This window comes from Haematobacter sp. (genome assembly GCF_032102465.1).
In the GTDB taxonomy this organism is placed as follows: Bacteria; Pseudomonadota; Alphaproteobacteria; order Rhodobacterales; family Rhodobacteraceae; genus Haematobacter.
The window spans coordinates 112070-169573 of record NZ_DAMDHB010000005.1 but is presented as its reverse complement, the minus strand read 5'-3'; the positions used below and the strand labels follow the sequence as shown (position 1 = coordinate 169573).

Annotated in this window: 50 protein-coding genes (2 of these 50 only partly in view); 32 read left to right on the top strand and 18 right to left on the bottom strand. The window is 63.4% G+C overall.

The window, feature by feature from the left end; translation table 11 throughout:
* Positions 1-483 carry the 5' portion of an ABC transporter permease gene (locus RT513_RS05865; RefSeq protein WP_290690107.1) on the bottom strand. The gene continues 456 nt to the left of window position 1, outside the view, so only the first 483 of its 939 coding nucleotides appear in the window; the start codon lies at positions 481-483; its stop codon lies off the left edge, out of view.
* Positions 470-1693 (bottom strand): glycine betaine/L-proline ABC transporter ATP-binding protein, encoded by a 1224-nt coding sequence (locus tag RT513_RS05860; protein ID WP_290690105.1) that lies wholly within the window; start codon positions 1691-1693, stop codon positions 470-472. Before RT513_RS05860 ends, RT513_RS05865 begins: the two co-directional genes overlap by 14 nt.
* 408 nt (positions 1694-2101) lie before the next feature.
* On the opposite strand from RT513_RS05860, the gene RT513_RS05855 reads away from it, so the two are divergent.
* The 8 genes from RT513_RS05855 (at position 2102) to RT513_RS05820 (ending at position 11236) form a co-directional block, all read left to right on the top strand.
* Complete coding sequence (locus tag RT513_RS05855; RefSeq protein WP_290690119.1) at positions 2102-2896, top strand: SDR family NAD(P)-dependent oxidoreductase; 795 nt, start codon at positions 2102-2104, stop codon at positions 2894-2896.
* Between the two features lie 220 nt (positions 2897-3116).
* The gene (locus RT513_RS05850) at positions 3117-4982 is read left to right on the top strand and encodes a TRAP transporter large permease subunit (protein ID WP_290690104.1); all 1866 of its coding nucleotides are present in this window, start codon (positions 3117-3119) and stop codon (positions 4980-4982) included.
* 37 nt (positions 4983-5019) lie between these two features.
* A complete protein-coding gene (locus RT513_RS05845; RefSeq protein ID WP_290690102.1) occupies positions 5020-6036 on the top strand; it encodes a TRAP transporter substrate-binding protein in 1017 nt (338 codons plus the stop codon).
* A gap of 2 nt (positions 6037-6038) precedes the next feature.
* Positions 6039-6866 (top strand): IclR family transcriptional regulator, encoded by an 828-nt coding sequence (locus tag RT513_RS05840; RefSeq protein ID WP_290690101.1) that lies wholly within the window; start codon positions 6039-6041, stop codon positions 6864-6866.
* Complete coding sequence (locus tag RT513_RS05835) at positions 6866-8035, top strand: acetyl-CoA acetyltransferase (protein ID WP_290690100.1); 1170 nt, start codon at positions 6866-6868, stop codon at positions 8033-8035. The genes RT513_RS05840 and RT513_RS05835 overlap by 1 nt, the downstream gene beginning before the upstream one ends.
* Positions 8032-9609 (top strand): acyl-CoA synthetase, encoded by a 1578-nt coding sequence (locus RT513_RS05830; protein ID WP_290690098.1) that lies wholly within the window; start codon positions 8032-8034, stop codon positions 9607-9609. The genes RT513_RS05835 and RT513_RS05830 overlap by 4 nt, the downstream gene beginning before the upstream one ends.
* The gene (locus RT513_RS05825; RefSeq protein WP_290690096.1) at positions 9606-10448 is read left to right on the top strand and encodes a PCC domain-containing protein; all 843 of its coding nucleotides are present in this window, start codon (positions 9606-9608) and stop codon (positions 10446-10448) included. Before RT513_RS05830 ends, RT513_RS05825 begins: the two co-directional genes overlap by 4 nt.
* Complete coding sequence (locus tag RT513_RS05820) at positions 10445-11236, top strand: SDR family NAD(P)-dependent oxidoreductase (RefSeq protein WP_290690095.1); 792 nt, start codon at positions 10445-10447, stop codon at positions 11234-11236. The genes RT513_RS05825 and RT513_RS05820 overlap by 4 nt, the downstream gene beginning before the upstream one ends.
* Positions 11237-11271: 35 nt before the next feature.
* Here RT513_RS05820 and RT513_RS05815 read toward each other — a convergent pair whose 3' ends face one another.
* The 5 genes from RT513_RS05815 to RT513_RS05795 all read right to left on the bottom strand — a co-directional run bounded on the left by RT513_RS05815 (position 11272) and on the right by RT513_RS05795 (position 14326).
* On the bottom strand, positions 11272-11796 hold the full coding sequence (locus tag RT513_RS05815) for a DUF2076 domain-containing protein (protein ID WP_088214027.1): 525 nt from the start codon (positions 11794-11796) through the stop codon (positions 11272-11274).
* Between the two features lie 20 nt (positions 11797-11816).
* Positions 11817-12542 (bottom strand): Bax inhibitor-1/YccA family protein, encoded by a 726-nt coding sequence (locus RT513_RS05810; protein ID WP_088214028.1) that lies wholly within the window; start codon positions 12540-12542, stop codon positions 11817-11819.
* Positions 12543-12558: 16 nt separating this feature from the next.
* Entirely contained in the window at positions 12559-13311 is a 753-nt protein-coding gene (locus RT513_RS05805; RefSeq protein ID WP_290690094.1) for an anti-sigma factor family protein, read from the bottom strand.
* Complete coding sequence (locus RT513_RS05800) at positions 13298-13825, bottom strand: sigma-70 family RNA polymerase sigma factor (protein ID WP_088214030.1); 528 nt, start codon at positions 13823-13825, stop codon at positions 13298-13300. The genes RT513_RS05805 and RT513_RS05800 overlap by 14 nt, the downstream gene beginning before the upstream one ends.
* Positions 13826-13900: 75 nt before the next feature.
* Positions 13901-14326, bottom strand: a complete 426-nt coding sequence (locus tag RT513_RS05795; protein WP_290690093.1) for a thioesterase family protein — start codon at positions 14324-14326, stop codon at positions 13901-13903.
* Between the two features lie 173 nt (positions 14327-14499).
* Between RT513_RS05795 and RT513_RS05790 the strand changes: the two genes are divergently transcribed.
* Positions 14500-15378 carry an alpha/beta hydrolase gene (locus tag RT513_RS05790; RefSeq protein WP_290690091.1) on the top strand — a complete coding sequence of 293 codons (879 nt, stop codon included), beginning with the start codon at positions 14500-14502 and terminating at the stop codon, positions 15376-15378.
* Here the strand turns inward: RT513_RS05790 and pdxY are convergent.
* Positions 15375-16196, bottom strand: coding sequence for a pyridoxal kinase (pdxY, locus tag RT513_RS05785; RefSeq protein ID WP_290690089.1), 822 nt, complete (start codon positions 16194-16196; stop codon positions 15375-15377). The two genes, RT513_RS05790 and pdxY, sit on opposite strands and share 4 nt — an antisense overlap.
* 345 nt (positions 16197-16541) lie before the next feature.
* Between pdxY and RT513_RS05780 the strand changes: the two genes are divergently transcribed.
* The 10 genes from RT513_RS05780 (at position 16542) to nrdF (ending at position 28677) form a co-directional block, all read left to right on the top strand.
* The gene (locus RT513_RS05780; protein ID WP_290690088.1) at positions 16542-17333 is read left to right on the top strand and encodes a FadR/GntR family transcriptional regulator; all 792 of its coding nucleotides are present in this window, start codon (positions 16542-16544) and stop codon (positions 17331-17333) included.
* On the top strand, positions 17330-18835 hold the full coding sequence (locus RT513_RS05775; protein ID WP_290690086.1) for an ABC transporter substrate-binding protein: 1506 nt from the start codon (positions 17330-17332) through the stop codon (positions 18833-18835). The genes RT513_RS05780 and RT513_RS05775 overlap by 4 nt, the downstream gene beginning before the upstream one ends.
* A gap of 54 nt (positions 18836-18889) precedes the next feature.
* Positions 18890-19837, top strand: coding sequence for an ABC transporter permease (locus RT513_RS05770; protein ID WP_088214036.1), 948 nt, complete (start codon positions 18890-18892; stop codon positions 19835-19837).
* Positions 19834-20706 (top strand): ABC transporter permease, encoded by an 873-nt coding sequence (locus tag RT513_RS05765; RefSeq protein WP_088214037.1) that lies wholly within the window; start codon positions 19834-19836, stop codon positions 20704-20706. The genes RT513_RS05770 and RT513_RS05765 overlap by 4 nt, the downstream gene beginning before the upstream one ends.
* 9 nt (positions 20707-20715) lie before the next feature.
* Entirely contained in the window at positions 20716-22497 is a 1782-nt protein-coding gene (locus RT513_RS05760) for a gamma-glutamyltransferase family protein (RefSeq protein WP_290690082.1), read from the top strand.
* A 1-nt stretch (position 22498) separates the two neighbouring features.
* Positions 22499-24316 (top strand): ABC transporter ATP-binding protein, encoded by a 1818-nt coding sequence (locus RT513_RS05755; protein ID WP_290690080.1) that lies wholly within the window; start codon positions 22499-22501, stop codon positions 24314-24316.
* Between the two features lie 438 nt (positions 24317-24754).
* On the top strand, positions 24755-24976 hold the full coding sequence (nrdH, locus tag RT513_RS05750; RefSeq protein WP_035711562.1) for a glutaredoxin-like protein NrdH: 222 nt from the start codon (positions 24755-24757) through the stop codon (positions 24974-24976).
* 12 nt (positions 24977-24988) lie between these two features.
* Positions 24989-25378: a class Ib ribonucleoside-diphosphate reductase assembly flavoprotein NrdI gene (nrdI, locus tag RT513_RS05745; protein WP_290690077.1), complete on the top strand. Its 390-nt coding sequence runs from the start codon at positions 24989-24991 to the stop codon at positions 25376-25378.
* Positions 25375-27513, top strand: a complete 2139-nt coding sequence (gene nrdE / locus RT513_RS05740; protein ID WP_290690076.1) for a class 1b ribonucleoside-diphosphate reductase subunit alpha — start codon at positions 25375-25377, stop codon at positions 27511-27513. The genes nrdI and nrdE overlap by 4 nt, the downstream gene beginning before the upstream one ends.
* A 186-nt stretch (positions 27514-27699) precedes the next feature.
* Positions 27700-28677, top strand: a complete 978-nt coding sequence (nrdF, locus tag RT513_RS05735) for a class 1b ribonucleoside-diphosphate reductase subunit beta (RefSeq protein ID WP_290690075.1) — start codon at positions 27700-27702, stop codon at positions 28675-28677.
* Positions 28678-29113: 436 nt separating this feature from the next.
* On the opposite strand, the gene RT513_RS05730 is transcribed toward nrdF, so the two are convergent.
* Positions 29114-30358 carry a Zn-dependent hydrolase gene (locus RT513_RS05730; protein ID WP_290690073.1) on the bottom strand — a complete coding sequence of 415 codons (1245 nt, stop codon included), beginning with the start codon at positions 30356-30358 and terminating at the stop codon, positions 29114-29116.
* Between the two features lie 287 nt (positions 30359-30645).
* Here RT513_RS05730 and RT513_RS05725 point away from each other — a divergent pair, with 287 nt between their 5' ends.
* From RT513_RS05725 to RT513_RS05700, 6 genes are all read left to right on the top strand, one after another.
* Positions 30646-32193, top strand: a complete 1548-nt coding sequence (locus RT513_RS05725) for an ABC transporter substrate-binding protein (RefSeq protein WP_290690071.1) — start codon at positions 30646-30648, stop codon at positions 32191-32193.
* A 74-nt stretch (positions 32194-32267) separates the two neighbouring features.
* A complete protein-coding gene (locus RT513_RS05720; RefSeq protein ID WP_088214044.1) occupies positions 32268-33245 on the top strand; it encodes an ABC transporter permease in 978 nt (325 codons plus the stop codon).
* A gap of 9 nt (positions 33246-33254) precedes the next feature.
* Entirely contained in the window at positions 33255-34094 is an 840-nt protein-coding gene (locus tag RT513_RS05715) for an ABC transporter permease (RefSeq protein WP_088214045.1), read from the top strand.
* A gap of 8 nt (positions 34095-34102) precedes the next feature.
* A complete protein-coding gene (locus RT513_RS05710; protein WP_290690068.1) occupies positions 34103-35698 on the top strand; it encodes an ABC transporter ATP-binding protein in 1596 nt (531 codons plus the stop codon).
* A gap of 33 nt (positions 35699-35731) precedes the next feature.
* The gene (locus RT513_RS05705) at positions 35732-36754 is read left to right on the top strand and encodes a histone deacetylase family protein (protein ID WP_290690117.1); all 1023 of its coding nucleotides are present in this window, start codon (positions 35732-35734) and stop codon (positions 36752-36754) included.
* Positions 36755-36849: 95 nt separating this feature from the next.
* Positions 36850-37785 (top strand): LysR family transcriptional regulator, encoded by a 936-nt coding sequence (locus tag RT513_RS05700; RefSeq protein ID WP_290690067.1) that lies wholly within the window; start codon positions 36850-36852, stop codon positions 37783-37785.
* A 159-nt stretch (positions 37786-37944) separates the two neighbouring features.
* Here RT513_RS05700 and RT513_RS05695 read toward each other — a convergent pair whose 3' ends face one another.
* Positions 37945-38562 carry a DUF1345 domain-containing protein gene (locus tag RT513_RS05695; protein ID WP_088214048.1) on the bottom strand — a complete coding sequence of 206 codons (618 nt, stop codon included), beginning with the start codon at positions 38560-38562 and terminating at the stop codon, positions 37945-37947.
* Positions 38563-38602: 40 nt separating this feature from the next.
* Positions 38603-39052 (bottom strand): NUDIX hydrolase, encoded by a 450-nt coding sequence (locus RT513_RS05690; protein ID WP_290690066.1) that lies wholly within the window; start codon positions 39050-39052, stop codon positions 38603-38605.
* Positions 39053-39144: 92 nt separating this feature from the next.
* Between RT513_RS05690 and RT513_RS05685 the strand changes: the two genes are divergently transcribed.
* Positions 39145-39867: a haloacid dehalogenase type II gene (locus RT513_RS05685; RefSeq protein ID WP_290690065.1), complete on the top strand. Its 723-nt coding sequence runs from the start codon at positions 39145-39147 to the stop codon at positions 39865-39867.
* Between the two features lie 3 nt (positions 39868-39870).
* On the opposite strand, the gene betC is transcribed toward RT513_RS05685, so the two are convergent.
* The 3 genes from betC to RT513_RS05670 form a co-directional block, all read right to left on the bottom strand.
* On the bottom strand, positions 39871-41379 hold the full coding sequence (betC, locus tag RT513_RS05680; protein ID WP_290690063.1) for a choline-sulfatase: 1509 nt from the start codon (positions 41377-41379) through the stop codon (positions 39871-39873).
* Between the two features lie 12 nt (positions 41380-41391).
* Entirely contained in the window at positions 41392-42333 is a 942-nt protein-coding gene (gene choX, locus RT513_RS05675) for a choline ABC transporter substrate-binding protein (protein ID WP_313533724.1), read from the bottom strand.
* A gap of 76 nt (positions 42334-42409) precedes the next feature.
* Positions 42410-43432: an LLM class flavin-dependent oxidoreductase gene (locus RT513_RS05670; RefSeq protein WP_290690062.1), complete on the bottom strand. Its 1023-nt coding sequence runs from the start codon at positions 43430-43432 to the stop codon at positions 42410-42412.
* A gap of 100 nt (positions 43433-43532) precedes the next feature.
* On the opposite strand from RT513_RS05670, the gene RT513_RS05665 reads away from it, so the two are divergent.
* From RT513_RS05665 to RT513_RS05645, 5 genes are all read left to right on the top strand, one after another.
* On the top strand, positions 43533-45359 hold the full coding sequence (locus tag RT513_RS05665) for an ATP-binding protein (protein WP_313533720.1): 1827 nt from the start codon (positions 43533-43535) through the stop codon (positions 45357-45359).
* The gene (locus tag RT513_RS05660; protein ID WP_088214055.1) at positions 45356-46681 is read left to right on the top strand and encodes a sigma-54-dependent transcriptional regulator; all 1326 of its coding nucleotides are present in this window, start codon (positions 45356-45358) and stop codon (positions 46679-46681) included. The genes RT513_RS05665 and RT513_RS05660 overlap by 4 nt, the downstream gene beginning before the upstream one ends.
* 215 nt (positions 46682-46896) lie before the next feature.
* Positions 46897-47847, top strand: coding sequence for a TAXI family TRAP transporter solute-binding subunit (locus RT513_RS05655; protein ID WP_409518399.1), 951 nt, complete (start codon positions 46897-46899; stop codon positions 47845-47847).
* Between the two features lie 29 nt (positions 47848-47876).
* Positions 47877-50030, top strand: coding sequence for a TRAP transporter permease (locus RT513_RS05650; RefSeq protein ID WP_409518398.1), 2154 nt, complete (start codon positions 47877-47879; stop codon positions 50028-50030).
* Complete coding sequence (locus tag RT513_RS05645; protein WP_290687840.1) at positions 50030-50395, top strand: DUF1850 domain-containing protein; 366 nt, start codon at positions 50030-50032, stop codon at positions 50393-50395. The genes RT513_RS05650 and RT513_RS05645 overlap by 1 nt, the downstream gene beginning before the upstream one ends.
* A gap of 52 nt (positions 50396-50447) precedes the next feature.
* Here RT513_RS05645 and RT513_RS05640 read toward each other — a convergent pair whose 3' ends face one another.
* The 4 genes from RT513_RS05640 to RT513_RS05625 all read right to left on the bottom strand — a co-directional run bounded on the left by RT513_RS05640 (position 50448) and on the right by RT513_RS05625 (position 55936).
* Complete coding sequence (locus RT513_RS05640; protein ID WP_290687838.1) at positions 50448-52064, bottom strand: ABC transporter ATP-binding protein; 1617 nt, start codon at positions 52062-52064, stop codon at positions 50448-50450.
* Position 52065: 1 nt separating this feature from the next.
* A complete protein-coding gene (locus RT513_RS05635; RefSeq protein WP_088214058.1) occupies positions 52066-53184 on the bottom strand; it encodes an ABC transporter permease in 1119 nt (372 codons plus the stop codon).
* Positions 53177-54100 carry an ABC transporter permease subunit gene (locus tag RT513_RS05630; protein WP_088214059.1) on the bottom strand — a complete coding sequence of 308 codons (924 nt, stop codon included), beginning with the start codon at positions 54098-54100 and terminating at the stop codon, positions 53177-53179. The genes RT513_RS05635 and RT513_RS05630 overlap by 8 nt, the downstream gene beginning before the upstream one ends.
* Positions 54101-54358: 258 nt before the next feature.
* Positions 54359-55936 (bottom strand): peptide ABC transporter substrate-binding protein, encoded by a 1578-nt coding sequence (locus tag RT513_RS05625; protein ID WP_290687835.1) that lies wholly within the window; start codon positions 55934-55936, stop codon positions 54359-54361.
* A gap of 451 nt (positions 55937-56387) precedes the next feature.
* Here RT513_RS05625 and RT513_RS05620 point away from each other — a divergent pair, with 451 nt between their 5' ends.
* Positions 56388-57504, top strand: partial view of a DEAD/DEAH box helicase gene (locus RT513_RS05620; RefSeq protein WP_290687833.1) — the 5' portion only. Its footprint extends 902 nt past the window's final position; 1117 of the gene's 2019 nt are visible here — the first part of the coding sequence; the start codon lies at positions 56388-56390; its stop codon lies beyond the right edge, outside the window.

Genomic DNA, 57504 nt, shown 5'->3' with positions numbered 1-57504 from the left:
CGCGATGATGCCGGGCGTCATGCCGACACCAAAAAGCATCACGATGGGCACCAGATAGACGAAGGACGGGATCGTCTGCATCACGTCCAGCACCGGGCGCATGACCTTCCACGCGATGTCGGATCGTGCGGCAAGGATACCCGCGGGGATGCCGATGATCGCGCAGAAGAAGACCGAAGTCAGGATCATGGCGAGCGTCGTCATCGTCTGCGGCCAGAGGCCGATCATGTCGATGAAGGAAAACCCGACGATCACGAAGATCGCCATGCCCTTGCCTGCGTAACGCCAGGCCGCCGCGGCAAAACCCAGCATCATCACCAGCATGGGGACTGCCAGCAGGAAGCCATTCAGACCGTTCAGAACGCTCGTGATCGGGGTTTGAGCCGCCCGGAAGAAAGTACGGAAATTGGGAACAAGCCAGCCCCGGACAAAGCCGTTCACCCACTCGTCGAAAGGTAGTGTCGCAATATCAGCGGGGCTCATTGGCGGCCTCCCCGTTTGTTTCGGTTTTGGCGGTGGCAAGCTGGGCCAGCACGTCCTTGGGTTCGACGACACCGACAAGACGGTCATGGCGGTCCGTCACCGCAACGGGAAGACCGGTGCCGGCGGCCTCATACACATCCGCAAGCGCTGATTTCGTGTCCACGGAGGGGAAATCCTCCCGCATCGCCTCAAGCACCGCTCCGGGACCTTCGCCCTTGCGCGAAACGATGGCCGCGAGATCGCGATAGGTGACGATGCCGACTATACGGTCGCCGTCCAGCACATGAAGCGCGCCTGCTTCGCTCTCTTCCATCTTCTTGAGCGCGGCGGCGGCGCTGTGCCGGCCGAGCTGGATCGCCGCAGGACGAAGGGAGATGTCTTCCACGGTAAAGACGCGGCCCCGGTCGATATCCGCGACAAAGGCCGCGACGTAGTCGTCGGCCGGCGAGGTCACGATTTCCTGCGCCGTGCCGATCTGCACGATGGCGCCGTCCTTCATGATGGCGATGCGGTCGCCAAGCATCATCGCCTCGTTCAGGTCGTGGGTGATGAACACGATGGTCTTGCGCATCTTGCGCTGCAACTGGATCAACTCTTCCTGCATCTCGCGGCGGATAAGCGGGTCGAGGGCGCCAAACGGCTCGTCCATCAGCAGAATCTCGGGCCCGGACGCCAGCCCGCGTGCGATCCCCACGCGCTGCTGCATGCCACCGGAAAGATCGGAGGGAAGCGCATCCGCCCAGGCAGCGAGGCCCACACGGTCGAGCACCTCGCGCGCTTCGGCGTCACGCCTCGCGGCGTCAACCCCCTTCACCTTCAGCCCGTAGGCGACGTTCTGGGCGACAGTCCAGTGCGGAAACAGGCTGAAATGCTGGAACACCATTGCGATCTTGTCGCGACGGATGCGGCGGAGCTCCTTGGGGGAGGCGGATGCGATGTCGTCGCCGTCGATCAAGATGCTTCCCGAGGTGGCAGGAATCAGCCCGTTCAGCATTCGCACAAGGGTGGACTTGCCGGAACCTGAAAGCCCCATGATGACGAAGATCTCGCCCTCGGCCACGTCAAACGTCGCGTCCCTCACGCCGACTGTGGCGCCGGTTGCTTCGAGGATGTCCTGCTTGGTGGCGCCCTTCTGGAGAAGCGCACGGGCCTCCTCCGGTTTGTCGCCAAAAATCTTGCTGACGTTCTTTACACTCAGTTTGGCTTGCATGCCTCTCCTTGCTGTTTTCTCGCGTCTTGGGGCGACATGAAAATGCCCTTTGTGGCAGAGCGGGAAGGCCGCCTTGCCCCATGTGCGAATGATCACCGATATGTCAGATGCCCCTACATTTAGCGCATAGTGCTCGATTTTACAACCAAAAGCCCAGATTTTGGTTCCCTGCGTTGTGATGGAACGTGAGCGCGCGCGTGATCGGAAGCCCCGCAAATGCAATTGCGCGCCTGATTGATCGGCGATTGCTCGCCGCGGAGAAGCGAAGATTTTTCCAAGTCATGGCGGGATTTGGCCGGTTTCCCACTTCACGCCGGTTTGACAGTTCGGCAACGGAGCGCCACTCTCGCCCGGCCCTGGGGAGAGGGTGGGGATTCATGCGGGTCCTGAGGAGGAAAAGTGGAACGAATGAAGGAAAAGGCCGTGCTGGTATTCGGCGCGGGCTCTGTCGGAGATGGCTGGGGCAATGGCAAGGCGGCAGCGGTCGCCTATGCGCGTGAGGGAGGTCGGGTCGCCTGCGTCGATATCGACGCCGCATCTGCGGAAACCACCGCCGCCATCATCCGGTCAGAGGGGGGTGAGGCGCTCGCCTTGTCAGCGGATGTGACCTGTGCCGCCCAGATTGATGCCGTTGTTCAAAGCATGACGGATCGGTGGGGGAGCATCGACGTTTTGCACAACAACGTCGGCATGAACCTGCCCGGGGGCGTCACGGAGGCAACGGAGGAAAGCTGGAGGCGCGTGTTCGACGTGAACCTCACGTCCGTATTCCTCACGTGCAAGGCGGTTCTCCCCCAGATGGTGCAGCAGGGCGGCGGGGCAATCGTCAATGTCTCTTCGCTCGCCTCGATAAGGTGGACGGGCTATCCCTACGTGTCCTACTGCGCCTCCAAGGCCGGATTGAACCAGCTGACGCGAAGCATTGCCATTGAATATGCGGCTCAGGGTATCCGGGCGAACGTCATCCTTCCCGGCCTCATCGACACGCCGCATGTGGTGAAGCAGATCGGCGGCTATCATGCCGATGCGGAAGACATGCGGCGCAGGCGGGCCGCGATGGTTCCGATGAAGCGTCAGGGAGACGGCTGGGACATCGCATGGGCGTCGGTTTTCCTTGCCTCCGACCAGGCAAAGTTCATCACCGGAGTTGAGCTTCCTGTCGACGGCGGTCAGTCCTGCACAATGGCCGGCTCGGTTCAGTGATCGATTATTCCATAATATGGATCTCATCCGAAAGAAAATCAGCGATATTCACACGGATCCATTGCATCTACTGCCGAGTCGCGACAATGTAGCGCTGTGAGGGCCTGAATTTGGTCCATCATATGGATGTCAGGCGCGTATCTGGGAGGGTCGCGCTTGGCGTAGCGGCGCAAGACCGCACCATCTGGCGGAGAGGAGCCGCCATTGGGGGAGGGGAGCCATGACAATGGCCTATGAAGCGATTCCCGCTGAGGATCTCGCTCAGCTGGAGACATCACATCCCGGCTCACGCTGGATGAGACCGGTGGAAGTGATCGCCGCTGCATTGCTGGTGGCGATGATTACAATGATCCTCACCAACGTCGCCTCGCGGTACGTTTTCGCGCGTCCGATCATCTGGGCAGACGAGATCGCGTCCATGAGCTTTCTTTGGCTCGCGATGCTCGGCGCTGCGCTGGCGATCGACCGTCATGAACATATGCGGCTCGGGGTGTTCGTGGCGCTCTTTCCCGCACGCGTGCAGGAGTTCTTGAACGGCCTTGCGCTTCTGCTGGTGGTGACATTCCTCGTGGCGCTGCTGCCCACTGCCTTTGAATATGCCTACGAGGAAAGCTACATCACCTCGCCCGCGCTGGAATTGCCGATGACGTATCGTGCTGCGGCGCTGCCCGCGGGCATGGTGCTGATGGCTCTCCTCGCCCTCGTGCAGGCGGTGCGGGAGACGCGGCTGAAGCCGCTCCTCATGGCGGCGGTGTCGATTGCCATTCTGGTGGGGGTGCTCTGGCTCGCCCGGCCCGTTTTGTTGGGCTTTGGCAACTGGAATCTGCCGCTGTTCCTCGCGCTTGGTGTGGGAACGCTGCTGGTCATGGGTGTGCCCATTGCCTTCTGCTTCGGGCTGGGCACGCTGGCCTATCTGACATTCGCGACGAATGTGCCTGTTTTCGTCATGATCGGGCGCATCGACGAAGGGATGTCGGCGCTCATCCTGCTTTCTGTTCCGGTGTTCGTGCTGCTCGGTTGCATTCTGGATGCGACGGGCATGGGCAAGGCCATCGTGGAATTCCTTGCCTCTCTGCTCGGCCATGTGAAGGCAGGTATGTCATATGTCCTGCTCGGGTCGCTGTTTCTTGTTTCGGGTATTTCCGGCTCCAAAGTGTCGGACATGGCCACGGTGGCGCCCGCGCTTTTCCCGGAGATGAAGCGGCGGGGCCATAAACCCTCCAACATGATTGCCCTGCTCGCCACCGGCGCCGCCATGGCGGATACCGTTCCGCCTTCCATCGTGCTGATCGTGCTGGGCTCTGCGGCTGGCGTTTCCATCGCCGGATTGTTTACCTCCGGTTTCGCCATTGCGATGGTGCTGCTTGTGGTGCTGGCTCTGCTTGCCCGCTGGCAGGCGCGGGGAGAGGATATGACCCACGCGCGCCGTGTTCCGCTTCGCATGATGTGGAATACGCTGCTGATTGCGGCGCCCGCGTTGACGCTGCCGTTCCTGATCCGCTGGTTCGTGGGCGGCGGGATCGCCACGGCGACGGAAGTGTCCACTGTCGCCGTGGTTTATGCAGCTTTCATCGGGATGGTGCTCTACGGTGGCATCCCGCTCCGGCGCATGGGGACGATGCTGGTAGAGACGGCGGCCCTTTCCGGTGCGATCCTGCTCATCCTCGGCACGGCCTCCGCCATGGCCTGGGCGCTGACCCAGTCGGGGTTCGCAGGGCACTTGCTGAGCGCGGTGTCCGACCTGCCGGGTGGGACCTTCACCTTCATGGCGGTCACGATTGCGATCTTCCTTGTTCTGGGCTGTTTCCTTGAGGGGATTCCGGCGATCGTGCTCATGGCGCCTATCATGTTCCCGATGGCCCGCGCCCTTGGCATCAACGACATCCATTATTCGATGGTGATCGTTGTCGCGATGAATCTTGGTCTGATGGCCCCGCCCATCGGCATCGGCTTCTACCTCGCCTGCAAGATAGGCAACGTGCCGCCCGATGCCGCGATGGGCGCAATTTGGCCCTATCTGGGGGCGCTGTTCATCGGACTTGTCATTATCGCGGCAGTCCCCTGGTTTTCGCTCGCCTTCCTCTGAAGGCATATCACTTCGTCATGTCTCAGGGAGGAGACCCATGACCCTCAGCCGTCGTTCGCTGATCATCGGCGCGTCCGCAGGTGCGCTGGCCGCGCCCTTCATCCGGGTACGCCCCGCAATGGCCGCGGAGTATACCTACAAGCTTGCGAACAATCAGCCGCTGTCGCATCCATCCAACGTCCGCGTGGCGGAGGCGATCGCGAAGATCCGCGAGGAATCCGGTGGCCGGATGGAAATCAACGTGTTTCCGCAGAGCCAGCTCGGGGGTGACACCGAAGTATTGGGGCAGCTCCGTTCCGGGGGTGTCGAGTTCTTCATGCTCTCGCCGCTGATCCTCTCCACCTTTGTGCCGAATGCTTCGCTGAACGGCATCGGGTTCGCTTTCAAGGATTATGACGCGGTCTGGGCGGCGATGGACGGCGATTTGGGCGCCTATGTCCGCAAGGAGATCGAGGCGAAGGGCCTCTACGCCTTCGACCGGATCTACGACAATGGCTTCCGTCAGATTTCCAGCTCTACCAAGCCGATCGCATCGCCCGCGGATCTCGAAGGGTTCAAGATCCGGGTTCCGGTCAGTCCGCTCTGGACATCCATGTTCTCGGCCTTCGGCTCCGCTCCCGCCTCCATCAACTTTGCCGAGGTGTATACGGCGCTTCAGACCGGGATCGTGGACGGGCAGGAGAACCCGCTGGCGATCCTGTCAAACTTCAAGCTGTTCGAGGTACAGAAATACGTCTCGATGACGAACCATATGTGGGACGGATTCTGGATGCTGTCGGGGCGGCGTGCCTGGGGTGCTCTGCCGGATGACCTGAAAGAGATCGTGGCGCGGAACTTCAATGCCTCTGCTCTTGATCAGCGCAAAGATATCATGACGTTGAATGCCTCTCTTCAAGGAGAACTTGAAGGGCATGGTATGGTATTCAACTCCGTTGATCCGGCTGCTTTCCAGCAGAAACTTCTGGACGCGGGCTTCTACAAGGAGTGGCATGGCAAGTTTGGCGATGAGGCCTGGTCGATCCTTGAAAAGGCGACAGGGCTGACGCTCGGCTGATCATGAACCAGCCCGGTCCCTTTGCCGAAAGTCAGGTTACCGGCGCCCAATCGGTGGAACGGGCACTGGCACTGCTGTCGCTCGTGGGTCGCAACGGGGACAGCGGTGCCAGTCTGTCACAGATCGTCGGAGCAAGCGGCCTGAACAAGCCAACAGCCCGACGCCTGTTGATGGCGCTCATGCGTGCCCGGCTGGTGGATCAGGATCCGGCGAGCCGCAAGTACACGCTGGGGCCGGAGCTCTATGTGCTGGGGGTTCTGGCAGGGCGGCGGCATGGGCTGCTCGCCCATTCCATGGACGCGCTCCGGCGTCTTTCGGATGAAACGGGTGACACGAGTTTCCTGACTGTGCGGCAAGGCAGTTACGCGCTTTGCCTGCACCGGCAGGAAGGCTCTCATCCTGTCCGTACTCATGCGTTGCAGGTTGGCGATCAGCATCCGCTCGGAGTGGGCGCAGGCGCGATGGCTATTCTGGCGGCCCTGCCGGAGCAGGAACGGAGCGCGATCATCGCGCAGATGGCACAGGAATACGCTCTGATCGGCAGCTACTCCGCCGATCAGGTCCGGCTGGATGTGGAGACGACCATCAAGGCGGGGCATGCGCTCAATCCGGGCCTGTTCGTCAGTTCATCCTGGGGGATCGGTCGGGCGATCCGCCTGCCCGATGGTGAGGTTGCGGGCGCGATTTCCATAGCGGCAGTGGATAGCAGGCTCGGTCCGCAGCGTCAGGGAGAGCTGGCCGCGCTTCTGGAGCGCGAGGGCGCGGCAATAGAGGCGCGATTGCAAAAGGTTTTTGCTCCGCAAGGGGGCACTGAGGAAGGAAGGAAGTGATGGCAGATCCGATGATCGTCGGCTGGGCGCACACGAAGTTCGGGAAGTCCGAGGCAAAGGACACCATGGCGCTGATGGCGGAGGTGACTGCGCCCGCGCTCGCCCATGCGGGGCTGCCTGCCGGGAGCGTAGATGGGATCTTTGTAGGAAGCTTTAACAATGGCTTCCAACGTCAGGATTTTCAAGGTTCCCTTGTTGCGATGGGATTGCCTGAGCTTACGCATGTTCCGGCCGTGAGATGTGAAAACGCCTGTGCCACGGGTTCCGCAGCCCTTCACGCGGCCATGGACTTCATCGCCGCGGGCAGAGGGCGAGTCGCACTAGTCGTCGGCGCGGAAAAGATGACTGCCATACCAACGGCGGATGTCGGCGATGTGCTGCTGACCGCCTGCTACCGTGAGGAGGAAGGCGGGGTCGAGGGTGGTTTCGCCGGGATATTCGGGCAGATCGCCAACCATTATTTCCAGCAGAATGGCGACCGCTCTGAGGAGCTGGCCATGATCGCGGCCAAGAACCATGCGAACGGCATGAACAATCCCTATGCTCATATGCAGAAGGATTTCGGTCTCGCCTTCTGCAATACGGTCTCGGACAAGAACCCCTATGTCGCCGGGCCGCTGCGGCGGACGGATTGCTCGCTCGTCTCCGATGGGGCGGCGGCTCTCGTGCTGGCGGATGCCGAGACTGCGGCCTCCCTGCAACGTGCCATCGGCTTCCGCTCCCGTGTTCAGGCGAACGATATCCTCGCGCTTTCCCGCCGTGATCCGACCGCCTTTGAAGGCGGGCGTCGTGCCTGGGCGGGGGCTCTGGCAAATGCGGGCCTTGGTATCGGCGATCTCGATCTCGTGGAGACGCATGATTGCTTCACCATGGCCGAGATGATCGAATATGAGATCATGGGCCTTGCCGCGCCGGGCGAAGGCTGGAAGGTCATCCGAGAAGGGCGCACGCGGATGGGGGGCGACCTGCCCGTGAACCCTTCCGGCGGATTGAAGTCTCGCGGGCATCCGATCGGTGCGACCGGCGTTTCCCAGCATGTGATGGCCGCCATGCAATTGATGGGTGAGGCTGGCGACATGCAGGTGCCGGGGGCGGAACTGGCCGGCGTGTTCAACATGGGTGGCGCTGCGGTGGCCAACTATGTTTCCATTCTGGAGCGCGTGAAATGAAACCCTGTTCGACACGGGTGATGAACCTCGCGACCTTCGTCAGCCAGAACGCCCGCCGCGCGCCGGAAGACATCGCCATTGTCTGGCGCGAGAACGTTTGGACATGGACGGAGTTCGAGGCCCGTATCGATGCCATGGCGGCCGCATTGCAGAGCTACGGCATCGCCAAGGGTGACCGTGTTCTCGTCCAGTCGCAGAACTGCAACCAGATGTTCGAAACAATGTTCGCCTGTTTCCGCATCGGTGCGATCTATGTTCCAACCAACTTCCGCCAGACCCCCGAGGAAGTCGCGTTTCTGGCGGAAAGTTCGGGGGCCAGGGCACTGATATGCAATGCCACATTCCCGGAGCATGCGGCGGCCTGCACCGGCATGGGCCTGACAATCGCCATCGGTGATGCGGCTTTCGGCCCCTCCTACGACGCCATCGTGGCGGATTTTCTGGGGAGAAAGCCGCAACCCGTGGCGGTGGACCGCGATGATCCTTGCTGGTTCTTCTTCACCTCTGGAACAACCGGAAGGCCCAAGGCGTCTGTGCTGACGCATGGTCAGATGGCTTTTGTGGTGACCAACCATCTGGCTGACCTGATGCCGGGTTTGACGCCCGAGGACGCGTCTCTCGTAGTGGCGCCGCTGAGCCATGGCGCGGGTGTGCATCAGCTCACCCAGGTGGCGCGGGGCGTCAAGACGGTGCTCATGCCTTCCGAGCGTTTCGATGTGGCGACTGCGTGGGATCTGGTTGAGCGCTGGCATATCTCCACGATCTTCACCGTTCCCACTATCCTGAAACTGATGGTGGAGCATGAGAGTGTCGGGCGTTTCGATCACCGATCTCTCCGCTACGTGATCTATGCGGGCGCGCCCATGTATCGTGAGGATCAGAAGCGTGCATTGGCCGCGCTTGGTCCCGTGCTTGTGCAATACTTCGGTCTGGGCGAAGTGACCGGCGCGATCACCGTGCTTCCCAATCGGCTGCATGCGGCGGAGGACGGGCCGGATGTTCGTCTTGCCACCTGCGGATTTGAACGGACCGGGATGGAGTTGCAGATACAGGGCGACGACGGCCGGCCGCTTCAGCCCTTCGAGACGGGAGAGATCTGCGTGATCGGACCCGCCGTATTCGCGGGTTACTGGGAAAATCCGGAGGCGAACGCCAAGTCGTTTCGGGACGGGTGGTTCAGGACCGGCGACCTCGGCCATGTCGATGAGGAGGGGTTCCTCTACATCACCGGGCGCGCTTCGGACATGTATATTTCCGGCGGCTCCAACGTCTATCCGCGTGAGATCGAGGAGAAGCTTCTCACCCATCCGGCGGTGCGGGAAGTGGCGGTTCTGGGTCTGCCGGATCCGCTTTGGGGCGAGGTTGGCGTTGCGGTCTGCGTGGTTGATGCGACGGTGACGGAGGCAGAGCTTTCCGCCCATCTCGACGGGCGAATAGCGCGCTACAAGATGCCCAAGCGCTTCCTGTTCTGGAACGAGCTACCGAAATCCGCCTATGGCAAGATCACCAAGAAGCTGGTGCGGGAGGAGATCGAGCGCCGGGGCATACCAGAGCTGGAAAGGCACCTGGCATGACAGCGCTTCGTCAGGGGCTGCGACATCCCGGCCCCCCCGCGGCTGATCGACGGCAGGCTGTCCCGACCAGGCTTCAGCCGCTGGAGGGCGATCTGGTGGCGGGCCGCGTTCTGATGGACGAAGTCGCGCGCATCTTCGACGACGCAGGCTGCATGGGCGGGGTCATGTGGCTTGACGGAGTAACGGCGGACCCGTTCCGCTACGTCCTGCCCGCACTTTCCACCGACGGGGTTCACGGGGCCTATTACAGCAAGACCCATGCACCTTCCGGGCGGGTCACGCTTGGCTCCTGCGTGGCCGTTGTCGGTTGGCGGGATGGTGCCCGGTTTCTTCACTGCCACGGTGAATGGCAGATGGAGGACGGGGCGGTCGCGATGGGACATCTGCTGCCGCTCGAAAGTCGGGTTGCGAAGCCGGTCAGCGTTCGTGGCTTGGGCGCGCCCGCGGCCTGGTTCGAGGCACTGCCGGATGAGGAGACTAATTTCACACTCTTTTCGGCTGCAGGAGGCGGTAGCGGAGGCTCAATCCTGCTCCGTCTTCGCCCCGGCGAGGACGTGGTGACGGCAATTGAACAGGTCGCGGCAACGCACGGTCTGAGTCGCGGACGTGTCCATGGGATCGGGTCCATCTGCGATCCGGTCTTCACTGATGGCAGGCAGGTGGACTGTGTTGCAACCGAAGTCCGTGTCGATGCGGGTGATATCGTGGACGGCATCTGCATGCTTACCGTGTCTCTTGTCGATGTCGAGGGGCGCGTCCACTCGGGAAAGCTCATCAAAGGTGAGAATATCGTCGGCGTAACCTTTGAAATATTGGTAGAAAACCTGGAGGATCAATGAAAGACGCTATCCCGGAAAAGGGCACGGTTCTGGTCACCGGCGGGGCATCCGGCATTGGTCTTTCGGTCGTGGATGCAGCGTTGGCGGAGAATTGGGGGGTCGTGGCGATCGACCTGCCCGGTGAACCGCTCGACCGTCTTGCGGCCAGGCTGGACAATACGCGGGCGCGTGCAGTCGCGCTCGACGTGGCTGATGAGGGCCGCGTGGTGGAAACCGTTGCGCAGCTGGAAGATGAACTGGGCCCCATCACCGGACTGGTCAATTCGGCGGGTATCGCGCGGGACGTGGCGGTCATGCAGACCGATCCGGGGCTGTTCCGCCGTATACTCGACGTGAACGTGGTCGGATCCTTCCTGATGGCACGGGAGGCTGCGCGGGTCATGCGGGGGCGGGGCGGCGCCATTGTGAACGTGGCCTCCGTCTCCGGTATAAAGGGGAATGAGGGGCGGGTGGCCTACGGCGCGTCCAAGGGAGCTGTCATCACCATGAGCAGGGTGATGGCGGTTGAACTTGCGCCGCTTGGCATCCGGGTGAACGTGATCGCGCCCGGCCCCATCGAAACGCCCATGGTCCGCGAGGTGCACACGCCGGAGGTCAGGGAGACATGGATGTCCACTGTTCCCATGCGGCGCTATGGTGCGCCTGAGGACATCGCGCAGGCGGCGCTGTTTCTTCTGGATGCCAGCCGTTCGGGTTATGTTACGGGGCAGACGCTCGCCGTCGATGGCGGCTTCACGATCGCGGGGATCATGAGCGGCACGGCTGCGGAGGCCAACGCCGCGGTTTGACAGTGCGGGGTGGATTGCCCACCCCGCGGGAGAGATCAGAACTCCTCCCAGTCTCCGCCGTCGTCAAACCCCATGTCCGCTGGCTCTTCAGGGCTTTCGCCTGCCTCTGCAGAGCCTGCGAACATGCCGCCTATGGCATTGGCAAGCATCATGCCGCCCGCGACGCCCATTGCTGTCTGCGCCGCACCGCCCAGAAAGCCGCCGCTCCGGCCGGGTTGTGCCATGCCCGGCGCCGGCTGACCGAGGGATTGGCCGACCGGCTGACGGGGCCGAGGCGCAGCCCCGGGGCCGCCCAGAAGACGCGAGAGAAAACCGCCCTGACCGCCTTGCCGCGCCGCATGGACCTGCGCTTCCAGATCGGCAATCCGTGCCTCCGCAGCGTTCAGGGCCTGCTCCTGCACGACAACCGTCTGGGCCAGATAATAGGGTGCGCCGGGCTGACGGGCGACCTGCTGCGCAATGAAGGCTTCCGCCTCTCCGTCACGCTGGGGGGATTGACGCTCTACATCCGCGAGCTTGCCGAAAAGGCCCGCGATCGCCTGTTTGTCGTTGTGATCCATGAGAGCCGATGTCCTTTCGGTTATTCCTCCCGCTCGCCGGTAAGGCTCAGCAGGAGCTGGAAGATGTTGACGAAGTTCAGATAAAGCGACAGCGCACCCATCACGGCCAGTTTGCCCTGCGTTTCGCTGTCATGATGCTCGGAGTATTGAAGCTTGATGTTCTGCGTGTCCCAGGCGGTCAGCCCGACAAACACAATGATGCCGATGACGGAGACCGCGAACTGCAGGGCCGAGGAACCAAGGAAGATATTGATGACGCTGGCGAGAACCACGCCGATCAGGCCCATGAACAGGAAGCTGCCCATTTTGGTCAGGTCGCGCCGGGTCGTGTAGCCGTAGAGGCTCATCGCCCCGAACATGGCCGCCGCACCAAAGAACGCGCGCCCGATCGATACGCCGGTAAACACGAGGAATACGGAGGCGAGCGACAGTCCCATGACCGCACAGAAGGCCCAGAACAGCGTCTGCGCCGTGCTCGCGCTGATGGCCTCGATGCGGAAGGAAAAAAAGAAGATGAACGCCAGCGGCGCAAACATCACCACCCATTTCAAGGGGGTGGAGAAGATGGGAACATAGAGCGCCGGCACGGAGGCCACCAGCATTGCCACCGCCGCGGTAAGCACGAGCCCGATGCCCATGTAGTTGTAAACGCGCAGCATATGCGCGCGCAGACCCGCGTCGAAGGCAGCAGGGTTTGCCGCCGCGGGCGCGAAGCCGGCGCTCCGCCCGCGATAACTGTCGTTCATGGGATACTCCTGTTGGTCAATAGAGGGTTCTGGACAGCCGCTCCGCTGCGACACGCAGCCGTTCGGTATCCGTTTCGGCGAGCAGGACATGCGCCGTCTCGCCGATCTGGAACCAGACGATGGCGATGCCGCCCCGCTGCTCGGACGCTGGCAGAGTGACGGCAAAGCCACCCGGGCGCGCGGCGAAGACATGGAGGCGACCCATGTCTTCGGTGTCGAAGGTGATCTCCACGCCCGGTCCCTGCGGGGAGGGAAAGATCTGCGCGTCCCGGAGGGTCCAGCCGCTGTCGTAGAGCGGCAGGATGATGCCGGTGGCGGCGCGGATTTCCCCCCGATCCATGTGCTGGAACGGCGGTTGTGACGGCATGGAAAGGCGCAGGTTGCCTGCATCGCGTGCCGCAAGGGCAGCTTCCACGACGGCCGGCGGCGGGACAGAGGCCGACAGGGGGCGGATCCCCGTATGCGCCACCCAACCCGCAACCATCAGCGCGCAGGCAGGCAGGAGGCGCAGCGCCCGGCGAAGATGGCGATCACGGGCGATACCCCGCGCGAGCTTCCCTGCGGCCCGGCCCGTCCTGCGGTTTCCGGCAGCCGGTACGGCCGTTGCGAGGCGAAGCTCGTCGCGGATGCGCAAATCGGCCATCACCCGCGCGGCGGCATCCGGGCGCGCTGCGAGCCACTGCTCCACCCGCGCGCGTTGCCAAAGGTCGAGCTGGTCATCCACATAGGCGTCGAGATCGATCTCCGTTACCTGATCAGCCGCGGCCATTGCGCCCTCCGACAACCTGAAGTGCCGGCCGCGCGGGCCCTTCCTCGAATTCCCGCAGTCGCGCGCGGGCGCGGGAAATGCGCGACATGATGGTGCCGATCGGAACCCCCGCGACGTCGGCGGCCTCCGCATAGGTGAGCCCCTCAATCGCGACGAGGTGCAGTGCTTCGCGCTGGTCCTGCGGAAGATCGAGAAAGGCCGTGCGGATCTGTGACAGGCGGACGACGGCTTCCTGCGGTGCCTCGGCGCTTTGCGGGGCGGCAAGACTGGTTGCCACGATCCGCCGCGCCTCCGCCGTCCGGCTGCGGTAGCGGTCGACGAAGACGTTGTGCAGGATGCCGAACAGCCAACCGCGGATATTGCCGCCTGCCCGGAGCGTGCCGCGTGCCTCATGCCCTCTCAACAGGGCCTCCTGCACGAGGTCTTCGGCCTCTCCCTCATCGCGGGAAAGGGTCAGGGCATAGCGGCGGAGCGCGGGGAGATCGTCAAGGATCGGGTCGGTCTTGCGGGTCATCGTGCTCCATATACGGAGTCACGGTGCGAAACATTCCCTGCTCAGGGGCTGACAAACTGTCGCAGGCCGCGCCGGTCAGAGAGCGACGGACTGCAGATAGGCCAGCGCCGCTTCCGAAATCGGGCGGGACCGGCGCGTTTCTTCATCCATCAACACCAGAACGGAAATGCCGGTCGCCACACAGCGTCCATTGTGAAAGATCGCCTGCCGGAGCGTGAGCGAACTCCGCCCGACACGTGCCACGGACGTGCCGATCTGCACCTCTCCGGGCCAGCGCAGTTCCGCCCGGAAGTCCAGTTCCAGCCGCGCAATGACGTAGGAGGCGCCATTCTCACGCAGGGGAGAGGCGGCATCGAACAGCAGCTCCACGCGCCCCGTCTCCAGAAGCGTGGAGAACACCGCGTTGTTGACATGGCCCTGCCGGTCCGTGTCGCCGTAGCGCAGCTTGTCGCGGCTGAGCAGCTGGAAATCCTCTGGCGCGGGCTCGGGGGTCTGTGTCATTCTGCATCTCCGTGGGCGAGGCTGGCGGTTGTCAGCCGCCGGACGGTAGCGGCGGTCCTTCCCTTGTGCAAGCGGCGGAAGGCGCTCCAATGGCTTGCAATGGTTCGCCATTCCGGTCTAGACGATCCAGAGCCAGCCGTCGCCAGCCAATGTTCTGCGCTTGTGGAGCCGCGATGACCCTGACCAGGCGCCAGTTGATGATGACACCCCTCGCTTTTGGTCTTGGTGCCATGGCGTCTTCTGCCTCAGCCGAGGCTGCGCCATTTTCAGACACATCGGTCGATGCTTCCCACGCCAGTCACGATTTTTCCCGGTTGGAGATTTCCACCGCGGCGGGTGCCTACTGGCTCTTTCTCTTCACTCCACGGGGAGAGCCGCCGCCAAAGGGGTGGAGATCCCTCTGGATGCTCGATGGAAATTCGGTCTTCGACCGCCTGTCGCCTGAGTTGCTTGCGGCCCATCCCGATGTTGCAGTCATCGCTGTGGGCTATCCCGCGAGGGAGGGGGTGGACCTGCGGCGCAGAACCCTCGATTATACGCCTGCGACCGCCGGTTCCAATGTCGATCCTCGTCACCCCGACCGGCAGACTGGCGGCGATGCGTCTTTCCGTACGGCGTTGACCGGCCCGCTCCGGCAGGCGGTGGAGGAGCGGATGCCCCTCGACCCTGCGCGGCGCACGCTTTGGGGGCACTCCTACGGCGGGCTATTTACGATCTCGACCCTGTTCGCGTCACCGGAAAGCTTCCGCTGTTGGGTGCCCGTCAGCCCCTCGACAGGGTTCGGTGAAGGGGCGCTCTTTGTGGCGGAGCGGACAGCGCGTCGGGTGCCGGGCGGTATCGCACCGGTCCATATCCTGCTGGGAGACCGGGAGCGCAGGCGCAATAGCTCCGCGGCTTCCACGCCCGCTCCCTCTCCGCAGACAATGGCCCTTGTAGAGCGGTTGGGCGGACGACCGGACCTGGCCGTCCGCGTGACCGTGCTTGAGGGTCTGGGCCACGGCGCGACCTTTGCCGCTTCGTTTTCGGCTGCCTTTGCCGCCGGGGCGGTTTAGGGCGCGAAAGCCGGTCCGCCCTCGGATGGCGTCAGGCGCAGTTCCGCCTCGCCCGAGCGCCAGGTGAGGTCGATGGCTGCCAGAGTCGCGGCAACCGCCGCGCGAAGTGCGCCTTCGACGGGTTTTCCCAAGGCCAGATGTGCCGCAAACAGCCCGGCCAGAAGGTCTCCCGTTCCGCAGGGCCGGATGGGCAGGCGGGGCGTTGCGATCCGGGTAAGGTTTCCGTCCTGCCAGAGAACGGTCTCGAGCTGGTTCTGACCCGTGTCGGTGAGCGTGCATCCCGTCGCCACGATGACCTGTGGTCCCCGCTTGGCAAGCGTCGCGCAGGCGGTACGAAGGTTGTCTTCGGTAGCGGTGTCGCAGCCGGAGAGGCGTTGAAGCTCGAACTGGTTCGGCGTGATGACATCTGCGCAGGGTAGCAGGCGCGTGGCCACGGTCTCTTCGATGCCCGGAGCGACGAAAACCTTGCCGTCATCGCCGAGCACAGGGTCGCAGACATAGCGCAGCGCCGGATTGCGGGACCGGGCGCGTTCTATGAAATCCGCCACCGCCCCGGCATTGGCGGCGGAGCCGAGATAGCCCGACAACACCACGGACGCTGTATCGACCAATCCGCGCTCCTCAACGCCACGCAGAAGGTCAGCCACCAGATCGGCGTCCAGCACCCGACCGCGGGTTGTGGGATAACGTGGATGGTTTGAGAGCAGAGTGGTCGGCACCGGCGCCACGCTCACGCCAGTGGCCAGCATCGGATACAGCGCGGCGCTGTTGCCGACATGACCATGCACTACCTGGCTCTGGATCGAGATGACGTGCATCGGGCCTCCTGGCATGGAATTGGAGAATTGGCGTGTCCCCACGCCTGGCCTTCAATACTTGCCGCGCAGAGGGGAAGAAAGTGCAACATGCTCCTCCCGGTAAATGGTTCACGCGCAAACTTCAGCGCAATGCCTCCTATCTCTGGCCAGTCCTTTCTTTTGACGCGGTCTTGGGATCTGATTCTGTCTGAGATGAGGGGTTGAGGGATATTCTGATTAATATGATGACAAATTCCGCAGATATATGCCTTATTAATGTGCAATAATAAGAGGATTGAAAAGAATGTTGCAGAAGAAGAAGCGAACCAGTTGAACCAATACGGCTATTGGTTCAAGAAGAACCAAATGACGAGATTGGTTCATACGAAGTCCGCGCCGGCTGAGGAGGCGAGTGGCAGTTCCACCTACGCCTTGGAGCGGCTGCGCCGCTATATCGACGATCTTCTGCATCAGCCGGGTGCGCGCCTGCCGACGGAGCGCCAACTCGTCGTGGAGCTGGGCGTGGGGCGGCGGGCAGTTCGGCGCGCGCTGGAGGTGCTGGAAGCCGAAGGTCTTATCCGCCGCAAGCAAGGAGCAGGGACGTTCGTGGGCGGCCTGCACCCGCTTCCAGAAGCCACGCGCGATCTGGTGACGATGACAGATCTCTTGGAGATCATGGAAGTCCGCCTGCGCCTGGAGCCGCAACTCGCCCAGCTTGCTGCCCTGCGCGCGCGTCCCGAGCAGGTCTCGCGGATGCGGGTCATCGCGGAGCGGATCCGCGATTATCAGGATCCCGACGAGGGTGAACTCTGGGATGGCGCGCTCCACCGTCTGATCGCACAGGCGGCGGGCAACACGCTCTTTCTGTCGCTGTTCGACATCGTGAACCGCATCCGTCAGGACGATGCCTGGCAGCGGACACGGGATCAGATGCGAAGCGAGACATCCCGCGCCCCGATCTTCGAGCAGCACAGCGCCGTGGTGCAGGCCATCGCCGACCGGGATCCGGGCGCTGCGGGGGAGGCCATGCGTGACCACCTGATATTCCTCCACAACAAGCTGATCGGTCAGACAATCTACGACCCCGCGCTCTTTCGCGAGGCACAGCACAACTCCAATCTTTCACAGTCCCTGCCAGACGGAGACCCGACGCCATGAAGACCTCTCTCCTGTCCGCCGCCGCGCTTGTCGCGCTGATGGCCGCGATGCCTGCCAGTGCCGCGGATATCCGCATCGGGCTTCAGGACGATCCCGACACGCTGGACCCGCACCAGTCCCGCGCCTTCGTCGCGCGCATTGTTTACACCGGCCTGTGCGACAAGCTGGTGGACGTGTCGCAGGACGTGGAGATCGTCCCCCAACTTGCGACCTCGTGGGAGTATCGCGAGGAGGGCAAGGTGCTGGTCATGCAGCTGCGCGACGGGGTGAAGTTCCACGATGGCACGCCGTTCAACGCGGAAGCGGTCGTGTTCAACATCGAACGTGCGATGACCATGCCGGAGTCCCGTCGCAAGAGCGAGCTTTCCTCTGTCGAGAAGGTGGAGGCAACCGGTCCCCTTGAAGTGACCTTTACCCTGAAGGCGCCCGATGCCTCGCTGCTCGCGCAGCTTTCGGATCGGGCGGGAATGATGCTGTCGCCCAAGGCCGCGCAGGAGCTGGGCGCGAATTTCGGCTCCAACCCTGTCTGCTCGGGACCGTTCAAATTCGTGCAGCGCGTGCAGCAGGACCGGATCGTTCTGGAGAAATTCGCGGACTACTGGAATGCCGACAACATCCATCTGGACAAGGTGACCTATCTGCCGATCCCCGATACCTCGGTGCGCGTGGCGAACCTGCGGTCGGGTGACCTCGACATGGTGGAGCGCGTCGCGGCGACGGATGTCGCCACGGTGCAGGGCGATGCCGGTCTCCAGACTGCCGAGTCCGTGGGGCTTGGTTACATGGCGATCTATGCCAATGTGGCGAACGGGCCGCGGGCGGAAAATCCGATCGGGCAGGATGCGCGCGTGCGCAGGGCCTTCTCGCTCGCCATTGATCGGGACGCGCTGATCCAGGTCGTGTTTGCGGGCATCGGGCGCGCGGGTAACCAGCCCTGGCCGCCCACCAGCCCGTGGTATGACAAGGACATCCCCGTTCCCAAGCGCGACGTTGCCGCGGCGAAGGCGCTCCTGAAGGAAGCGGGGGTCGATCGGGTGCAGGTGGAGATCCAGCACGCCAACAACCCCGTCGTCTCGCAGGTCATGCAGATGATCCAGGCGATGGTGGCGGAGGCGGGCTTTGACGTCACGCTCCGCGCGACGGAGTTCGCGACGCTGCTGAACGAGCAGACGGCGGGCAACTACCAGCTCAGCCGTTCCGACTGGTCCGGGCGGCCGGACCCGGACGGAAACCTCCATCAGTTCGTGACCTGCAACGGCGGGATCAACGATACGAAATACTGCAACCCGGAGGTGGACCAGCTTCTGAACGAAGCCCGCGCTGCGACGGATACCGCCGCGCGGAAGGAGAAATACGCCGCCGCGACCGCGATCCTCGATCGTGACCTGCCCATCATCTACCTCGGCCACCAGTCCTATGTGTTCGGCTTCAAGAAGTCGGTGACCGGCTTCACCGCCTATCCGGATGGGATGATCCGCCTTACGGGCGTCAACGTCGAGTAAGCCTTTGGCGTCGCGCGGCCTGGTCGCGCGACGTCCCACGCAAGGGAGAGCGACATGCTCCGCTACATCGCCCGCCGCCTTCTGGTGGCGCTGCCGACGCTGCTTCTGGTGTCGATCTTCGTCTTTCTGCTGCAGAAGCTGCTGCCCGGCGATCCGATCCTCGCGCTTGCGGGGGAGGAGCGTGATGCGGCGACGCTCGACTTCCTGCGGGAGCAGTATCATCTGAACGATCCGCTCATCAGTCAGTATTTCCGCTGGCTGGGCGGGGTGCTCACCGGTGATTTCGGCACATCGCTTCGCACGGGTCAGCCGGTGCTGGAGCTGATACTCGAAAAACTTCCCGTCACGCTGCAGCTTGCGGTGATGGCGATGGCCTTCGCGCTGGTGATCGGTGTGCCTTTCGGCATCCTTGCTGCCACGCGAAAGAACACCTTCATCGACTATGCCGCCAACTTCGTGGCGCTGAGCGGGCTTTCTATCCCCAACTTCTGGTTGGGCATCCTGCTGATCCTGCTGGTTTCTGTGAATCTCGGCTGGCTGCCTGCTTCCGGTTACGAGTCGCCCTTCGTCGATCCGGTGCGTTCGCTCCAGACCATGGTGATGCCGGCCTTCGTACTGGGGACCGGGCTTGCCGCCGCGCTGATGCGGCACACGCGCTCCGCCATGCTGGGTGTGCTGCGGAGCGACTATATCCGCACCGCCAAGGCGAAGGGGCTGACACGGCGGGAGATCGTCATGGGCCATGCCTTCCGTAACGCCCTGCTGCCGATCATCACGCTTTCCGCCCTGCTGTTCGGAGAACTGTTGGCCGGGGCGGTGCTGACAGAGCAGATCTTTACCATTCCGGGTTTCGGCAAACTGATCGTGGATGCCGTTTTCAACCGGGATTATGCCGTCGTGCAGGGCGTGGTGCTGTGCACCGCCGTCGCCTTCATCCTGATGAACCTGATTGCCGACGTGCTCTACGTCGTGCTGAACCCGCGTATGAGGTCAACGCTGTGAGCGCCGCCGACACCACAATCGCCCCCGTTGCCGCCCGGTCCCCGAGCCGGGCCTGGCGGAAGTTCAAGCGCAACCGCGCGGCTCTGGCGGGGTTTATCGTCATCGCCTTCTTTGCCGCGCTCGCGATGCTGGCACCTCTGCTGCCCATCGCCGATCCGCTCGCCACGAGCTGGACGGCCATTCGCCTTCCGCCTTCCGCCGAGCACTGGATGGGAACCGATGAGATCGGCCGCGACGTGTTCTCCCGCATGATCTGGGGTGCACAGGCATCCCTGATGGCGGGGATCGTGTCGGTGGCCATCGCGGTACTGACCGGCGTGCCGCTCGGTCTGCTGGCCGGGTATTTCGGCGGCTGGGTCGATCTGGTCATCAGCCGGGTGACGGAGGCGCTGCTCGCCATGCCGTTTCTCATCATGGCGATCGCGCTCGCCGCCTTCCTCGGGCCGAGCCTGACAAACGCGATGATCGCCATCGGGCTTTCCGCCATGCCGATCTTCATCCGGCTGACCCGTGGTCAGGCGATGGCCGTCAAGACCGAGGACTATGTGGAAGGCGCGCGCTCCATCGGCCTGTCGCACACAGAGATCATGGGTCGTTACGTTCTGCCGAACATCATCCCCCCGATCATCGTGCAGGCGACGCTGACCGTGGCGACCGCGATCATCGCGGAGGCGTCGCTGTCCTTCCTCGGCCTTGGCCAGCAGGCCCCTGCGCCGAGCTGGGGCTCCATGCTCAACACCGCCAAGAACTTCCTCAGCCAGGCGCCGTGGCTCGCGCTCTGGCCGGGGGTTGCGATCTTCCTTGTCGTGATCGGCTTCAACATGCTCGGCGACGGGCTGCGCGATGCGCTCGACCCGCGCGAGAACTGAGAGATAGAGATGACCAAGTTCACCACCCGTCCCGAAATCCTCGGCCGTTTCGGCGCTGTCACTTCCACCCACTGGATCGCCACCGCAGTTGGCATGAGCATACTGGAGAAGGGCGGCAATGCCTTCGACGCCGCTGTCGCCACCGGCTTCGTGCTGCAGATCGTGGAGCCGCATCTGAACGGGCCGGGCGGCGACATGCCGGCCATCGTCTATTCCGCCGCCAACGATCGTGTGGACGTGATCTGCGCCCAGGGACCGGCCCCTGCGAAAGCCACCATCGAACATTACCGCTCCGAGGACATCGACCTGATCCCCGGTGACGGGCTGCTCTCCACGGTCATTCCGGGTGCATTCGACGGCTGGATGCTGATGCTCCGGGATTATGGCACGATGACGGTGCGCGAGGTGCTGGAACCCGCGATCCATTATGCGGAGGAGGGTCATCCCGTGCTGGCCCGCGTCTCGGCCACCATCGAGGGGCTGGGCGAGTTCTTCGAGAAGGAATGGCCGACCTCGCATGAAACGTGGCTGCCGGGGGGTTCCGCGCCTGCGCCGGAATCGAACTTCCGCAATCCGGTGCTGGCGGAGACGTGGAAGCGCATCGTGGCGGAGGCGGAAGCAGCCGGCTCCCGCGAGAAGGGCATCGAAGCGGCCCGGAACGCCTTCTATCGCGGCTTTGTCGCGGAGGCGATTCAGAGCTACCTCGATACGGCAGAAGTGATGGATGCGACCGGCGCGCGGCACAAGGGCGTGCTGTCGGCCGAAGATATGGCCGGTTGGCAGGCGACCGTGGAGGAGCCGCTGACCTATGATTACCACGGCTGGCAGGTTGCCAAGACGGGGCCGTGGGGGCAGGGGCCCGTCATGGCGCAGGCATTGGCGCTGCTGAAGGGCTATGACCTTGCCGCCATGGACCCGCTGGGCCCTGATTTCGTGCATACGGTGGTGGAGGCGATGAAGCTCGCCTACGCGGATCGCGAGGTTTACTACGGCGACCCGGATTTCGCGGATGTCCCGCTCGGCGCGCTGCTGTCGGACGGCTACAACGACGCGCGGCGGAAGCTGATCGGGGCGGAGGCGTCGATGGAGCTGCGCCCCGGTGTCGTGCCCGGTTTCGAGGCCCAGCGGAAGCTTGCGCTCTCCGTCATTGGCGGGCTGGAGAAGGGGGCCGTTTACGAACCGACCATGTCGCACCTGACGGAGAAGCGGGGGGACACCGTTCATATCGACGTGGTGGACCGCTGGGGGAACATGGTCTCCACCACGCCTTCGGGCGGCTGGCTGCAATCCTCGCCGATCATTCCGGGGCTGGGGTTCTGCCTGAACAGCCGTGCGCAGATGTTCTGGCTGCGCCCGGGGCTGCCGACCTCGCTCGCACCGGGCAAGCGCCCCCGGACCACGCTGACGCCCTCGCTCGCGCTCAAGGACGGGCGGCCGACGCTGGCCTTCGGCACGCCGGGCGGCGATCAGCAGGACCAATGGCAACTCGCCTTCTTCCTGCGTTACGTCCATCATGAAGGCAATCTTCAGGCAGCGATCGACCAACCCCTGTTCCACTCCACCCACTTCCCGGCGTCCTTCTATCCCCGCACCTCCGAACCCGGCGGCGTGATGATCGAGGACCGGATGGGCGACGCGACCATCGCCGAGCTGCGCCGGCGGGGTCACAAGCTCACGGTGGCCGACGGCTGGTCCATCGGGCGGCTGACGGCGGCGCGACGCGAGAGGGACGGTCTCATCCGGGCCGCCGCGACGCCCCGGCTCATGCAGGCCTATGCGGTGGGCCGCTGATATGCCGGGAGCCACGAACGCGCCGGTCCTGGCGGTCAGAAACCTCACCACCTCCTTCCGCACCGACGAGGGCTGGAAGCCGGTGGTGCGCAACGTCTCCTTCGAGATCCACGCTGGCGAGACGCTCGCCATCGTGGGGGAGTCGGGGTCGGGCAAGAGCGTGACGTCACTCTCCGTCATGCGGCTGCTCGACCCCGCGCAATCCCGCATCGAGGGGGAGGTGCTGCTGAATGGGCGCAGTCTCACTGCCCTCTCCGAAGGCGAGATGCGGGAGATACGCGGCAACGACATCGCGATGATCTTTCAGGAGCCGATGACCTCGCTGAATCCGGTCTATACCGTGGGACGGCAGATCTCAGAGGTGTTGATCCGTCACCGTGGGCTGGACCGCCGTGCCGCGCGCGGGGAAACGGTGCGGCTGATGGAGAAGGTGCGCATTCCCAACGCGGCCGCGCGCTTTGACGAATATCCCCATCAGTTCTCCGGCGGCATGCGGCAGCGGGTGATGATCGCCATGGCGCTGGCCTCGCGTCCGAAGCTGCTCATCGCGGATGAGCCGACGACGGCGCTGGACGTGACGATTCAGGGGCAGATCCTCGACCTCATCAAGGAATTGCAGGCGGAGGAGGGGATGGCTGTCCTCTTCATCACGCATGACATGGGCGTGGTGGCCGAAATCGCGGATCGCACGGTTGTCATGTTCCGCGGTGACGTGGTGGAAACCGGCGATACGGCGCAGATCTTCCACGACGGGCAGCATCCCTACACGCGGGCGCTGCTTGCCGCCGTGCCCAGGCTCGGCTCGATGGAGGGGCAGAAATGGCCGCTCCGTTTCCCGAAGGTGGACATGGCGACGGGCGCGATCACCGCAGAACCGCCGGTGGCCGATACGGTGAGTGACGCAGCCCCCGTGCTGTCGGTCCGCAACCTCGTTACCCGCTTCAAGGTGGGGTCCGATCTGCTGGGCCGCCCGACGGGAGAAGTCCATGCGGTGCAGGATGTGTCGTTCGACCTCTTTCCGGGGGAGACGCTGGCGCTGGTGGGCGAATCGGGCTGTGGCAAATCGACCACTGGCCGCTCCGTCGCGCGGCTGGTGGAGCCGACGTCCGGCGCAGTTACCCTTGACGGTCGGGATGTGCTGACCCTCGGCACCGCAGGATTGCGAGACCTGCGGCGTTCCGTGCAGATGATCTTTCAGGATCCGTTCTCCAGCCTGAACCCCCGCATGACGGTGGGGCAGGCGGTGACGGAACCCATCGTCAAGCACGGCATTGCCAGCGGACAGGCTGCGCGACAGAAAGCGGCCTCGCTGCTAGAGCAGGTGGGCCTCTCCAGTACCATGATGGACCGCTATCCGCATGAGTTCTCGGGGGGACAGCGGCAGCGCGTGGCCATTGCGCGCGTGCTGGGTCTCAACCCCAAGGTCATCGTTGCGGATGAGAGTGTCTCCGCGCTCGACGTGTCGATCAAGGCGCAGGTCTGCAACCTGTTGATGGATCTGCAACAGGAGTTCGGGATCGCCTACCTGTTCATCAGTCACGACATGGCGGTGGTGGAGCGGGTGAGCCACCGGGTCGCGGTGATGTATCTGGGCGAGATCGTGGAGATCGGCCCGCGGGAGGCGATCTTCGGCAATCCGCAGCATCCCTACACCAAGCGACTCATCTCTGCCGTTCCCGTGCCCGATCCCGCCCGCCGGAGTCTGCGGCGGGGCCTGATGACCGAGGAGCTGAAGAGCCCGGTCCGCCCGCGAGGATTCGAACCGCCGCAGCGGCGGTGGGAGGATCTGGGGGCAGGGCATCTGGTAATGGCCGCCTGACAGCAACAGTCCGTTTCCTTGGGATGAAAGAGGGGGTTGGAAAATGCCCCCTCTTTTGCAGTTTACGCCTCCCTCGGCCACCAGGAGGGCGATTGATGCGTTGCCGAAGGGTGCGGCTAGACGAAAATTGCAAAATGCTGGAGAGTGGTATCTGGCCTCTTGAGTTCGGCGAAAGTTCCTGTAGACACCAGCGCGAAACCAGCTACCATATGTAGCGTTCAGGAAGCCCGGCCCCCCTAGGGATACGGCAGGCGAGGAGGGGATGCTCCCCTTTTCGCTGGGATCAGCGGCGCGCCGGAAGGTTCCGGTCTTCGTTGGTCGGGGCAGATACCGAGCCTGGGCGCCATGATCAACGGGCGGATTGCCTGACGGAACGATCGCTGCCTGTGCATCGGTCGGATCGCCATGCTCCGCCATCAACGTCCTGAGGAACCTGCGATGAGCGTCACTGTCTATTCCAAGCCCGCCTGCGTGCAATGCACAGCCACCACGCGCGCGCTCGACAGCCGCGGCATTGGCTACACCGTCATCGACCTGACGGAGGATGCCGAGGCGATGGAGCGGGTGCAGGCCATGGGATATCGTCAGGCGCCGGTCGTCGTAGCGGGCAGCGAGCACTGGGCCGGATTCCGCCCGGACCGCATCGCCACGCTGGCCTGAGGCAGCGCTGCGGTGATCGCCTTCTACTCCACCGCCTCGGGGAACACCGCGCGATTCATCGCGCGGCTCGGCGTTCCGGCGGTGCGGTTGGCGGAACCGCCGGCGGAACCCTTCGTGCTTGTTACGCCCACCTATGCGGATGGCGAGGGGCGGGGGGCAGTGCCGAAACCGGTTATCCGCTTCCTCAACGACGCCGCCAACCGGAGGCTGATCCGGGGCGTGATCGCTGGGGGCAACAGGAATTTCGGGGAATTCTTCGCCCGCGCGGGCGATGTCATCGCAATCAAATGCGGAGTTCCGCTCCTCTACCGGTTCGAGCTTTCGGGCACGGATGAGGATGTGGCGCGCGTCAGATCAGGATTGGAACGGTTTTGGACACGGCAGCTCTCTCCAGCCCAGTGAGGAAAGAAAAATCGATCCCGGAGGAGTTCCGCGGGCTCGATCATCACGCGCTGAACGCGATGCTGAACCTCTATGACAACGAGGGCCGCATCCGTTTTGACGCAGACCGATATGCGGCGCACAAGTATTTCCTCGACCACGTAAACCAGAACACGGTCTTCTTCCATTCGCTGGAGGAGAAGCTCGATTATCTGGTGGAGGAGGGATATTATGAGGCGGAGGTTCTGAACCAGTACCCGCCCGCCTTCCTGCGCCGGATCTGGGACGCGGCCTTTGCACGGAAGTTCCGCTTTCCGACCTTCCTCGGCGCCTTCAAATATTACACCAGCTATACGCTGAAGACCTGGGACGGCAAACGCTACCTCGAACGTTACGAGGACCGGGTGGTGATGGTTGCACTGGCGCTTGCGCAAGGGGACGAAGACCTTGCCATGCGCCTGATGGAGGAGGTCATCTCCGGCCGCTTCCAGCCCGCGACGCCCACCTTCCTCAATGCCGGCAAGAAGCAGCGGGGAGAGCTGATCTCCTGCTTCCTGCTGCGGATCGAAGACAACATGGAGTCTATCGGACGCTCCATCAATTCCGCGCTGCAACTGTCGAAACGCGGCGGGGGTGTCGCGCTGATGCTGACCAACCTGCGGGAGTCCGGTGCGCCGATCAAGGGGATCGAGAACCAGTCTTCGGGCGTGATCCCCGTCATGAAACTGCTGGAGGACAGCTTCTCCTACGCCAACCAGCTCGGCGCGCGTCAGGGGGCGGGCGCGGTCTATCTCAACGCGCATCACCCCGACATCCTGCGCTTCCTCGACACCAAGCGGGAGAATGCGGATGAGAAGATCCGTATCAAGACGCTCTCGCTCGGCGTGGTGATCCCGGACATCACCTTTGAACTCGCGAAGCGGGACGAGGACATGTATCTGTTCTCCCCGCACGATATCCAGAAGGTCTATGGCCGTCCGTTCTCCGAGATTTCCGTGACGGAGAAGTATCGGGAGATGGTGGACGACCCCCGGATCCACAAGAAGAAGATCAAGGCCCGCGAATTCTTCCAGATCATCGCGGAGATCCAGTTCGAATCCGGCTATCCCTACATCATGTTCGAAGACACGGTGAACCGCGCGAACCCGGTTGCGGGGCGCATCACCATGTCCAACCTGTGCTCGGAGATCCTGCAGGTCAACGAAGCCTCCACCTATCATGACGATCTGTCCTACGATCACATGGGGACGGACATCTCCTGCAACCTCGGGTCGCTGAACATCGCGGCAACGATGGATGGCCCGGATTTCGGCGCCACGGTGGAAACGGCGATCCGTGCGCTGACGGCTGTGTCGGACATGTCGTCGATCGATAGCGTGCCCTCCATCCGGCGTGGGAACGACGAAAGCCACGCCATCGGTCTGGGCCAGATGAACCTGCACGGCTATCTGGCGCGGGAGAGGATCCACTACGGATCGGAAGAGGGTATCGACTTCACCTCGGTCTATTTCGCGACGATCCTCTATCACGCCGTCCGCGCCTCCAATGCGCTGGCGCGTGAGCGCGGGCAGTCGTTCAAGGGTTTCGAGAATTCGAAATATGCCGACGGGTCGTTCTTTGACAAATACACCACAAAGGATTGGCTGCCCAAGACGGATCGGGTGACGGAGATCTTCGCCGGCCTGCCGCTTCCGACCCGCGAAGACTGGGCCGCGCTCCGGGCGGCGGTCATGCGTGACGGGCTGTATAATCGTAACCTGCAGGCGGTGCCGCCGACCGGCTCGATCAGCTACATCAACAACTCGACCTCCTCGATCCATCCGATCGTGTCCAAGATCGAGATCCGCAAGGAAGGCAAGATCGGCCGCGTCTATTACCCCGCGCCCTTCATGTCCAACGAGAACCTAGAATACTACCGCGACGCCTATGAGATCGGGCCGGAGGCGATCATCGACACCTATGCCGCGGCGACCGAGCACGTCGATCAGGGCCTGTCGCTGACTCTGTTCTTCCGCGACACGGCGACGACGCGGGACATCAACCGGGCGCAGATCTACGCCTGGAAGAAGGGCATCAAGACGATCTACTACATCCGCCTGCGCCAGATGGCGCTGGAAGGGACCGAAGTGCAGGGCTGCGTGTCCTGCACGCTCTGAGCAGTTCTGCTGTGGGAGGGGCGCCGTCTTGCGGATGACGCCCCTCCATTTAGCTGATGCTGTAATTTTAGCCACCACATATGGACGACGGGTCGCCAGCGCCGAGTGTCTGCGGTAAGATAGCTCGAATCGGCGCAGCGGGTGAGATGCTCGCCGCGGGAAGCCCTCCAACTCGGGAACAAGACCATGAAGGACAACGTGCAATCCCGCGTCGTCGCGCGCGCCGTGAACTGGAACCGCCTGCAAGACGATAAGGACCTGGAGGTCTGGAATCGCCTGACGGGCAATTTCTGGTTGCCGGAGAAGGTTCCGCTGTCCAACGACATCCCCTCATGGTCTACGCTGACTGCGGAGGAGCGCCGGCTGACGATCCGGGTGTTCACCGGCCTGACTCTGCTCGATACCGTGCAGAACACCGTGGGCGCGCCCGCACTCATGGCCGATGCCGCGACCCAGCATGAGGAGGCCGTGCTCTCAAACATCGCGTTCATGGAGGCGGTGCACGCGCGGTCCTACTCCTCCATCTTCTCCACGCTCTGCCTGACTGCCGAGGTGGATGAAGCGTTTCGGTGGGCTGAGGAAAACGAGCACCTTCAGAGAAAAGCGCGCCTGATCCTTGACGAGTATAACGCCAACTCAGACCCGCTACGCCGCAAGATCGCCAGCGTGTTTCTCGAAAGCTTCCTCTTTTATTCGGGTTTCTACCTGCCGATGTGGTGGTCATCCCGGGCAAAGCTGACCAACACTGCCGACCTTATCCGCCTTATTATTCGCGACGAGGCGGTGCATGGCTATTATATCGGTTACAAGTTCCAACGCGCGCTTGAGCGGCTCCCGGAAGCGAAACGCGCGGAAGCCAAGGACTTTGCCTTTGCGTTGATGTTCGATCTGTATGAGGTCGAATCTCGCTATACCGCCGAGCTTTATGATGGTGTGGGTCTTACGGAAGATGTGAAGAAATTCCTGCATTATAATGCCAATAAGGCATTGATGAATCTGGGATATGAATCGCTTTTTCCCACATCCGTGACTGATGTGAATCCGGCAATCCTGTCTGCTCTCTCCCCCAACGCGGATGAAAATCACGACTTTTTCTCTGGCTCCGGATCAAGCTATGTCATTGGCCGCGCCGTTGCTACCGAGGATGACGACTGGGATTTCTAAAGCGCCGGCCGGAAAGTGCTCGGTATGATCCATGAGAGAATGGGTGTTACTCCCGATTTCATACGCTGATCTTTTACGCCAAAGTTTGGGCGAATATCGCAAGCTTCTTGGAGCCATTTTTTATAAGAGCGACAACCTGATCATGGCTCGATAATCAGTGTCTATGGCGGCCCAGACAAAATCATCATTGTCTGGACCGACGACTGTTCTGTTCGTCCGTCAGCCAAAAATGCCCGCTCATCATGTGCCCCTGTTTGGGAACTTGGAACTATCCAGGCTTAAAAGCAGCTTTCTAAGCCCTGACGTTAGGGCGCTATCGCGCCCCTTCATTTCCAGATGGCGCTCCGGCGAAATACAGGAAATCAAAAACCGCGATTTACTTTAACGTGCGCCGAGTGGCTCCCCGTGTAAGCGATAGTCATGGTTATGTAATGCGTTAGCGATTCAACCGGCTGACGGCGCTGTGCAAAAGAATATCCATCCCGGCGCGCAAATCCTGCGGAGAACAGGCCTCGGCATTATTGTGAGTGATACCGCCACGGCAGGGAGTGAATATCATGGCCGTGGGGCAATGCATGGCCATATGATATGCATCGTGGCCTGCTTGAGACTGTATATTGCGCCAATTCTGATCTTGGCGGATCGCCTCGGACCGGATGAGATCAATAAGGTCCTGGTCGAAGATCGCTCCGCCCCAAGACCATTCATCCTCCACAACTGCCGTACACCCTGCTATCGCCGCAGCGGAAAATGCAGCGCGTCGCATCTTTTCAGCCATCACACCGGCGGTGACGGGATCGGGATGACGGACGTCGGCCACGCATTCCGCTGTTTCCGAAAGGATGCCCGGCTTGTTTGGCCATGCCGTCAGACGTGATCCGGTGGCCTTGCCGTCGTGAACAGCAAAATCCCAGCCGATGTCGTCCACTGCTGTCAGCCAGCGCGCACCTGCTATCAGCGCATTGTGGCGTAGGTCCATAGGCGTGGGCCCTGTATGGGCGGTTTGCCCCTCGAAGCGCACGCGCATGCCGTGGCTGGGATAGCCGCCGGTAACGACGCCAACCGCGCGCCGTTCCGCATCAAGGATCGGGCCCTGTTCGATATGCAGTTCGAAATAGGCATCAACACGGCCACCGGGTGCTGAACGCGTGCCGCGATAACCGATACGTTCCAGCTCATCCCCGAAACGGATGCCCTCGTCATCGACAAGATTACGCACCCAATCCGGTTCATATTTGCCGACGAACGCTCCAGAGGCAACCATCGGGGGGGAGAAACGAGCACCTTCCTCATTGGTCCAGTTGACAAGAACCAGCGGGCGCCGCGTGACATGGTCGAGGTCGTTCAGCGTTCGCGCCACCTCCAGGCCGGCCAGGACGCCGACGATACCGTCGAAGCGGCCGCCGTTGACCTGCGTGTCCAGGTGGCTGCCGATCATCACCGGCGGAAGGTCGTCACACTCTCCCGCCCGACGCGCGAAGATCGACCCGAGTTCATCGACTTCCACGGTCAGGTGCGCTTCTTCACACCAGCTTACGAAAAGGTCGCGCATCTCCCGATCAGCATCGCTGAGCGTGAGGCGCGAGAGCCCACCAGGCCTTCCGACTCCGATTTCGCTCGACCGTTCCATCGTGTTCCAGAACCGGTCAAGGTTCATGCGGCTGTCACCGGTGAAAGTCATCGCGCCATCCTTTCTGCTGTCGCGACAAGAAAAGCAGACGGCGCGGGCTATCACAAATAGGCTGAGGTAATGTCAGCCATCACTCATGGTCCGTTGCGTATTTGTAGCTAACATACTGTAGAGAAGTCATAAATTCATTGGCCGCGTTAACGGCATCCACCGATTTACCTGAACTATGATTGCCATAGCCCTAGTCTATTTGTCTCCTCCCGCCAGTTGCGGAGAATGGACCCACGCCATAAGAGCGCCCCGGACGGGCCAAGACAAAGACAACACAGGGATCTGCCATGAACCGTTTTCTCGCCGCCGCGCTAGCCGGTTTCCTCGCCATCGGCACTGCCTCCGCCGATCCGATGGCAGGAGGACGCGCGAATGTCGTCGTTCAGCCTGAGCCGCCGAGCCTGATGATGGGCCTGTTCCAGAACGCTCCGACCCAGATGGTTGGCGGGAACATCTATGAGGGGCTGCTGCGCTACGACAACGATCTCAACCCGATGCCCTCCCTGGCGAAGTCGTGGACGGTTTCGGAGGATGGGCGGACCTATACGTTTAATCTGGAGGACGGGGTGAAATGGCACGACGGAGCGCCGTTCAGCGCCGCCGATGTGGTATTCTCCGCCGATGTCTTCCTGCGCCAATCGCATCCCCGCTTCCGCGCCGTGCTGACCCATGTCGAGTCGATCACTGCCCTTGACGATCATACGGTGGTCTTCCAGCTGAAGGCGCCGTTCGGCCCGTTCCTCAACTCCTTTGAGGTCGGCTCCATGCCGATCGTGCCTAAGCACATCTACGAGGGCACGGATTTCGCGACCAACCCCGCTAATAACACCCCCATCGGCACCGGCCCGTTCAAGTTCGCGGAATGGGTGAAGGGATCTTACATCCGGCTGGAGAAGAACCCCGACTACTGGGATGAGGGCAAACCCTATCTGGATGAAATCTACTGGCATGTGATCCCGGATGCCGCAGCCCGTGCCGTGGCCTATGAGACGGGGACGGTGGACATCCTGCCGGGCGGCGCGGTGGAGAACTTCGACGTTCCCCGGCTCACCGCACTCGACAACACCTGCGTCACGCAGAAAGGCTGGGAATTCTTCTCGCCGCAATCGTGGGTGTGGATCAACAACCGTCAGGGACCGACCGCCAACAAGGAGTTCCGGCAGGCGATCCTCTATGCGCTCGACCGCGAGTTCATCAAGGATGTTCTCTGGAACGGGTTGGGCAATGTCTCGAACGGCCCCTTCGCCGCAACGACGAAGTTCAACGATACCGACCTGTCGCCCTATCCCTTCGATCCCAACAAGGCGAAGGAGCTGGTGAAAGCGTCAGGCTACAACGGCGAGACACTGCGCCTTGTGCCCATGCCCTACGGTGAGACGTGGATGCGTCTGGCGGAAGTCATCAAGCAGAACCTCGCGGATGTGGGCGTGAAGGTCGATATCGTTGCGACCGATGTGGCGGGCTGGAACCAGCGGCTTGGTGACTGGGACTTCGATCTGTCCACGACATTCCTTTATCAGTATGGCGACCCCGCGCTCGGCGTGGCCCGGAACTATGTTTCGACGAATATCGCCAAGGGCTCGCCCTGGAACAACGTCGAGGGCTATTCCAATCCCGAAGTCGACGCGCTGTTCGAGAAAGGCGCCGCGACCATCAACCCCGAAGAGCGCGCCGCCCTCTACAAGGAGGTTCAGGCCAAGCTTTCGGAGGACGTACCGGTGGCGTGGCTTCTGGATCTCGGCTTCCCGACGATCGCGCGCTGCAACATCAAGGATCTCGTCACGACCGGCATCGGTCTGAACGACGGGTTCAAGAACGCGTATATCGAACGCTGATCCGCCCCGCACCCGCCCCTTGTACCAGCGGGTGCGCCCCGTCCCCCGATGGGACCTCCGTTCAGGGCAGACCAATGAAACTCCTCACGCGCATTCTGTCGCGGCTGGTCAAGGCATGTCTGGTGCTGTTGGCCATCCTGGTGCTCAACTTTATCCTGATCCACATGGCACCCGGTGACCCGGCCAAGGTCATGGCCGGCGAGGCAGGTGCAACGGACGAGATCTTCCTGCAGCAATTGCGGGAGAAATTCGGTCTGGATCAGCCATTCTACGTCCAGCTGTGGCGTTACATAAGCGGCGTGTTGCAGTTCGATCTGGGCTATTCCTACCGCCAGCAGATGCCGGTGATCGACCTCATACTCGACCGCCTGCCGGCGACGCTGCTGCTGACGGGCACGGCCTTCGTGATCTCGCTGGTGTTGGGCGTGCTTGCCGGTGTGCTGGCTGCAAGCCGCGTGGGGCGGTGGTCGGATACACTGATCTCCTCCATAGCCCTTCTGTTCTACGCGACCCCCCTGTTCTGGGCGGCCTTGATGGGCGTGCTGCTCTTCTCCGTGACGCTGGGATGGCTGCCGCCCTTCGGCTACGAGACCGTGGGCTCCAACCTCACCGGCCTTGCCCGGATGGGCGATATCGCGGCGCATCTGGTGCTTCCGGCGCTGTCACTCGGCCTGTTCTTCATGGCGGTCTATTCGCGGATGACGCGGGCCTCCATGCTGGAGGTCGCCCAGATGGATTTCGTCAAGACCGCCCGTGCCAAGGGGCTTGCGCCCGGTGTGATCGAGCGTCGGCACATCCTCCGTAACGCGCTTCTGCCGATCGTGACGCTGGCGGGCCTGCAGGCGGGTCAGCTTGTGGGCGGCGCGGTGCTCACGGAGACGGTGTTTGCCTGGCCCGGCATCGGACGGCTCATGTTCGAAGCGCTGACGCAGCGGGACTACAACGTGCTGCTCGGCGTCTTCTTCATCTCCGCCGCAATGGTGATCGTGTTCAACCTTATCACCGATGTCATCTACGGGATCGTCGATCCCCGTATCCGGCTCGAGCGCTAGGAGAGGCCGATGAAAGATTTCCTCAAACGTTTCGCGACGAACAAGGGCGGCGTGATCGGGCTGGTGCTTCTATTGCTGGTTGTCGTCATCGCGGTGACGGCCCCCCTGCTCTTTCCCGGCAATCCGTGGCGGATGGTGCAGCGGCCCTTTCTGCCGCCGCTCGAGAACATGGCCTACCCGTTGGGCACGGATACCTTGGGGCGCGACGTGGCTGCCGGACTGGCACATGGGGCACGGGTCTCGCTGCTGGTCGGCCTCGTCTCCACCCTCGCGGCGCTGCTGATCGGCATACCCGTGGGCGCGCTGGCCGGCTACTTCGGCGGCTGGGTGGATGACATTCTGATGCGGGTGACGGAGTTCTTCCAGACGGTGCCGAGCTTCGCGCTTGCCATCGTGCTGGTGGCGATCTTCGAGCCGTCCGTCGTCTCCATCACCCTTGCCATCGCCATCGTTTCCTGGCCGCCGGTCGCGCGGCTGGTGCGGGGGGAAGTGCTGTCGCTGCGCAAACGCGAATATATCGAAGCGGCGATCCTTCAGGGTCTGTCCAGCCGATCCATCATTCTGGGGCAGGTGTTGCCGAACGCCGTTTCGCCGATCATCGTCATGGCGTCCCTGATGGTGGCCAGCGCGATCCTTCTGGAATCCTCGCTGTCCTTTCTGGGGCTGGGGGATCCCAACCTGCTATCGTGGGGTTACATGATCGGCGCGGCGCGGACGGTGATCCGGCAGGCGTGGTGGCTGTCCTTCCTGCCGGGCGCGGCCATCGTCATCACCGTGCTGGCGCTCAACCTGATCGGCGAAAGCCTGAACGACGCGCTGAACCCCCGCCTCGCGCGGCGAAAATCGTGAGGCCCGACATGCAGGACGCACTCCGTATCGAGACCCTCACCATAGCACTGCCCAAGGGTGCCGACCGCCCCCATGCGATCGAGGATGTGACGCTCACCCTCCACAGCGGACGGACGCTCTGTGTGGTGGGTGAATCCGGCTCGGGCAAATCCATGTCCGCCAATGCCGTGATGGGGCTGCTGCCGCAGGGTGTGCAGATCACCGGCGGGCGCATCCTGCTGGACGGCGCGGATATCACCCATCTGGACGAAGCGTCACGGGCTTCGCTTCGGGGGGCAAAGATCGCGATGATCTTTCAGGAACCGATGACCGCGCTCAATCCGCTCATGCGGATCGGGGCACAGATCGCAGAGGTGTTCGAGGCGCATGGAAGGCTCGCCCCCGGCGAACGCGCGTCCCGCGCGCTGGAGCTTCTGAAAGAGGTCGGTATTCCCGACGCGGAACGGGCGCAATTCGCCTATCCGTTTCAGCTTTCCGGCGGTCAGCGGCAACGGGTGATGATCGCCATGGCCCTCGCGCTGGAGCCGGGTGTGCTCATCGCCGATGAGCCCACGACCGCGCTGGACGTCACGACCCAGGCACAGATCCTGACACTGATCCGGGAGTTGCAGCAGCGGCATGGCATGGCGGTGATGTTTGTCACCCACGATTTCGGCGTGGTGGCCGAGATCGCCGATGACGTTGCCGTCATGGAGCTCGGGCGGCTGGTGGAGAGCGGCCCCGCGGAGCAGGTTCTGAAGCATCCGTCCCACCCCTATACCCGCCGTCTGATCGACGCGATCCCAAAGGTCGATCTGGCCGTGAACCAGGAGTCGGAAGCGCCGCCGCTTCTTCAAGTCCGCCATCTGGTCAAGGAATTCACCAGCGGTGACCGGATCGTGCGGGCGAGCGACGACGTCTCCTTCGATCTGCTGCGGGGCGAAACGCTGGGGATCGTCGGCGAAAGCGGCTCCGGCAAATCGACGCTGGGGCGAATGATCGTGCAACTTGCCCGGCCCGATGCCGGGTCGATCACCATGGAGGGGACGGACATATCCACCCTTCGCGGAGCCGCTCTGAAACGTCATCGCGGACGCATCCAGATGATCTTTCAGGATCCCTATGCCTCCCTCAACCCGCGTTCCCGCATCGGACGGATCCTGACCGAAGGCCCGATGGCGCATGGCAAGAGCCGCGCCGCGGCACTGGCCCGCGCTCGCGAACTCCTGACGCTGGTGGGGCTCAACGAAAGTGCGATCGACCGCTATCCGCATGAATTCTCGGGCGGGCAGCGGCAGCGGATCGGAATTGCCCGCGCCCTCGCCCTCGACCCCGAAATCGTGGTCGCCGATGAAGCGGTGTCCGCGCTTGATGTCTCCGTGCAGGCACAGGTGCTGGATCTGCTCGAGGATCTGAAGGCGCGGCTTGGCCTGACGCTCATCTTCATCACGCATGATCTGCGCGTGGCTGGCAAGATCTGCGACCGGGTTGCCGTCATGCAGAAGGGTCGTATCGTCGAAATAGGGCCGGTGGAGCAGGTGTTCCGCCACCCGCGTGAACATTACACCCAGAGCCTGCTGGCCGCCGCGCCGGGGCTGGAGCTTACCGGACAGGCGGCGGACTGACCGCCCCTTCCCAAACGAGACCGTGAGGATATGATGAAGGCCATCTTCGACGAACGCCAGCGCGCCCACGACCCCCGCTTCCGGCTGGAGAACGGACGTGTCGTGCTCAATCCCGACCGCCCCGACCGGGTGGCCGAACTGCTGCGTGGCGCGGCGGAGGCCGGACTGGAGCTTGTCGCCAGCGAGGATCACGGCATGGCGCCGCTGGCCGCGATCCACACGCCGCGTTATCTCGACTACCTCCGCACCATCTGGGATCGTCGCATCGCGCTGGTTCCCGATCTTGAGGAAGTGGTGCCCGGCCGCTTCTGCCCCGACCGGACGATGTTCTACTCCGAGGAATCGGAGGCGCAGATCGGCTTCTTCAATGCCGACACCTCCTGCCCCGTTTCCGCCGCGACATGGGAGGCCGTCTATTGCTCCGCCCAGACCGCAGTCACCGGCGCGGAGCTGATCCTGTCGGGCGAGGCGAAGGCCTATGCGCTCTGCCGCCCTTCCGGCCATCACGCTTACCGGGAACTGGCGGGCGGGTTCTGCTTCCTCAACAATTCTGCCATCGCGGCGGAGCGGTTGCGCGCCGGTGGGCATCGCGTGGCCATCGTCGATATTGATGTGCACCATGGCAACGGCACGCAGGGCATCTTTTATGACCGGGACGATGTTCTGACGATCTCTCTCCATGTCGATCCCGCACAGTTCTACCCCTACTATGCCGGCGGAAAGCAGGAGACCGGATCTGGTCGCGGCCTGGGTTACAACGTCAACCTGCCGCTGCCACGCGGTATGGGAACGGACGGGTACCTCGCCGCGCTGGACATCGCGCTTGGCCAGGTACGGGCCTATGGGGCGACGGCGCTGGTCATTGCGCTCGGCCTCGACGCGCATGAGAATGACCCCTTCCGCGGGCTTGCCGTGACCACGCCGGGCTTTGCCGAGATCGGGCAGCGTTTTGTCGCTCTGGGCCTTCCTACTCTGGCGGTGCAGGAGGGTGGCTACATGCAGCCGAGCCTTGGTGACAATCTGGCGAGCTTCCTGAAAGGGCTGCGGTCGGCATAAGGGCCCGGCGTCCCGGCCAACCCCCGGATTGGAGACGGTGGACCTCTGGCAGCGTTCGCGCTAGAGCAGGGTTCCCCGTCCCAAGCAGAGCCGCCATGCCCGCCCGCACACCGCTCGGCGATATGAATCTGAACCTGCTTCGCACCTTCTGCGCCATTGCGGAGGAGAAAAGCATCACCCGCGCGGCGAAACGGCTGTCGCTCAGCCAGCCGAGCGTGACCGTTGCCCTCCAGAGGCTGGAGGAGCAACTGGGCTGCCAACTTGTGTTCCGCGACAGTCGCCGCTTCGGCCTGACCCTTCGTGGTGAGAAGGTCTATCAGGAATGCGCCGAGATTTTCCGCTGTGTGGACCGGATTTCCGATCTGACGGAGGATCGCAACGCTGAGGAATTCGGTGAACTCCGCCTCCAGACGCTCAGCACCCTCAACTCGACCCTGATCGACGAGGCGATCCGGCTCTATCATCAGCGTTATCCTTCGATCACCTGGATGGTGGATGTTCAGAACAGTCAGGACACGATGCGTCGCATCACGCAGGAGAAGGCGGGCCTGGGCATCTGCCTCCTGACAAAACCCATCATCACGTTGGACTGCAAACTGCTGTTCCGGGAGGAGTTCGTAGTGTTCTGCGGTGCCGAGCATCCGCTCTACGGGCAAGCGGAAGTCACGGTGCGCGACCTGGCACGCGAACCCTTCATCGCCTTTGAATGTGCAACAGAAGGGTTCGGGTTGGAGCCGATGATCATGCTGCGGGAGGGGCTTGGCCTTGGCAACCGCATCAGCGGGTCCAGCCGCAGTCTGGAGGAGGTGCGCAGGATGATCTCCCTCGGCCTCGGCATCGGCCTTCTGCCCCTGATGAGCGTGGCGGAGGAGGTCGAAAAGGGTCGCCTGTGGCCGCTCCGCATCACGGATCAGCCGTTGGGCGCGGATGTGTTTCTCGTCAGCAACCCTCTCACCCCGCTCACCCCGCCCGAGCGTCGCTTCGTGGAACTGCTGGACGAGTTGCGCGTCCTTTATCCCGACATGATCTAACAGGCTGCTGAAAAAGTCGCGCCCCCTGCCCGAGCTTGCGGTGAAGGCCGGAAAATCGGTCCGGTCCGGAGCCAAAGTTGCGGTTTCCGGGGCGCTCTTCAACAATGTGGGCAAAGTCTCGGCCTCAGTGTAAACTCAGAATGCTTTTTAGGCAGCCTGCTAAAGCACACCTGCCACGACATTGATCGTCAGTGCGACGACGCCAAGGTTGAAGAAGAACGCCACGATCCCGTGCAGCGTTGCGATGCGACGGAAGCGACGGGTGGTGATCTGGACGTCCGACACTTGAAACGTCATCCCTATCACCAGCGCGAAATAGCAGAAATCGGCGAAGAGCGGGGCTTCATCGCCCGGAAAATCCAGCGCGGGACGACTTTCCTCATCGTAGTACACATGCGCATAATGAAATGCGTAAACGAGATTCCCGAATAGCCAGCTTATCGCCAGCGTGGCGGTGACAAGGGCGAGATCCAGCGCCGTCATCCCCTGCTTGCCCCCCACGAGCAGCGCAAGCGTCACCAGCACCATCAGCAGGATCACCGTCACGGTCAGCGCGAGAAACAGCCGTCCGCCATCGTCACGGGTCTTGCGCGCGCGAAAGGCCTGCTCATCCTCCTCCAGCCAGAGTGGCGCGCAACTTGCGATGAAGACCGCCGCCGCGAGATCGAAGCCGAGGATCAGGGCCTCCGACCAGTCGAGCAGCAGGGCAAGCCCCCCGCAGGCGAGAGCGAGCGTGGCAAAGAAGGCGATGAACCTCGGGTGACGGGGAACGGTCATGATGTCCGCTTGCAAGGGCGCTCAACAGATCATGCCGTGGTCAGCGCGATTGGCAAGCATCTCGCGCTGCCTGACGGGCCAGGCGCTCCACATCGCGGCTCACGTTGTCCAGCCCCGATATGTCGTCGAGCGCGACCCAGCGGGCCTCCAGCGCATCGTCATCGGCGACCGGCTCACCGGCCACCCAGCGACAGGCTACGGCTACCAGCACGTAATGAAAGCGGAGCGTTCCATCCTCACTGCGGTCCAGCGCGTCGAGCACGGTAAGAATGGCGGCGGCAATCCCCTTGACGCCAGTCTCCTCCGTCAGTTCACGTTCCGCAGCGGCAAAGAGTGTCTCACCCGCCTCGATCCTGCCGCCCGGAAAGCCCCAAAAGCCCTCATCCGGGGGATTGGCGCGCCGCACGAGCAACACGTGGCCCTCCCGAAAAACGACGGAAAGCACCGCCGGAACGGGTTTGAGAAGCGCAGTATCAATGCTTGCGGTCATGGCGGAGACGGGTTGTTATGCACGGATCATGCCGGATGAAGCGCCTGTTGATCGATGCTTGTCAACCGGCAGCGCCAGGGGGGTGAAATCGAATGCAGAACGTAAGGGCCTATGTTTTCGACGTATTCGGTACGCTGGTTGATTGGCGCGGTGGGGTCGCCCGCGATGCGGCGCCGTTTCTTGCCCGGCACGGGGGGGATCCGTCGCAGGCGCAGGCCTTCGCGGATGCATGGCGCGACCGCTATCAGCCCGCCATGACGGAGGTCCGCGAGGGGCGTCGTCCCTTCACCCGGCTTGACGTGCTGCACCGCGAGAACCTCGCCGCGATCCTGCCAGAATTCGGGCTGGACCCGGAGGGCCTGACCGCGGAGGAACTGGACACGCTGACCCTTGCCTGGCATCGGCTGGATCCGTGGCCCGACGTGGTACCGGGGCTGACACGGCTGCGCCGGGGGGCGATCATCGCACCGCTCTCCAACGGCAATATCCGCCTCATGATTGATATCGCCAAGCGCGCGGATCTTCCGTGGGATGCCATTCTGGGGGCAGAGGCGGCGCAGGCCTACAAGCCGCGCCCGGAGGCCTATCTGCGCACGGCGGAGATCCTGATGCTGCCGCCGGAGCAGGTCTGCCTCGTGGCCGCGCATAACGACGATCTTGCCGCCGCGCGGGCCTGCGGTCTGCGCACCGCCTTCATTCCGCGCCCCCTTGAATACGGGCCCGGGCAAGAGACCGACCTTGCGCCAAGCGCCGACTGGGACGTGGTGGCGGAGAGCGTCGAGGATCTGGCCGACCGCATCGGCCGGCCCCGCTGATCGCTACTCCCCCCGAGGGAAGCGCTGAGCCTCCTCCAGAACGTTCAGGTCCATGTGATTGCGCATGTAACGTTCAGAGGCGCGTTGCAACGGCTGAAAATCCCACGGGAAATAAGCGCCGTTCCTCAGAGCCTCGTAAACAATCGTGCGCCGGGCCTGGCTCTCGCGCACTTCCGCGTCGTAGGCGGCAAGGTTCCAGCGGCTCTGCACCAGCATGGTCAGCCGGTGCAGCGTCTCCGCATGGGCCGGGTCCGCGGCAAGGTCCGTCAGTTCGTTGGGGTCGTTCTGCATGTCGAAAAGCTGGGGCGGATCGGCATCGCAGAGCACGATTTTCCACCGCCCGTCCCGAAGCGCCACCATCGGCGCGACGGAGCCTTCGGCCGCATATTCCATCGGCACCGGCCCCCGGATACCGCCTTTCGCGACCGGCTCGAGGTCCGCGCCATCCGTCCAGGGCGCGATACTGCCAAGGTCGATCCCCGCCAGCCCCGCCAGCGTCGGCAGCACGTCAAGCGTGGAAACCGGCGTCTCCACGCGCCCAGGCACCCACCCCGGTGCGGATACGATGAGCGGCACGCGCGCGGACCCTTCGAAGAAGCTCATCTTGAACCACATTCCCCGCTCTCCCAGCATGTCGCCATGGTCGGAGAGGAAGAGGATGACCGTATTCTCCGCCATCCGCATCCGGTCGAGGATGTCCAGAAGTTCCCCTACCTTGTCATCGACATAGGAAATGTTGGCGAAATACCCCTGTCGGGCGTGGGCGATATCGTCGGATGTGATGTCGAAGTGCTGGTAGTCGCAAGCGTTCATCAGCCGCTGGGAGTGCGGGTCCTGATCCGCATAGGGGATCGCAGGCACCGCCGGTTTCAGCGCGGGGCTTCCCTCGTAGAGATCCCAGAACTTCCGTCGGGCGACATAGGGATCATGCGGATGGGTGAAACTCACCGTCAGGCACCAGGGTCTCGCATCGTGACCACGGGCAAGGTCATAGAGCTTCTGCCCCGCAAGAAACGCCACCTCGTCATCGTATTCCATCTGGTTGGTGATCTCCGCCACCCCCGCCCCCGTGACGGAGCCGAGGTTGTGATACCACCAGTCGATGCGTTCGCCCGGCCGGGTGTAATCCGGCGTCCAGCCGAAATCGGCGGGATAGATATCCGTGGTCAGCCGCTCCTCGAACCCGTGCATCTGGTCGGGGCCGACGAAATGCATCTTGCCCGAGAGGCATGTATGATAGCCCGCACGCCGAAGGTGATGGGCGAATGTCGGGATATCCGAGGCGAACTCCGCCGCGTTGTCATACACCCGCGTGCGCCGGGGAAGCTGCCCGGACATGAAGGAGGCCCGCGCCGGCGCGCAGAGCGGACTGGCGGTGTATGTATTCACGAAACGGACGGACCGGTCGGCCAGCGCGCGCAGATTGGGCGCATGGAGGAAGGCGGCCGGCCCATCGGGGAACAGCGTCCCCGCGAACTGGTCCGCCATGACGATCAGGATATTGGGCTGCATCGCGAGCGCGTGTCAGAGAGCCAGAGCCTTGCGCACAGCGTCGAGCCCCGGCTCCCCCGCGCGTGTCGTCACCCCTTCCAGCCACGGGCCGAGCGCGTCGGGATTGGCCTTGATCCAGTCGGTCGCCGCGGCCTTCGGGTCGGCATTGTCGTTGAGGATCCGGCCCATGATCTGGTTTTCCATACTCACGTTGAACACGAGATTGGTCAGGAATCGGGCCGCATTCGGACATTCCGCCACCCATGCCTTCCGCGCGAGCGTGAATACCTCGGCCCCGCCATAGTTCGGCCCGAAATACTCATCCCCGCCAGAAAGATAGGTGATATCGAGCGTCTCGTTCATCGGATGGGGCGCCCAGGCGAGAAAGACGGAGAACTTGCCCTGACCGTCATTCCGCGCGACCTGGCTCAGCATAGCCTGCTCCCCGGACTCGATGAGCCGCCAGCTCCCCAGCCCGAAATCGTTGGCATCGACCATCTTCTGGATATTCTGGTTCGCCGGCGCGCCCGGTTCGATCCCGTAGATCGTGCTGCCGAACTCGCGCGCATGCGGAGCGAGATCGGAGAAATCCTTCACCCCCGCGTCGGCGGCGGCCTTTGTCACGGCAAGCGTGAACTTCGCGCCTTCGAGATTGCGGGTCAGCACATCGACAGACCCCGCCTGTTCCAGATCGTCGCGGAAATGCTGCTGGGCGGGCATCCAGTTGCCGAGGAAAGCGTCCAGATCACCGCTCTTCATCGCCTGATATCCCACCGGAACGGAGAGGGTCGAGATGCGCGGCTGATACCCCAGCCCCTCAAACAGCACGCTCGCCACGGCATTGGTGGAGGTGATGTCCGTCCAGCCCGGATCGGAGAGGCGCACCGTCTGGCAGGCAGCCGGATCTGCGGCCTGCGCGGGAAGTGCCGCCGCAAGGGTCAGGGCGGCGGCAATTGCGGGGGTCATGGAACGCATGATCTGGTATCTCCTCTGTTGACCGGATCTTGCGATGCCCGCGCGCCGGGAGCAACCCCCAGCGCGCGGCAATCCGTCAGCGCCAGCCCAGCTCGGGCGCCACGTGCTTCAGGATCGCTTCCATCACATGCACGTTGTATTCCACGCCGAGCTGGTTCGGCACGGTGAGCAGCAGCGTATCGGCTTCCTGTATCGCCTCATCCTCTGCGAGTTGCCTTGCGAGTTTCACGGGATCCGCCGCATAGCTCCGGCCGAAGATCGCACGGGTCTGCTCGTCGATGAAGCCCACCTGATCCTCGGACTGGTCACCATGGCCGAAATAGGCCCGGTCCCGATCATCCGTCAGGGCGAAGATGCTCCGGCTGACGGAGACACGCGGCGTCCGGCTGTGACCGGCCTCCTTCCACGCTTCGCGGAACGCGCGGATCTGCGCGGCCTGCTGCACGTGGAAGGGCTCTCCGGTCTCGTCATCCTTCAAGGTTGAGCTTTGCAGGTTCATCCCCAGTTTCGCCGCCCAGACGGCCGTGGCATTGGAACCCGCACCCCACCAGATGCGGTCGCTGAGGCCCTCCGAATGCGGCTCGACCCGCAACAGGCCCGGCGGATTGGGGAACATGGGGCGCGGGTTCGGCTTGGCAAAGCCGTCTCCCTTCAGCACCTCCAGCAGCACTTCCGTGTGGCGGCGGGCCATGTCGGCGTCGCTCTCCCCCTCCATGGGCTCGTAGCCGAAGTAGCGCCACCCGTCGATCACCTGCTCCGGCGAGCCACGGCTGATCCCAAGCTGCAACCTTCCTCCCGCAATCAGATCGGCCGCGCCCGCGTCCTCCGCCATGTAGAGCGGATTTTCATAACGCATGTCGATTACGGCGGTGCCGATGTCGATGCGGCTCGTCCGCGCGCCGACGGCGGCCAGCAGCGGGAAGGGAGAGGCAAGCTGCCGCGCGAAGTGGTGGACGCGGAAATAGGCCCCGTCCGCCCCCAATTCCTCCGCCGCCACGGCGAGGTCGATGGACTGGAGCAGCGCGTCCCCCGCGGAGCGCGTCCCTGATCCCTTGGCAGGGGACCAGTGGCCGAAAGACAGAAATCCGATGCTTTTCATGATGGTGTTCCTTATGTCGGCTCACAGATAGGGAAGATCGCCGCCGCTTTCACCCCGATGCCCGCATGACGTGATGCCACGGCCACGTTAAAGTCGCCCGATGAGCATCATCCCTGCCCCACCTTTCGCCCTGACGATGCCGCGCGCGGGAATGTCCCTCGGCCTCCTGCTGGCGGTTGCCATCACGCTGGCGGCCGCAGGCCTTGCGGGATGGGAGAGCTACCGGCGGGGTATCGCGGCGCTGGACAGGTCGTTGGCGGACCGCCATTCCATCACAGCAGACGGGCTGACGGCGGAGATCGAGCGGCTGCGCTACCTGCCCCGCATTCTGGGAGAGGACCCCAGGCTTCACGCGCTTCTAGCTGCACCCGGAGACATTCATGCCGTCGCCGCCGCAAACGCCTATCTGAAAGCGGCGCGGGGGGTGACCGGTGCAGACGAGTTGTATCTCGTCGGGTCGGACGGCATTACGCTCGCGGCGTCCAACTGGAACGAGCCGGGCAGCTTTCTGGGCATGGACTACGGCTTCCGTCCCTATTTCCGCGGTGCCCTGAAGGCCGGCACGGCTCAGTATTATGCCGTGGGCGTCACGACCGGGCGACCGGGCGCGTTTCTCTCCGCCCGGATTGACGCCGTGACAACGGGCGTTGCGGTGGCCAAGATGGAACTCGGTGCGCTGGAGATCGCCTGGGCGCGGGCAGGAGAGCTGACGGCGGTGGCCGATCCGGACGGCATGGTGTTTCTTGCCTCCCAACCCGGCTGGCGGTTCCGCCCGCTCTCTCCCCTGGGGCCTGAGAATATCTCGCGGATCGAGGCTGAGCGGCGCTATCCCTCCACCCTTCTGTCACGGGCCGAGCCGCTGCCCATTGACGGCCTTTCGCTCTCTCATCCCGAAGCAGGCGTCCTGCGCATCCACACCGGACCTGTGCGAGGGACGGACTGGACCCTTCTCGTCGCGCTGCCGACGGAGGAGGCGCGGCGCACCGCCCTGCTGACTGCCCTGGTTACGGGAAGCCTTGGCGCGCTCCTCTCCGCCGGAATGGTTGCGCTTGCGCAACGGCGGCAGATCATGCGCATCCGGCTCCGGCAGGCAGCGGACTTGGAGGAGCGTGTTCAGGCCCGGACGCGCGAGCTTGCCGCCGAAGTGGAGGAACGCCGCCGCGCGGAGGAGGAGCTGCTGCAGACCCATGAGCGGCTCGTCCACGCCGCGAAGCTGGCCGTTCTCGGGCGCATGTCCACGGCGATCGTGCATGAAATCGGACAGTCGCTCTCGGCGCTCGACAACAACCTCGCCGCTGCCCAGGCGCATGGCGATGCGGGGCGGCGTGAGCGGCTGGCCGCCGCTCTGGGCCGGTCGCGGGGAATGGTCGGGCGTCTTCAGGGGGTCGTCTCCCGCCTGCGGAGCTTCGGGCGGCGGCAGGTGTCCGTTACACCCGAAACTGTGCCGCTGGCGCCCGTGCTGGCCACGGCCGTTGAGATCGTGACACCCCGCGCGCGGGAGCTCGGGGTGCAGTTCGCGTTGCCCGAAGCCCCCATGCCATCGGTGCGGGGCGATGGCCCGCGGCTTGAACAGGTGCTGACCAACCTGTTGCTGAACGCGATAGATGCAACGGGCCGCACCCCCGCGCCGCGGCGGGTCTGCCTTTCCACCACCCGCGATGGCGAGGGCGTGCTCATCAAGATCGCCGATACCGGCCCGGGCCTGCCGCCCGGAGCCGAGGGGCTGATCGAGCCATTCGTCACCGGCGATCCGGGGCAGATCGGCGGACAGGGGCTTGGCCTTGGCCTGTCCATCGTGCAATCCCTGCTGGAGCAGATGCAGGGCGAGCTTCTGCTTGCCAACGACCCGGACGGCACGGGGGGGCTGGTGACCATCCGCCTGCCGGCCGCCGATCCGGGAGAGCCGGAGGAAGGAGAGCGGGGATGACGCGCGGTCACGTGGCCTTCGTGGACGATGAGGCGGAGCTGTGCGCCGCCGTCGCCGACTGGCTGGAGACATCGGGCTTCACCGTCGAGACATGGACGGACCCGCTCCGCGCGCTGGAGGAGATCGACCTCGCCCGGACCGATGCCGTCATCACCGATCTGCGGATGCCCGGTCTGACCGGCGATGCGTTGCTGGCCGCGCTTCGCGCGCGGGAGCCGGATCTGCCCGTCGTGCTGATGTCAGCCCATGCCGACATCCCCCTGGCGGTGGCCGCCATGCGGGACGGGGCGCATGACTTCATAGAGAAACCCTGCGGCGCCGAATATCTCGCGGCGGTGACGCAGCGCGCGGTGGAGTGGCGTCTTCTCCGGCGGGAACTCGTTCAACTCCGCGCGCCGCAGAGCCAGCGCCGGGTGGTCGAACAACGGCTGATCGGTCGTTCGCCGCAGGTGGCGCATCTGCGCGACATGGCCCTGCGCCTCGCCGATGTGCCTGTGGACGTGCTTCTGCAGGGGGAGCCGGGCACCGGGAGAGAGGATTTCGCGCGTCTGGTCCACGACCTGTCGCCTCGCGCGCGGCGGCCCTTCGTCGCGCTGGATTGTGCGGCCATACCCGAAGCGGCGCTGGAGGCGGAACTGTTCGGACAAGAACGCGGGGGCAATCCGCCCACCGCACGACAGGGGCGGTTTGAATTCGCCAATGGCGGTGCGATCTTTCTGAGCGAGGTGGAGGCGCTTTCACCCGCCTTGCAGGCTCGGCTCGCGCGGTTCCTTCAGGACAGAACCTTCACCCGCATGGGCGACAACGTTTCCCGGCCCGTGGACGTGCGCCTCGTCGCCGCGACATCCCTGGACCTGTCCGCGTTGCTGGAGCGTGGCCAGTTTCGCCGCGATCTCTATTTCCGCCTTACCACGGCGGAGGTCCATCTCCCCTCTCTGGCAGAGCGGACCGAGGACATACCACTTCTCTACGCCCATTATCTAATGGAGGCCGCGCGCCGTTTCCGCAGGCCAGAGCCCACGCCGGGCCCGGTGGATCTGGAGACGCTGGCAGCGCGAAGCTGGCCCGGCAATCTGTCGCAACTTCAGGCCGTCGCTGAACGCCATGTGCTCGGCCTCCGGGCCGGAAACGCGCCGGCGGCGGAGCGTGAGATGGATGCCGGGCTGCCGCTCGCGCAGAAAGTCGCGGAATTCGAAGCCTCTCTCATCATAGAGGCTCTGGCCCAGGCCGGCGGTTCGTCCGCAGGCGCCGCAGAACGGCTGGGCCTGCCCCGCCGCACGCTCAACGAAAAGATCGCCCGTTATGGCTTGCGAGAACGATAATCCTAGCGGATTCTTGCCCGCATTCATCCGGCTGGCAAGAATCCGCCAGGATCACGCCAGACATTCCCAACAATAATCATGAATAATACAATTACTTATCAAGCATATACGTTTCATTTCTAATCCAACGGATTATTCCACAGAAAACACTTCTTCCGCAATTCATTCCCTTCCACTCTCAGCGGATCACATTTGGGGGAGGAACCAGAATGTCCATGATGTCCCGTTTCGTCGCGGGCGCCGCTTTTGGCGTTGCGAGCCTTGGTCTGACTGCACCGGTTGCCAAGGCCGAGTTCATCAACGTGCTTACGGGGGGCACTTCGGGGGTCTATTATCCGCTCGGCGTCGCTCTGTCGGAGCTTTACGCCGCCGGCATCGACGGCGCGCGCACGCAAGTTCAGGCCACCAAGGCTTCCGTTGAAAACCTGAACCTCCTTTCCGCGGGCCGTGGTGAAGTGGCCTTCGCGCTCGGTGATTCCGTGGTTGCCGGGTGGAAAGGTGACAAGGATGCAGGCTTCAAGGCGGAATTGACGAACCTGCGCGCGATCGGCGGTATCTACAACAATTACATTCAGATCGTGGCCGAGAAATCATCCGGGATTTCCTCGCTCGAAGACCTGAAGGGCAAGACCATTTCGGTCGGCGCGCCCGCGTCGGGCACGGAGCTTAACGCGCGCGAGATCTTCAAGGCCGCGGACATGTCCTATGACGACATGGGCCGCGTGGAGTTCCTGCCGTTTTCCGAATCCGCCGAGCTCATCAAGAACCGCCAGCTCCAATCCACCCTTCAGTCTGCCGGGCTGGGCGCGGCTTTCATCAAGGACCTCGCGACCACCCATGACATCACCATCGTCGCCATTCCGGCGGAGGTGGTCGAAAAGATCGGCCCGCCCTACATCGCGACCGTCATCCCCGCCGGCACCTACGACGGTCAGGAAGCGGACGTGCCGACAGCGGCGGTTACCAATATTCTGGTGACGTCCGACAAAGTTTCAGACGAAACCGTCTATGCGATGACCAAACTGATGTTTGAGAACATCGACAAGCTGAAAGCCGCACATTCCGCGGCGGCCGCCCTCGATCCGGCGAAGGCGGTGAAGGATCTGCCGATCCCGCTCCACCCGGGTGCCGAGAAATACTACCGCGAAATCGGCGTCCTGAACTGACCTCCGACGCATGACCATCTGGCGAGGGGATGGGCACATCTCCTCCGCCATTGCATTTGAAGGAGCGCTCCGTGACAGATGTTTCCGCAGCACCGCCCGCCCAGCATACCGCAGAGGAGCAGATCGAGGGACTCCCCGCCGGTTTTGGGGAGGGTATTCCCGGCAAGATCGCCTATGGCATCGCCCTCGTATTCTCCCTCTTTCAAATCTGGGTGGCGATGTACGGCACGCTGCCCAGCCAGATCGTCCGGGCGATGCATGTGGGTTTTCTGCTGCTGCTGGGCTTCGTTCTCATCGGCAACCTGCTGACAAAGACACCGATGGCGCGGCGCGCATACTGGCTGCTCGGTGCCGTCGGTTTCTGCACCGGCCTCTATAACTGGGTCTTTTACCGCGACATCATCATGCGGTCCAACTTCCTCACGCCCATGGACCTGACGATGGGGGTGATCCTTCTCGTGCTGGTGTTCTGGCTCGCACGGCGTCTGATGGGCTGGCCGCTTTTCATCATCGCCTGTCTGTTCCTGAGCTATTGCGCCTTCGGACAGCATCTGCCCGGTGTCTTCGGCCATCGCGGTTATGACTGGGAAATCCTGATCGAGCATTTCGCCTTCGGTACCGAAGGCATCTACGGCTCGCCGATCTACGTGTCTTCGGCCTATATCTTCATCTTCGTGGTCTTTGCGGCCTTCCTTGAACGGGCGGGAATGCTCGATCTGTTCAACGACGTGGCACTTGGGCTGGTCGGCCACTGGCGGGGCGGCGCGGCACAGGTGTGCACGCTTTCCTCCGCGTTGATGGGCACCGTCTCCGGCTCCGGCGTCGCCAACGTAGTGGCCTCGGGTCAGTTCACCATTCCGCTGATGAAGAAGTTCGGTTTCCGATCGTCCTTCGCGGGCGGGGTCGAGGCGACATCCTCCATGGGCGGGCAGATCATGCCGCCGATCATGGGCGCGGTGGCCTTCATCATGGCGGAGACGCTGAACGTTCCTTACGGTGATATCGTTCGCGCCGCGTTGATCCCTGCGGCGATGTACTTCGGCACCTGCTTCTGGGCGGTGTATCTGGAGGCCGGCAAGCACAAGCTGATGGGCCTGTCCAAGGACGAACTTCCCAGCCCGTGGCAGGCGGTGAAGAAACAATGGGGCCTGTTCATTCCCCTCGGCGCGCTCGTCTATCTTCTGTTCGCCGACTACACGCCGATCTTCGCAGGCTCCATGGGGCTGGCTCTGGTGGTTGTGCTGATCCTCGGCACGGCCATCGCGGCGACCATCGGGCCCTTCGCCTTCCGGGTGGCGTTCTGGATTGCCGTTGGAATCGCTTCCGCGGCCTTCCTGAAGTATGGCGTCAACCTGCTCATGCTGGTGATCGGCACGCTGCTCATCGCTTGTTTCGTGCTGAAGGGCGCGCGGGGGGCATTGGTCATCATCAGGGATTCGCTGGCCCTCGGCGCGCGGAACGCGCTGCCGGTGGCGGCGGCCTGTGCGATCGTCGGCATCGTCATCGGCACGCTGACGCTGACCGGCATCGCCTCCACCTTCATCGGCGCCGTGCTGAAGATCGGGGAGCACAACCTGTTCCTGTCGCTCGTACTCGTGATGATCACCTGCCTCATCCTTGGCATGGGGATACCGACGATCCCGAACTACATCATCACCTCCTCCCTTGCCGGTCCGGCGCTGGAGCAGCTTGGCGTCCCACTGATCGTCAGCCACATGTTCGTGTTCTACTTCGGCATCATGGCCGACCTGACGCCTCCCGTCGCGCTGGCGTGTTTTGCAGCGGCGCCGATGGCCAAGACCTCGGGGCTGAAGATCTCCATCGACGCCACGAAACTTGCCATCGCCGGTTTCATCATGCCGTTCATCGCGGTCTATTCGCCCGCGCTCATGTTGCAAGATCCCTACCCCGGCTCCTTCTTCGCCGAAACCTTCGGTTACTGGGCGGAGGTTCTGTTCGTCACCTTCAAAGCGGCGGTGGCAGTGGCGCTCTGGGGGGTCGCGGTGGTGGGCTTCCTGTTCATGCGGGCGCAGTGGTGGGAGCGTCTGCTTGCCTTCGGTGGCGGCGTGCTGCTCGTGTTGCCGACGGTGGAGACGGATGTGGCCGGTCTCATCATCGCTGCGGCGGTGGTGATCGTGCAGCGTCTTCGCGTCGCACGGTCGGGCGATCGGGCCATCGCCTGATGCTTTGCGTGGCCGTAGCCGGAGCGGTACTCGCCCTTGCCACGGACCACTTCACCTTGAGCTGGACCCATTCCGTTGCCCGCACCCGCTGGACCGAGCGATGGGAAGTCACGGAAACCACCCTCCGCCCTGTCGAGGCGGAGGTGCAGGGGCCGGGGGCAGGCATGGAAATCCCGGACGATGCGGTGCGCACCGCGCAGGGCTGGCGCTACACCCCCCACGTACCGGCCCAACGGGAGGTGGTGCTCGCCGCCTCCGGCGAGACACCCGGCGGCTGGATGCTCTGCGCGCTGGGGGAGTGCCGCGAACTGGGGCGGCAGGCGGGGCCGCCGCTTCGCCTGTGGGCGGCGGCCGACTGCGGCTGAACGTGCTTCAGGCCGCCGTGCTTCAGGCCGCCGTGGTTCGAGCCGTCATGGTTCAGGCCGTCTCCGCCTCCTCCCGGAACCGCTTGGTGGAAAGCGCAGCCTCCATCAGATTTCGCGTGTAGTCCTGCTGCGGCGCGTCGAAAACCGCCTCCGTCGGACCTTCCTCCACCACCTCGCCGTCCTTCATGACGAGGATGTAATCCGCCACCGCCCGCACCACGGCAAGATCATGGCTGATAAAGAAGTACGACAGGTCGTGCTTCTGCTGGAGATCAAGCAGCAGCATGACGATCTGCTTCTGGACGGACCTGTCAAGCGCGCTCGTCGGCTCATCCAGAACGATGACGCGCGGGCGCAGGATCATGGTCCGCGCAATGGCGATCCGCTGCCGTTGTCCGCCAGAGAATTCGTGCGGATAGCGGTTGCGCATGGCGGGATCGAGGCCGACCTCCGTCAGTGCTTCGATCGCACGGCGTCTGCGGTCCGCAGCGGAGAGTTGGGACTCATGGATCAGCAGGCCCTCGGTGACGATCTGGCCGACGGTCATGCGGGGCGACAGGGAGCCGAACGGATCCTGAAACACCAGCTGCAGTTCCCGCCGGTAGGGACGCATCTCTTCCACCGTGCGGGGGAGTTCCTTGCCCAGCCATGCAATCCGCCCCTCGCTCTCCACCAGCCTAAGGAGCGCGCGGCCCAGCGTGGACTTGCCCGAACCGGACTCTCCCACCACCCCGATGGTCTGCCCTTCTCGCAGCGCGACGGAGATGCCCCGAACCGCATGCACGAGATGCGGCTTCGCCAGCAGACCGCCGCCGCTGGAAAAGGTCACCTGCACGTCCTCGCCGCTCAACAGCACCGGAGCGGAGCCCGAGGGTGGAAGCTTCTGCACGTCGGGTTCCGCATCCAGAAGCATCCGTGTGTAGGGATGGCGGGGGGCGGTGAAAACCGCCTCGGCCGTGCCATCCTCCACCACTTCACCCTGCCGCATCACCGCCACGTGGTCTGCAAAGCGGCGCACGATGCCCAGATCATGGGTGATGAAGATGATCGCCATGCCCAGACGCCGCTGCAAATCCGCCAGCAACTCCAAGATCTGTGCCTGGATGGTCACGTCGAGCGCCGTGGTCGGTTCGTCCGCGATGAGGATGTCGGGATCGTTGGCCAGCGCCATCGCGATCATCACACGCTGCCGCTGACCGCCCGAAAGCTCATGCGGATAGCTGTCAATGCGCCGCTCCGGCTCCGGTATGCCGACAAGCCGCAGCAGTTCGAGAATCCGCGGCCGCGCGGCGCGGCGAGACAGGCCGCCATGGTATTTCAGCGGCTCCGCGAGCTGATCCCCGATCCTGTAGAGCGGGTCGAGCGAGGTCATCGGCTCCTGAAAGATCATGGTGATCTTGGCGCCGCGGATCCTGTTCAACTCCCGGTCGGGCAGGTTCAGGATCTCCCGCCCGCGATAGCGGACGCTGCCGCTCGCCGACCCGTTTGCCGCGAGCAGGCCCATGAGCGCCATCGTGGTCTGGCTCTTGCCCGAACCGGACTCCCCGACGATGGCCAGTGTCTCGCCCGATTTCAGATCGAAGTTCACGCCCTTCACCGCCGCGACGGGGCCATCGTTGGTCTGGAATGTCACGCGAAGATCACGGACCGAAAGGATGGTTTCGGACATGTCAGCGCTCCTTCGGATCGAGACTGTCGCGCAGCCCGTCGCCGAGGAAGTTCAGCGCAAACAGGATGGCGGTAAGGGTGAGCGCCGGGCCGAAAAGCTGCCACGGCGCACCCCGCATGTTGGCGGCGCCTTCCGAGATCAGCAGCCCCAGCGAAGTCATCGGATCCTGTACGCCGAGGCCGAGGAAGGAGAGCAGGCTCTCCGCCAGAATGGCCTTCGGAACCAGCAGCGTCACAAAAACGATGACCGGCCCAAGCGCGTTCGGGATGATGTGCCGCTTGAGGATCCCCGCCTTGGTGGCACCCATCGCTTCTGCCGCCTGCACGAATTCCCGACGCTTGAGGCTCAGCGTCTGCCCCCGCACGATCCGCGCCATATCCAGCCATTCCGTCGCGCCGATGGCGATGAAAATGATGACGAGGCTCCGTCCGAAGAACACCAGCAGCAGGATGACAAAGAAGATGAAGGGCAGCGAATAGAGGATGTCCACAATCCGCATCATCACGTTGTCCACCCGCCCGCCCAGATAGCCGGAGATGGAGCCATAGGTCACGCCCACCACCAGCGCCATGCCGGAGGCGAGTAGCCCGATGGCGAGCGAGATCCTGACCCCGATGAGAATGCGGGAGAGCATGTCGCGCCCGAGGTTGTCGGTGCCCAGGAAGAAGTAGCTCCGCTCGACATGCGCGGAGAGCGTGCCGCTCAACCCGTCTTCCGCCAGTGTGAGTTCAGGGTTGGTGAACAGGTCCGAGCGCTGGAAATAGCGCAGCACACGCTCGTCGATCGGCGTGGTCGCCGTCAGTTCCACCGAGACCGTGCCGCCAGAAAGCTCCGGTGTGCCCTCGATCCGCGCGCGGCTCATCAACCCCTCAAAGGCGGGCAGGATCGCGTCGGCGCGCGGATAGGCCTCGAGGCTCGGCGGTACGCGCACGTAGTTCTGATAGATCTGCGTATAGGAATGCGGCGAGAGCATCGGCCCGAAAATCCCCGCGAGGGCAAGGAAGATCAGCACGAAGAGGCTCGCCACGGCCGTCCGGTTCTTGCGAAGCCGCAACCAGGCGTCCTGCCAGAGCGACCGGCTCGTCGTTGCCGGTGCCAGGTTCATGTCTGTGTCAGTCATAGCGCACCCTCGGGTCGAGCCAGGCATAGGCGAGATCGACAAGCAGGTTGAAGATCACCACAAAGACCGCGATGACCACCACCGTCCCCATGACGAGCGTGTAGTCCCGCCCGAGTGCACCCTGAACGAAATAGCGTCCGATGCCGGGCAGGCCGAAGATCGTCTCCACCACAACCGATCCGGTGAGCAGGCTCGCCGCCGCCGGGCCGAGGTAGCTCACCGTGGGCAACATCGCGGCACGAAGGGCATGAACCCCGACGACGATCCGGGTCGGCAGGCCATAGGCGCGCGCCGTCCTGACGTGGTTTGCACGGAGGGCCTCGACCGTCGCCCCCCGCACCAGCCGCGCGATCACCGCCACCTGCGGCAGCGCGAGCGTGGCGACCGGCAGCACCCAGTATGCCGGGTTGGCACCGCTCCAGCCGCCGGCGGGAAGGATGCCGAGGATCACGCCGAACAGCAGGCTGAGCAACGGCGCCACCACGAAGGTCGGCGTCGTGATCCCGAGCGTTGCCACCGCCACGATGCCGTTGTCGAGCCACGAATTCTGACGGAGCGCCGCGATTGCGCCCAGAAACGTCCCGAGCACCGCCGCGGTGCTGAGCGCCAGCGATCCCAGCAGGATGGAAACGGGCAACCCTTGCGCGAACAGATCGTTCACCGTAAAATCACGGCGTGTGAAGCTCGGCCCGAGATCGCCGCGCAACAGATTGCCGAGATAATTAAGATATTGCTGCCAGAGCGGCGCATCGAGATTGTAGGCGCGCTGAAGGTTTGCGAGGATCAGTGGGTCGAGCGGACGTTCCAGATCGAACGGTCCCCCCGGAGCGATACGGATCGCGAAGAAGGTGAGCGTGACGATGATGAAAATCGTCGGCACCGCACTCACGACCCGGCGCAGGGTATATCCGAGCATCGGTTGGTTTCCCGAGAGAACGGGACGGACCCCGCAGGGCCGCCCTGAAGCAGAAGTCAGCCCGAACCGCTGCGGCCCATCGCTGACGCGAAAGAAAGAGGAAGGCGTGCCGTCCAGAGAATCGCTGCGACCGGGCCTGACCCGGAGAACGGCAGCCTGTCTGGAGGCTGCCGATGTCATATGCCGGAAGCAGCGTCAATCCGCACCGACGTCGCACATGGACACCGGTGGAACGGGGCGGAGGCCGCCCCATCCGGGTCAGTTGACCGACATCCAGCGCGTCGGATGCTTGTCCATCAGGTTGTCGTCATACCCGCCGACCTTGGTGGAAACCAGCGCCCGGGAGGAGTAGGAGAGGATCGGAATGACCGGAAGCTGGTCGAGCAAAAGCGTCTCTGCCTCGGCCAGCACCTTGGCCCGCTCCCCAAGGTCGAGCGTCTCCGCCGCCTTGTTCATCAGCGCGTCATATTCCGGGCTTTTCCAGCGCGAATAGTTGAAAGGCGTGTTCCCCATGTTGATCATGAGGAAGTTCTGCGGGTCGTTGTAGTCCCCGATCCAGCCCGCGCGCGAGATGTCGAAAGGCCCATCCTCCCGCATGTAGTTGAAGTAGGTCGTCCCCTCGACCTCGTTCAGCCGCGCATTGATGTCGATGTTCTTCAGCATGTCGGCGATTGCCGCCATCGTGTTCTTGTTGTTCTCGGACGTGTTGTAGCGAAGCTCCACCGTCAGGCTGCCGGGCGCCACGCCCGCCTCTTCCAGCAGTTTCTTCGCCTCATCCTCGCGGTCGAACAGGTCTTCGCTCGCGTAATCCACCGTGACACCGCCATCGACATAGTTGGCGATGCCCGGGGGAACAAAGGCGTAGCTCGGCAGCATGGTCTTGGCCCAGACCTCATTGGCAAGGAAATCGCGGTCGATGGCCATGGAGATCGCCTTGCGGACGCGCGCATCCTTCAGCGGGCTTCCCTCCGCACCCTTCACCGGCAGATAATAGACCCCGAGATAGGGCGCTATGCGCAGTTCCTGCGTCAGGTTCTTCTGCACATAATCCATCTGTTCCGCGGGCACGTCGGAGCAGATCTGCACTTCTCCCGCCTCGAAACGGCGGATGCAGGAGGAGCGGTCCTCGAAGGGGATGTAATTGATCCGGTCAACTCTGACATTGCCCGCGTCGTAGTAGCCGGGGTTTTTCTCCATCACGAGTTGCGCATTCGGGGTAAAGCTGGCCAGTCTGAACGCGCCGTTGCTCACCAGATTGCCGGGGCGGGTGAACTGGTTGCCAAGCTCCTCCACCGATTTGCGGTGCAGCGGGAGCGCGGTCTGATGGGTCAGCAGCTCAAGAAAATAAGGCGTGGGTGCCTCGAGCGTGATCTCCAGCGTCTTCGGATCGATGACCTTCACGCCAAGCTGATCGAGCGGCATCTTCCCGCCCGCCACCATTTCAGCGTTCTTGATCGGGAACAGGATGGAAGCGTAGCCCGCCGCAGTCTGGGGATCCATGATCCGGTGATAGGCGAAGGAGAAGTCGTCCGCCGTGACAGGATCGCCGTTCGACCATTTCGAGTCGCGCAGATGGAATGTGTAGGTCAGTCCGTCCTCGGAGATGTCCCAACGCTCCGCCATGCCCGGTACCGCCTCGCCTGTCGTGTTGAAGGCGAGAAGCCCCTCGAACAGGTCCAGAAGCACATTGCTCTCCGCAACTGTAGAGGTCTGATGCGGGTCGAGCGATGACGGATCGGTGTCATTGCCGCGGTTCAGCACCATCTGCGCCGAGGCAGCCCCTGCCCCCAACACCAGCGCGAGCGCCGAAGCAGCCAGAAGATCACGCGTGGACATGTTTCTCTCCCTGTTTGGAAATTGGTTCCGGAAAACCGTCATGAGCGCGATTTCTGTGTTCAGAAGCCTGCTCCGTCAAGCGACAGCGTTCCCCCCTACACCCCAGACTATCCCAAGGTGACGTGGCAAAACAGCGCGTATCCGCACCTTGCCGCGGGATTTTAGCTGGCTGCACGGGTTTGCCTCTCACGGAATTTCTGACGGACCGGGTCAGCAAGAGGCTCTGCACGACGAGGTATCCTTGCGGGTCAACTGCGGATCTTTCATCATTACCGCAACCTGGGGGGTGATCTGACCGGGCGTTTTGACACAACCGGCACGATTTTACTTTACCATTCGCAAGATATTCTGTATGGGACCAACTTCGCTTTACCGGGGCTCGGGAGGCGGCGGGCCGACATGGCCTGCAGCCGGAGCCCCCTCCCCTTCTCTGGAACTCGGACACTCTCGCGTGAAACAGTCTCTTCTGGCCGCGCTCGACGCGCGCGGATACTCCACACTTACTCCGGTGCAGGAGGCCGTCACCGAGCCGTCGCTCCGGGGGCTTGACCTGCTTGTCTCTGCGCAGACCGGCTCGGGCAAGACGGTGGGCTTCGGCCTTGCCATCGCGCCGACCGTTCTGGGCGAGGATGAACGTTTCGGCATCGCCGAAGCGCCGCTCGCCCTTGTCATCGCGCCGACGCGGGAGCTTGCGCTTCAGGTGAAGCGGGAGCTTGAATGGCTTTACGCCGGCGCGGGTGCCGTGCTGGCCTCCTGCGTGGGCGGGATGGACATGCGCGGGGAACGTCGCGCGCTGGAACGCGGGGTGCATATCCTTGTCGCCACGCCGGGGCGGCTGTGCGACCACCTGCGTCGCGGATCGGTCGATCTCTCCGCCGTGCGGGCCGTGGTGCTGGACGAAGCCGACGAAATGCTCGACCTGGGCTTCCGCGAGGATCTGGAAACCATCCTCGAAGCGGCGCCCGAAGACCGTCAGACGCTGCTCTTCTCCGCGACCGTTCCCCGCGCCATCGCGACGCTCGCCTCCGAATACCAGCGTGATGCGCAGCGGATCTCCGTGCAGACGACCGGTGGTCAGCACAGCGACATCGACTATCGCGCCGTGCTCGTCGCCGAGCATGACGAAGAGAACGCGATCACCAACCTGCTCCGGTTCCACGAAGCGCCGAACACCATCATTTTCGCCAATACCCGTGCGGCCGTCTCGCGGCTGGTCACGCGGTTGTCGAACCGCGGGTTCGCCGTCGTCGCCCTGTCCGGCGAGTTGTCGCAGGGTGAGCGGAGCCATGCGCTGCAAGCGATGCGCGATGGCCGCGCCCGCGTCTGCGTGGCGACCGATGTGGCCGCGCGCGGGATCGACCTTCCGAACCTCGACCTCGTCATTCATGCGGAACTCCCGATGAATGAGGAAACCCTGCTTCACCGCTCCGGCCGCACCGGCCGGGCCGGGCGCAAGGGTTTCTCCGCGCTGATCGTTCCGCCGCGCTCCCGCCGCAAGGCGGAGCGGCTGCTCGCCGCAGCGAAGCTTCGCGCCGAATGGGAGGCCGCACCTTCCGCCGATGCAGTGC

Coding starts and splice junctions, on each gene's coding strand:
- RT513_RS05860 (WP_290690105.1), bottom strand. CDS start 1,693: ATGCAAGCCAAACTGAGTGTAAAGAACGTCAGCAAGATTTTTGGCGAC.
- RT513_RS05855 (WP_290690119.1), top strand. CDS start 2,102: ATGAAGGAAAAGGCCGTGCTGGTATTCGGCGCGGGCTCTGTCGGAGAT.
- RT513_RS05850 (WP_290690104.1), top strand. CDS start 3,117: ATGACAATGGCCTATGAAGCGATTCCCGCTGAGGATCTCGCTCAGCTG.
- RT513_RS05845 (WP_290690102.1), top strand. CDS start 5,020: ATGACCCTCAGCCGTCGTTCGCTGATCATCGGCGCGTCCGCAGGTGCG.
- RT513_RS05840 (WP_290690101.1), top strand. CDS start 6,039: ATGAACCAGCCCGGTCCCTTTGCCGAAAGTCAGGTTACCGGCGCCCAA.
- RT513_RS05835 (WP_290690100.1), top strand. CDS start 6,866: ATGGCAGATCCGATGATCGTCGGCTGGGCGCACACGAAGTTCGGGAAG.
- RT513_RS05830 (WP_290690098.1), top strand. CDS start 8,032: ATGAAACCCTGTTCGACACGGGTGATGAACCTCGCGACCTTCGTCAGC.
- RT513_RS05825 (WP_290690096.1), top strand. CDS start 9,606: ATGACAGCGCTTCGTCAGGGGCTGCGACATCCCGGCCCCCCCGCGGCT.
- RT513_RS05820 (WP_290690095.1), top strand. CDS start 10,445: ATGAAAGACGCTATCCCGGAAAAGGGCACGGTTCTGGTCACCGGCGGG.
- RT513_RS05815 (WP_088214027.1), bottom strand. CDS start 11,796: ATGGATCACAACGACAAACAGGCGATCGCGGGCCTTTTCGGCAAGCTC.
- RT513_RS05810 (WP_088214028.1), bottom strand. CDS start 12,542: ATGAACGACAGTTATCGCGGGCGGAGCGCCGGCTTCGCGCCCGCGGCG.
- RT513_RS05805 (WP_290690094.1), bottom strand. CDS start 13,311: ATGGCCGCGGCTGATCAGGTAACGGAGATCGATCTCGACGCCTATGTG.
- RT513_RS05800 (WP_088214030.1), bottom strand. CDS start 13,825: ATGACCCGCAAGACCGACCCGATCCTTGACGATCTCCCCGCGCTCCGC.
- RT513_RS05795 (WP_290690093.1), bottom strand. CDS start 14,326: ATGACACAGACCCCCGAGCCCGCGCCAGAGGATTTCCAGCTGCTCAGC.
- RT513_RS05790 (WP_290690091.1), top strand. CDS start 14,500: ATGACCCTGACCAGGCGCCAGTTGATGATGACACCCCTCGCTTTTGGT.
- pdxY (WP_290690089.1), bottom strand. CDS start 16,196: ATGCACGTCATCTCGATCCAGAGCCAGGTAGTGCATGGTCATGTCGGC.
- RT513_RS05780 (WP_290690088.1), top strand. CDS start 16,542: ATGACGAGATTGGTTCATACGAAGTCCGCGCCGGCTGAGGAGGCGAGT.
- RT513_RS05775 (WP_290690086.1), top strand. CDS start 17,330: ATGAAGACCTCTCTCCTGTCCGCCGCCGCGCTTGTCGCGCTGATGGCC.
- RT513_RS05770 (WP_088214036.1), top strand. CDS start 18,890: ATGCTCCGCTACATCGCCCGCCGCCTTCTGGTGGCGCTGCCGACGCTG.
- RT513_RS05760 (WP_290690082.1), top strand. CDS start 20,716: ATGACCAAGTTCACCACCCGTCCCGAAATCCTCGGCCGTTTCGGCGCT.
- RT513_RS05755 (WP_290690080.1), top strand. CDS start 22,499: ATGCCGGGAGCCACGAACGCGCCGGTCCTGGCGGTCAGAAACCTCACC.
- nrdH (WP_035711562.1), top strand. CDS start 24,755: ATGAGCGTCACTGTCTATTCCAAGCCCGCCTGCGTGCAATGCACAGCC.
- nrdF (WP_290690075.1), top strand. CDS start 27,700: ATGAAGGACAACGTGCAATCCCGCGTCGTCGCGCGCGCCGTGAACTGG.
- RT513_RS05730 (WP_290690073.1), bottom strand. CDS start 30,358: ATGACTTTCACCGGTGACAGCCGCATGAACCTTGACCGGTTCTGGAAC.
- RT513_RS05725 (WP_290690071.1), top strand. CDS start 30,646: ATGAACCGTTTTCTCGCCGCCGCGCTAGCCGGTTTCCTCGCCATCGGC.
- RT513_RS05720 (WP_088214044.1), top strand. CDS start 32,268: ATGAAACTCCTCACGCGCATTCTGTCGCGGCTGGTCAAGGCATGTCTG.
- RT513_RS05715 (WP_088214045.1), top strand. CDS start 33,255: ATGAAAGATTTCCTCAAACGTTTCGCGACGAACAAGGGCGGCGTGATC.
- RT513_RS05710 (WP_290690068.1), top strand. CDS start 34,103: ATGCAGGACGCACTCCGTATCGAGACCCTCACCATAGCACTGCCCAAG.
- RT513_RS05705 (WP_290690117.1), top strand. CDS start 35,732: ATGAAGGCCATCTTCGACGAACGCCAGCGCGCCCACGACCCCCGCTTC.
- RT513_RS05700 (WP_290690067.1), top strand. CDS start 36,850: ATGCCCGCCCGCACACCGCTCGGCGATATGAATCTGAACCTGCTTCGC.
- RT513_RS05695 (WP_088214048.1), bottom strand. CDS start 38,562: ATGACCGTTCCCCGTCACCCGAGGTTCATCGCCTTCTTTGCCACGCTC.
- RT513_RS05690 (WP_290690066.1), bottom strand. CDS start 39,052: ATGACCGCAAGCATTGATACTGCGCTTCTCAAACCCGTTCCGGCGGTG.
- RT513_RS05685 (WP_290690065.1), top strand. CDS start 39,145: ATGCAGAACGTAAGGGCCTATGTTTTCGACGTATTCGGTACGCTGGTT.
- betC (WP_290690063.1), bottom strand. CDS start 41,379: ATGCAGCCCAATATCCTGATCGTCATGGCGGACCAGTTCGCGGGGACG.
- choX (WP_313533724.1), bottom strand. CDS start 42,333: ATGCGTTCCATGACCCCCGCAATTGCCGCCGCCCTGACCCTTGCGGCG.
- RT513_RS05670 (WP_290690062.1), bottom strand. CDS start 43,432: ATGAAAAGCATCGGATTTCTGTCTTTCGGCCACTGGTCCCCTGCCAAG.
- RT513_RS05665 (WP_313533720.1), top strand. CDS start 43,533: ATGAGCATCATCCCTGCCCCACCTTTCGCCCTGACGATGCCGCGCGCG.
- RT513_RS05660 (WP_088214055.1), top strand. CDS start 45,356: ATGACGCGCGGTCACGTGGCCTTCGTGGACGATGAGGCGGAGCTGTGC.
- RT513_RS05655 (WP_409518399.1), top strand. CDS start 46,897: ATGATGTCCCGTTTCGTCGCGGGCGCCGCTTTTGGCGTTGCGAGCCTT.
- RT513_RS05650 (WP_409518398.1), top strand. CDS start 47,877: ATGGGCACATCTCCTCCGCCATTGCATTTGAAGGAGCGCTCCGTGACA.
- RT513_RS05645 (WP_290687840.1), top strand. CDS start 50,030: ATGCTTTGCGTGGCCGTAGCCGGAGCGGTACTCGCCCTTGCCACGGAC.
- RT513_RS05640 (WP_290687838.1), bottom strand. CDS start 52,064: ATGTCCGAAACCATCCTTTCGGTCCGTGATCTTCGCGTGACATTCCAG.
- RT513_RS05635 (WP_088214058.1), bottom strand. CDS start 53,184: ATGACTGACACAGACATGAACCTGGCACCGGCAACGACGAGCCGGTCG.
- RT513_RS05630 (WP_088214059.1), bottom strand. CDS start 54,100: ATGCTCGGATATACCCTGCGCCGGGTCGTGAGTGCGGTGCCGACGATT.
- RT513_RS05625 (WP_290687835.1), bottom strand. CDS start 55,936: ATGTCCACGCGTGATCTTCTGGCTGCTTCGGCGCTCGCGCTGGTGTTG.